The 57,671-nt window shown below is 41.0% G+C and carries 54 protein-coding genes and 1 tRNA gene (2 of these 55 cut by a window edge); 28 read left to right on the top strand and 27 right to left on the bottom strand.

Features of this window, described 5'->3' with window-relative positions; genetic code table 11:
* Window positions 1–334, top strand: partial view of a sensor histidine kinase gene (locus RI561_RS01580; protein ID WP_395078460.1) — the 3' end only. Its footprint begins 752 nt before the window's first position; 334 of the gene's 1,086 nt are visible here — the last part of the coding sequence; its start codon lies beyond the left edge, outside the window; it ends in the stop codon at window positions 332–334.
* Window positions 335–381: 47 nt separating this feature from the next.
* On the top strand, window positions 382–1,467 hold the full coding sequence (locus RI561_RS01575) for a mannose-1-phosphate guanylyltransferase (RefSeq protein ID WP_395078459.1): 1,086 nt from the start codon (window positions 382–384) through the stop codon (window positions 1,465–1,467).
* Here RI561_RS01575 and RI561_RS01570 read toward each other — a convergent pair whose 3' ends face one another.
* From RI561_RS01570 to RI561_RS01560, 3 genes are read right to left on the bottom strand one after another with little or no spacing between them, the layout of a single operon-like run.
* Window positions 1,468–2,226, bottom strand: coding sequence for an MBL fold metallo-hydrolase (locus RI561_RS01570; protein WP_395078458.1), 759 nt, complete (start codon window positions 2,224–2,226; stop codon window positions 1,468–1,470). It abuts the gene before it with no gap.
* Window positions 2,223–2,501 carry a hypothetical protein gene (locus tag RI561_RS01565; RefSeq protein ID WP_395078457.1) on the bottom strand — a complete coding sequence of 93 codons (279 nt, stop codon included), beginning with the start codon at window positions 2,499–2,501 and terminating at the stop codon, window positions 2,223–2,225. Before RI561_RS01565 ends, RI561_RS01570 begins: the two co-directional genes overlap by 4 nt.
* A gap of 17 nt (window positions 2,502–2,518) precedes the next feature.
* Window positions 2,519–3,247, bottom strand: a complete 729-nt coding sequence (locus tag RI561_RS01560) for a hypothetical protein (protein WP_395078456.1) — start codon at window positions 3,245–3,247, stop codon at window positions 2,519–2,521.
* Between the two features lie 61 nt (window positions 3,248–3,308).
* On the opposite strand from RI561_RS01560, the gene RI561_RS01555 reads away from it, so the two are divergent.
* The 5 genes from RI561_RS01555 (at window position 3,309) to RI561_RS01535 (ending at window position 7,718) form a co-directional block, all read left to right on the top strand.
* The gene (locus tag RI561_RS01555) at window positions 3,309–3,857 is read left to right on the top strand and encodes a glutathione peroxidase (RefSeq protein WP_395078455.1); all 549 of its coding nucleotides are present in this window, start codon (window positions 3,309–3,311) and stop codon (window positions 3,855–3,857) included.
* Between the two features lie 132 nt (window positions 3,858–3,989).
* Window positions 3,990–4,063, top strand: a tRNA-Asp gene (locus tag RI561_RS01550).
* A 179-nt stretch (window positions 4,064–4,242) separates the two neighbouring features.
* Window positions 4,243–6,132 (top strand): tRNA uridine-5-carboxymethylaminomethyl(34) synthesis enzyme MnmG, encoded by a 1,890-nt coding sequence (gene mnmG / locus RI561_RS01545; protein WP_395078454.1) that lies wholly within the window; start codon window positions 4,243–4,245, stop codon window positions 6,130–6,132.
* A gap of 86 nt (window positions 6,133–6,218) precedes the next feature.
* On the top strand, window positions 6,219–6,776 hold the full coding sequence (locus RI561_RS01540) for an RsmG family class I SAM-dependent methyltransferase (RefSeq protein WP_395078453.1): 558 nt from the start codon (window positions 6,219–6,221) through the stop codon (window positions 6,774–6,776).
* Window positions 6,777–6,779: 3 nt separating this feature from the next.
* A complete protein-coding gene (locus RI561_RS01535) occupies window positions 6,780–7,718 on the top strand; it encodes a helix-turn-helix transcriptional regulator (RefSeq protein WP_395078452.1) in 939 nt (312 codons plus the stop codon).
* A gap of 83 nt (window positions 7,719–7,801) precedes the next feature.
* Here the strand turns inward: RI561_RS01535 and RI561_RS01530 are convergent, their stop codons facing one another.
* The 3 genes from RI561_RS01530 to gyrB form a co-directional block, all read right to left on the bottom strand.
* A complete protein-coding gene (locus tag RI561_RS01530) occupies window positions 7,802–8,572 on the bottom strand; it encodes a TerC family protein (RefSeq protein WP_395078451.1) in 771 nt (256 codons plus the stop codon).
* 156 nt (window positions 8,573–8,728) lie between these two features.
* A complete protein-coding gene (gyrA, locus tag RI561_RS01525; protein WP_395078450.1) occupies window positions 8,729–11,197 on the bottom strand; it encodes a DNA gyrase subunit A in 2,469 nt (822 codons plus the stop codon).
* 45 nt (window positions 11,198–11,242) lie between these two features.
* Entirely contained in the window at window positions 11,243–13,180 is a 1,938-nt protein-coding gene (gene gyrB / locus RI561_RS01520; RefSeq protein WP_395078449.1) for a DNA topoisomerase (ATP-hydrolyzing) subunit B, read from the bottom strand.
* Window positions 13,181–13,449: 269 nt separating this feature from the next.
* On the opposite strand from gyrB, the gene rpmB reads away from it, so the two are divergent.
* The 10 genes from rpmB to RI561_RS01470 all read left to right on the top strand — a co-directional run bounded on the left by rpmB (window position 13,450) and on the right by RI561_RS01470 (window position 19,163).
* On the top strand, window positions 13,450–13,695 hold the full coding sequence (gene rpmB / locus RI561_RS01515; protein ID WP_395078448.1) for a 50S ribosomal protein L28: 246 nt from the start codon (window positions 13,450–13,452) through the stop codon (window positions 13,693–13,695).
* A 4-nt stretch (window positions 13,696–13,699) separates the two neighbouring features.
* Window positions 13,700–13,864 carry a 50S ribosomal protein L33 gene (gene rpmG / locus RI561_RS01510; protein ID WP_395078447.1) on the top strand — a complete coding sequence of 55 codons (165 nt, stop codon included), beginning with the start codon at window positions 13,700–13,702 and terminating at the stop codon, window positions 13,862–13,864.
* Between the two features lie 8 nt (window positions 13,865–13,872).
* A complete protein-coding gene (locus tag RI561_RS01505) occupies window positions 13,873–14,043 on the top strand; it encodes a DUF4295 family protein (RefSeq protein WP_395078446.1) in 171 nt (56 codons plus the stop codon).
* Between the two features lie 88 nt (window positions 14,044–14,131).
* Window positions 14,132–14,590, top strand: coding sequence for a GatB/YqeY domain-containing protein (locus RI561_RS01500; protein WP_395078445.1), 459 nt, complete (start codon window positions 14,132–14,134; stop codon window positions 14,588–14,590).
* Between the two features lie 3 nt (window positions 14,591–14,593).
* Window positions 14,594–15,181, top strand: a complete 588-nt coding sequence (locus RI561_RS01495; protein WP_395078444.1) for a CvpA family protein — start codon at window positions 14,594–14,596, stop codon at window positions 15,179–15,181.
* Complete coding sequence (gene tyrS, locus RI561_RS01490) at window positions 15,182–16,396, top strand: tyrosine--tRNA ligase (RefSeq protein ID WP_395078443.1); 1,215 nt, start codon at window positions 15,182–15,184, stop codon at window positions 16,394–16,396.
* A gap of 9 nt (window positions 16,397–16,405) precedes the next feature.
* Entirely contained in the window at window positions 16,406–17,170 is a 765-nt protein-coding gene (locus tag RI561_RS01485; protein ID WP_395078442.1) for an exodeoxyribonuclease III, read from the top strand.
* A 51-nt stretch (window positions 17,171–17,221) separates the two neighbouring features.
* Window positions 17,222–17,677 (top strand): MarR family winged helix-turn-helix transcriptional regulator, encoded by a 456-nt coding sequence (locus RI561_RS01480; RefSeq protein ID WP_395078441.1) that lies wholly within the window; start codon window positions 17,222–17,224, stop codon window positions 17,675–17,677.
* Window positions 17,678–17,767: 90 nt separating this feature from the next.
* Window positions 17,768–18,256 (top strand): metallophosphoesterase, encoded by a 489-nt coding sequence (locus RI561_RS01475; protein ID WP_395078440.1) that lies wholly within the window; start codon window positions 17,768–17,770, stop codon window positions 18,254–18,256.
* Window positions 18,257–18,674: 418 nt separating this feature from the next.
* The gene (locus RI561_RS01470) at window positions 18,675–19,163 is read left to right on the top strand and encodes a hypothetical protein (RefSeq protein WP_395078439.1); all 489 of its coding nucleotides are present in this window, start codon (window positions 18,675–18,677) and stop codon (window positions 19,161–19,163) included.
* A 34-nt stretch (window positions 19,164–19,197) separates the two neighbouring features.
* Here the strand turns inward: RI561_RS01470 and RI561_RS01465 are convergent, their stop codons facing one another.
* Together RI561_RS01465 and uvrB are read right to left on the bottom strand one after the other, a co-directional pair.
* Window positions 19,198–19,752, bottom strand: coding sequence for a class I SAM-dependent methyltransferase (locus RI561_RS01465; RefSeq protein ID WP_395078438.1), 555 nt, complete (start codon window positions 19,750–19,752; stop codon window positions 19,198–19,200).
* 68 nt (window positions 19,753–19,820) lie between these two features.
* Entirely contained in the window at window positions 19,821–21,872 is a 2,052-nt protein-coding gene (gene uvrB / locus RI561_RS01460) for an excinuclease ABC subunit UvrB (RefSeq protein WP_395078437.1), read from the bottom strand.
* A gap of 236 nt (window positions 21,873–22,108) precedes the next feature.
* Here uvrB and tyrA point away from each other — a divergent pair, with 236 nt between their 5' ends.
* From tyrA to RI561_RS01425, 7 genes are all read left to right on the top strand, one after another.
* Complete coding sequence (gene tyrA, locus RI561_RS01455; protein WP_395078436.1) at window positions 22,109–23,242, top strand: bifunctional chorismate mutase/prephenate dehydrogenase; 1,134 nt, start codon at window positions 22,109–22,111, stop codon at window positions 23,240–23,242.
* Between the two features lie 51 nt (window positions 23,243–23,293).
* Complete coding sequence (locus RI561_RS01450; RefSeq protein ID WP_395078435.1) at window positions 23,294–26,062, top strand: zinc-dependent metalloprotease; 2,769 nt, start codon at window positions 23,294–23,296, stop codon at window positions 26,060–26,062.
* A gap of 1 nt (window position 26,063) precedes the next feature.
* A complete protein-coding gene (locus RI561_RS01445; protein WP_395078434.1) occupies window positions 26,064–26,555 on the top strand; it encodes a hypothetical protein in 492 nt (163 codons plus the stop codon).
* Window positions 26,556–26,696: 141 nt separating this feature from the next.
* Entirely contained in the window at window positions 26,697–27,701 is a 1,005-nt protein-coding gene (locus RI561_RS01440) for a two-component regulator propeller domain-containing protein (protein ID WP_395078433.1), read from the top strand.
* Entirely contained in the window at window positions 27,671–29,803 is a 2,133-nt protein-coding gene (locus tag RI561_RS01435) for a triple tyrosine motif-containing protein (RefSeq protein ID WP_395078432.1), read from the top strand. The genes RI561_RS01440 and RI561_RS01435 overlap by 31 nt, the downstream gene beginning before the upstream one ends.
* Window positions 29,804–29,870: 67 nt before the next feature.
* A complete protein-coding gene (locus tag RI561_RS01430; RefSeq protein ID WP_395078431.1) occupies window positions 29,871–30,554 on the top strand; it encodes a response regulator in 684 nt (227 codons plus the stop codon).
* An 85-nt stretch (window positions 30,555–30,639) separates the two neighbouring features.
* Window positions 30,640–32,724, top strand: a complete 2,085-nt coding sequence (locus tag RI561_RS01425; protein ID WP_395078430.1) for a T9SS type A sorting domain-containing protein — start codon at window positions 30,640–30,642, stop codon at window positions 32,722–32,724.
* A 71-nt stretch (window positions 32,725–32,795) separates the two neighbouring features.
* Here the strand turns inward: RI561_RS01425 and RI561_RS01420 are convergent, their stop codons facing one another.
* The 8 genes from RI561_RS01420 to RI561_RS01385 form a co-directional block, all read right to left on the bottom strand.
* Window positions 32,796–34,082 carry a VOC family protein gene (locus tag RI561_RS01420; protein ID WP_395078429.1) on the bottom strand — a complete coding sequence of 429 codons (1,287 nt, stop codon included), beginning with the start codon at window positions 34,080–34,082 and terminating at the stop codon, window positions 32,796–32,798.
* A gap of 95 nt (window positions 34,083–34,177) precedes the next feature.
* Window positions 34,178–34,783 (bottom strand): TlpA family protein disulfide reductase, encoded by a 606-nt coding sequence (locus tag RI561_RS01415; protein WP_395078428.1) that lies wholly within the window; start codon window positions 34,781–34,783, stop codon window positions 34,178–34,180.
* 123 nt (window positions 34,784–34,906) lie between these two features.
* Window positions 34,907–36,322, bottom strand: coding sequence for an OmpA family protein (locus tag RI561_RS01410; protein ID WP_395078427.1), 1,416 nt, complete (start codon window positions 36,320–36,322; stop codon window positions 34,907–34,909).
* 145 nt (window positions 36,323–36,467) lie between these two features.
* Entirely contained in the window at window positions 36,468–37,139 is a 672-nt protein-coding gene (locus RI561_RS01405) for a nitroreductase family protein (RefSeq protein WP_395078426.1), read from the bottom strand.
* Between the two features lie 71 nt (window positions 37,140–37,210).
* Window positions 37,211–38,311 (bottom strand): M23 family metallopeptidase, encoded by a 1,101-nt coding sequence (locus tag RI561_RS01400; RefSeq protein ID WP_395078425.1) that lies wholly within the window; start codon window positions 38,309–38,311, stop codon window positions 37,211–37,213.
* 49 nt (window positions 38,312–38,360) lie between these two features.
* Window positions 38,361–40,493: a hypothetical protein gene (locus RI561_RS01395; protein WP_395078424.1), complete on the bottom strand. Its 2,133-nt coding sequence runs from the start codon at window positions 40,491–40,493 to the stop codon at window positions 38,361–38,363.
* A gap of 111 nt (window positions 40,494–40,604) precedes the next feature.
* Window positions 40,605–40,985, bottom strand: coding sequence for a hypothetical protein (locus RI561_RS01390; protein WP_395078423.1), 381 nt, complete (start codon window positions 40,983–40,985; stop codon window positions 40,605–40,607).
* Window positions 40,986–41,227: 242 nt separating this feature from the next.
* Window positions 41,228–42,079 (bottom strand): proline dehydrogenase family protein, encoded by an 852-nt coding sequence (locus RI561_RS01385; protein ID WP_395078422.1) that lies wholly within the window; start codon window positions 42,077–42,079, stop codon window positions 41,228–41,230.
* Between the two features lie 126 nt (window positions 42,080–42,205).
* On the opposite strand from RI561_RS01385, the gene RI561_RS01380 reads away from it, so the two are divergent.
* Entirely contained in the window at window positions 42,206–43,150 is a 945-nt protein-coding gene (locus RI561_RS01380; protein ID WP_395078421.1) for a DUF4097 family beta strand repeat-containing protein, read from the top strand.
* A 276-nt stretch (window positions 43,151–43,426) separates the two neighbouring features.
* Here RI561_RS01380 and RI561_RS01375 read toward each other — a convergent pair whose 3' ends face one another.
* The 5 genes from RI561_RS01375 to RI561_RS01355 form a co-directional block, all read right to left on the bottom strand.
* The gene (locus RI561_RS01375) at window positions 43,427–43,573 is read right to left on the bottom strand and encodes a hypothetical protein (RefSeq protein WP_395078420.1); all 147 of its coding nucleotides are present in this window, start codon (window positions 43,571–43,573) and stop codon (window positions 43,427–43,429) included.
* A gap of 93 nt (window positions 43,574–43,666) precedes the next feature.
* The gene (locus RI561_RS01370) at window positions 43,667–44,923 is read right to left on the bottom strand and encodes an Nramp family divalent metal transporter (RefSeq protein WP_395078419.1); all 1,257 of its coding nucleotides are present in this window, start codon (window positions 44,921–44,923) and stop codon (window positions 43,667–43,669) included.
* A gap of 325 nt (window positions 44,924–45,248) precedes the next feature.
* On the bottom strand, window positions 45,249–45,803 hold the full coding sequence (locus RI561_RS01365; RefSeq protein WP_395078418.1) for a hypothetical protein: 555 nt from the start codon (window positions 45,801–45,803) through the stop codon (window positions 45,249–45,251).
* Between the two features lie 2 nt (window positions 45,804–45,805).
* Window positions 45,806–46,288: a fasciclin domain-containing protein gene (locus tag RI561_RS01360; protein WP_395078417.1), complete on the bottom strand. Its 483-nt coding sequence runs from the start codon at window positions 46,286–46,288 to the stop codon at window positions 45,806–45,808.
* A 55-nt stretch (window positions 46,289–46,343) separates the two neighbouring features.
* Complete coding sequence (locus RI561_RS01355; protein ID WP_395078416.1) at window positions 46,344–47,387, bottom strand: BF3164 family lipoprotein; 1,044 nt, start codon at window positions 47,385–47,387, stop codon at window positions 46,344–46,346.
* Between the two features lie 631 nt (window positions 47,388–48,018).
* Between RI561_RS01355 and RI561_RS01350 the strand changes: the two genes are divergently transcribed.
* Complete coding sequence (locus tag RI561_RS01350) at window positions 48,019–50,610, top strand: M14 family zinc carboxypeptidase (protein ID WP_395078415.1); 2,592 nt, start codon at window positions 48,019–48,021, stop codon at window positions 50,608–50,610.
* 70 nt (window positions 50,611–50,680) lie between these two features.
* Here RI561_RS01350 and RI561_RS01345 read toward each other — a convergent pair whose 3' ends face one another.
* From RI561_RS01345 to RI561_RS01325, 5 genes are all read right to left on the bottom strand, one after another.
* Window positions 50,681–51,190, bottom strand: coding sequence for a YdeI/OmpD-associated family protein (locus RI561_RS01345; RefSeq protein ID WP_395078414.1), 510 nt, complete (start codon window positions 51,188–51,190; stop codon window positions 50,681–50,683).
* Between the two features lie 88 nt (window positions 51,191–51,278).
* Window positions 51,279–51,917, bottom strand: coding sequence for a transposase (locus RI561_RS01340; RefSeq protein WP_395078413.1), 639 nt, complete (start codon window positions 51,915–51,917; stop codon window positions 51,279–51,281).
* 135 nt (window positions 51,918–52,052) lie between these two features.
* Complete coding sequence (locus RI561_RS01335; RefSeq protein WP_395078412.1) at window positions 52,053–52,523, bottom strand: YybH family protein; 471 nt, start codon at window positions 52,521–52,523, stop codon at window positions 52,053–52,055.
* Window positions 52,524–52,538: 15 nt separating this feature from the next.
* Entirely contained in the window at window positions 52,539–53,735 is a 1,197-nt protein-coding gene (locus RI561_RS01330; RefSeq protein ID WP_395078411.1) for an amidohydrolase family protein, read from the bottom strand.
* Window positions 53,732–55,051 carry an amidohydrolase family protein gene (locus RI561_RS01325; protein WP_395078410.1) on the bottom strand — a complete coding sequence of 440 codons (1,320 nt, stop codon included), beginning with the start codon at window positions 55,049–55,051 and terminating at the stop codon, window positions 53,732–53,734. The genes RI561_RS01330 and RI561_RS01325 overlap by 4 nt, the downstream gene beginning before the upstream one ends.
* Window positions 55,052–55,199: 148 nt before the next feature.
* Here RI561_RS01325 and RI561_RS01320 point away from each other — a divergent pair, with 148 nt between their 5' ends.
* Window positions 55,200–55,871 (top strand): hypothetical protein, encoded by a 672-nt coding sequence (locus RI561_RS01320; protein WP_395078409.1) that lies wholly within the window; start codon window positions 55,200–55,202, stop codon window positions 55,869–55,871.
* A gap of 522 nt (window positions 55,872–56,393) precedes the next feature.
* Entirely contained in the window at window positions 56,394–56,552 is a 159-nt protein-coding gene (locus tag RI561_RS01315; RefSeq protein ID WP_395078408.1) for a hypothetical protein, read from the top strand.
* Between the two features lie 106 nt (window positions 56,553–56,658).
* Here the strand turns inward: RI561_RS01315 and RI561_RS01310 are convergent, their stop codons facing one another.
* Window positions 56,659–57,671, bottom strand: the 3' portion of a protein-coding gene (locus RI561_RS01310; RefSeq protein WP_395078407.1) for an amidohydrolase family protein. The gene runs 322 nt beyond the window's last position; 1,013 of the gene's 1,335 nt are visible here — the last part of the coding sequence; its start codon lies off the right edge, out of view; its stop codon occupies window positions 56,659–56,661.

Here is a 57,671-nt window from a genome sequence, read left to right as displayed (position 1 = left end):
TATTAACTTGATTGAAAATGGTATTAAATACAATGTGCCGGGCGGAAAAGTTGAGGTAACTGTATTTACCAAACCAAAACAGCCGGAACGTATTTTCATTTCTGTAAAAGATACCGGCATTGGAATTGACGAAAAAGATATCCCCAGAGTAACGGAACGCTTTTTTAGAGTGGATAAATCACGATCGAGAGAACGAGGCGGTACCGGGTTAGGCTTAGCTATTGTAAAACACATCATGGAAGCACATGGGGAAAAATTCAGTATAGACAGTGAACCGAACAAAGGCTCTACATTTACGATTAGTTTAAGAAGAGCAGAAAGTGTTCAGGTTTAGGAATATTAGTTGTACTTTTCTGAAAAGTTCATAAAACAATTTCTTTTATGGTTTATGCAGTAATTATGGCCGGGGGGGCGGGTACCCGATTTTGGCCACGGAGTACTAGAAAACTTCCCAAACAATTTCTCTCACTATTCGGTGAAGGTACAATGATTCAAAATACGGCCAGCAGGATAGAGGCATTAATTCCTCAGGATAGAATTCTTGTAGTCACAAACGATAGTTACACAAATCTTGTAAAAGAACAACTTCCCGGCGTTCCCGATGAAAATATAGTTGGAGAACCGGTTGCCAAAAATACGGCACCATGTGTGGCTATAGCTGCTGAGATGCTTTATAAAAAAGACCCGAATGCCACTATGGTTGTATTGCCCGCAGATCACCATATTGAAAATCCGGGTGCATTTCTCCAATACCTTAAGGCGGCCATTCAAAAGGCTGAATCCGGTGAATTTCTGGTGACAGTTGGTATTGAACCTGACAGTCCCGAAACCGGCTATGGATATATTCACGGGGATAATTCAACCAAAGAAACGTACAATGATAAATCCGTGTATCCGGTTCAAGCTTTTAAAGAAAAGCCGGATTTGGAAACTGCTCAACAATTTTTGGAAACAGGAGATTATTACTGGAATAGCGGGATGTTTATATGGAGAGCGAAAAGTGTTCTATCCGCTTTTGAAAATTATTTACCGGAAATGTATAAGTTGGTTAAGGAGTGTGGCGAGGGGTTGTACGGAGATAATCATCAGGAATGCATCAATACATTCTACCGAGCTTGTGAATCGGTTTCGATTGACTATGGAATTATGGAAGATGCTAAAAACGTGTTTGTTGTGCCCGGCGAGTTTGGGTGGAATGATGTTGGAAGCTGGACAGCCGCTTATGAATTGGGAAATAAGGATGAGGAAGGAAATGTGATCCGTTCAAATGAAATTTCTATTACTGATTCCAAGTATAATTTTGTGTTTAGTGAAAGTGGAAAAATGATTTCTCTGGTTGGCGTTGACGGTCTTGCAATTGTTGAAACTGAGGATGCAATCTTGATTTGCAAACTGGATAAGGCTCAAAAAGTAAAAAATATCGTTGGACAGCTGCAATCAAAGGAAGAACTGAAGAAATTTCTCTAATTAAATATGGATAACCATCTGATCGTAAGCGAGATTGATATGATTAGGTAGCCTACGATTAGATGGTTCGTGGTCCACATAACCATTCATGTGAATAAGAAAAGCTTTTGGTATACCCAGTTCGTTTATCACATCTACAGCCTCAGGAATTGTTTGATGGGTTGGATGATCCGGTTCCCAGCGTAAAGCCCCTAACGCTATGACTTTGGATCCTTTGATCAGCTCTTTTGTATAATCAGGAATTGATTTTACGTCAGTGAGGTATGAAAAGTCGTTCACCCGAAAGCCCAGAATATCCAAGTCTCCATGCTTTATAGGAAGGGGTACAATCTTATTTTCACCAATGTAGAACTTGTTGGGAGCTTCCATTAAGTCTAAAGAAGTGGAACCGGGATATTTATCTTCCCCAAACATGTAATTAAATCGAGTTTTTATAGCTTTAATACATCTTTTTGAAGCATGAACCGGGATAGGGGCCTCATTGATATATGAATAGACTCTAAGATCATCCAGGCCTGCTACATGATCCATATGTTCGTGGGTAACTAACAGGTTATCAAGATGCTGAATACGGGCTTTGATACTTTGTATTCTGAATTCAGGACCTGCATCAATTAAAATGGACTTTCCTTTAGATTGAATCCAGACGGAACACCTGGTGCGCTCATTACGTGGGTCATGGGCTATTTTTTCTCTTTGAAAGCCACCGGCTACCGGTACACCCATTGAAGTTCCGGTGCCTAAAAAAGTTATTTTCATTCTAACTCAAAATCTTCTGCGGGACCTTCAGGCACCACTTGCAGCTGATCCCATAAGTCTTCTAATTTTCTTCGCACAGCCGGTTTTATGTACACGCCGGCTAAATCAATTTCTCCTAAAACACGCCCCATTGTACCCAATTGAGATTCAATAGGTTTGTTCTTGTTTACAACAACTAACTTTTGTCCTTCTATAATACATTCATCGCCCCTGAAGGAACCTCGTTCTTTACGCAGCGTATAACCTGCTTGTTCTAATATTTGCTCTAATTCCAATAAAAATTTATCAGGCTTCAAAATGATATCCCAAGAGTGAATGTATGTCCGCTAAAATCGTAATCAAATTCCTCTCCGTCAATGTCGTAACTATCAAAGTTATAATCATATCCCAAGCTTAAGTTTTTCCCAAAAATAACATTGTAAATATTTAAGCGAGTTTTGCCGGTCATAGAAATAACATTTCCCCCAAAAAAGCCCCCACTGGAGGTGCTGAATCCTATACCGGGGGTTAACTGTGCAGAAAATCCAAAATTTTCCGGAGCTTGTGCTCTTACTATTACTCCTGCACCTACACCGACATTGGTTTGAGAGAAACCATCCCTTACATTTTGAGAACTGACGTTAGTTAATTTTGTAGCAAGTTTTATTGGGATGCCGGCCGCAAAATTTCTTTTTCTTATGAAGTAAAAAGGGTTTTCAAAATTCAGATATAAACCGGTATAACTTCTGTCATTCAGCCCGGTCAATTTGTTTCCAAAGGATGCTCCTATAGTCAATCCATTTGCTTCGTATGCAAAATGGGCAACTTCTCCGGAAAAGGATAAAGGTACTCTCTGTATTAATGCGTTAGGATTGCCCTGGTATTGAAAATCCACAAAAGTAACACCCAACCTAATGTATGGGGCAATGGGGGAAGAATTTGTAGGACCATTTCCCCCAACAGAAAACATTTGTGAAAACCCTGTTGTAGGAATACTTAAAAGAATCAGTAATAATACTATCTTAGGAAAGCTTTTGCTCATGGGAATTATTTTTGTTTGCAAAACAGTTTAAATACTAACGAATTAATAAAATTTTATTTCAATGAAAACACTAATAACTCTTCTCATAATGATAACCGGTCTAAGTATGTCGAATAACGGTGACAATTCCTTTTATGATTTCAACATGAAAGATATAGATGGCAATGAAATTCCTTTAGCTGAATATAAAGGAAAGGTTGTTATGGTAGTTAATGTGGCCTCCAAATGTGGATATACTCCTCAGTATGAAGGACTTCAAAGTATCTATGAACAATATAATGATGATGACTTTGTAATTTTAGGATTTCCTGCTAATAATTTTAAAGGTCAGGAACCGGGAACAAATGAAGAAATAAAAGAGTTTTGTACACTTGAGTATGGTGTTGAATTTCCGATGTTCTCAAAGGTATCTGTGAAAGGTGAGGATCAATCAGAATTATTTACCTATTTGACAAGTCAGCCTAACCCTGATTTTGAAGGGGAGATTAAATGGAACTTTGAAAAATTTCTTATTGATAAAGAAGGCAACTTGGTAAGACGCTTCAGAAGTAATGTTGAACCAGAGAGTGACGAAATAGTTAAGTCTATTGAAGAACTAATAGCTGATTAAAACACTTTTTGTTTACCATCCCGATAAGAGGGTCGCGATTGATTTCGCGGCCCTTATTTTTTATCAAGTAATTTAAGAATCGGCTTGACTTCGAAGTACGATGCTCCGTATATTTGATGCTCTCATAAAAAAGGTCCGGTAGTTCAGTTGGTTAGAACGCCTGCCTGTCACGCAGGAGGTCGAGGGTTCGAGTCCCTTCCGGATCGCAATACAAAGCTTCCAATTTTTGGAAGCTTTTTTTGTTTGTACCCGACTCTGTTTATGGTAGCTTCCTGATAATTAATTTGTAGAGTGTGAGATGTTAGAGCAAGGGTCCATCTTTTATTATCTTAAATATACCAAAAGAGAAGTTTAATAATTATAAAATATATAAAAACAATAACTAATGTCTTCTTATAATCCGAAATACGATGTTATTGTAGTTGGTGGTGGCCACGCAGGTAGTGAGGCCGCCGGTGCAGCAGCTGAAATGGGCGCCAAAACCTTGCTCATTACTATGAATCTTGAAGCTATTGCGAAGATGTCTTGTAATCCGGCAATGGGTGGAGTGGCAAAGGGACAATTGGTTAGAGAGATTGATGCTCTTGGCGGACTATCCGGTATTGTAAGTGATCAAACAGGTGTTCAATTTAGAATGCTGAATTTGAGTAAGGGACCGGCTATGTGGAGTCCTCGGTGTCAAAGTGATCGCATGTTGTATTCCCAAAAAATGAGAGAACAATTAGAGTCGAAAGAGAACCTCTATTTCAGGCAAGATAATGTTGTAGATTTAATTTCATCAGATGATGGTGAACAAATTGATGGCGTTGTTACCCAAACAGGCCAAAAATTTTATTCTAAAGCGGTAGTACTGACCACCGGTACTTTTGGAAATGGATTAATACATATCGGGGAGACACAATTTGGAGGTGGTCGATCTGGAGAAAGAGCTTCTATAGGAATTTCAGCAGCTTTAGAAAAATTAGGATTTGAGGTAGGTCGTTTAAAAACAGGAACTCCGCCACGTGTTGATGGTAGAACGGTTGATTATTCCAAACTTGAAGAACAATTGGGCGATGAAAACCCTTCCGGTTTTTCATTTACTTCAACTGATCTTCCTTCTATAGAAGAACAGCTGTCATGTTGGATTGGCTATACAAATGAAGAAGTGCATGAGGTGCTTAAGTCTGGTTTTGACAGGAGCCCTATGTTTAATGGCAGGATAAAATCAGTAGGGCCGCGCTACTGCCCAAGTATAGAGGATAAAATTAATCGCTTTGCAGACAAAAATCGTCATCAATTGTTCTTGGAGCCTGAGGGATGGAATACTTACGAAATGTATTTAAATGGTTTTTCTACTTCATTACCGGAAGATGTTCAATATAAAGCCCTCCGTACAATACCTGGATTTGAAGAAGTTATAATGATACGTCCAGGCTATGCTATTGAATACGATTATTTTCCTCCGCACCAAATAAAGCGTTCAATGGAAACAAAGATCGTGGATGGATTATTCTTTGCGGGACAGATAAATGGTACTACGGGTTACGAAGAAGCTGCATGCCAGGGCCTGATGGCCGGTATAAATGCATCAAAATTTGTATCAGGTGATGACCCTTTAATTTTACAAAGGTCAGAGGCTTATATAGGGGTGTTGATTGATGATTTAATCAATAAGGGGACAGAAGAGCCATACCGAATGTTTACCTCCAGGGCTGAGCACAGGATATTACTCCGCCAGGATAACGCAGACTTAAGGCTTACTGAACTTGGACACAAAATAGGTCTGGCATCAGAAGAGCAGTTACAAAAGATGATGAATAAGAAAAAAACCGTTGCCGAATTGGATGATCTTATTAAAGATTATACCGTAAGACCGGAGCAAATGGATCCTATGCTGGAGGCCAAAGATAGTTCTACAATGAGTCAGCCCATGAAGGCAGAGAAGATTTTGCTCCGTCCGGAAGTTTCCCTGCAAGATATGATGGACCATGACGAGGAATTTGCCAATGAAATAAAGAAAATCACTTCAGACCAAAAAGCTCTTGAGCAGGTAGAGATACAAATCAAGTATGCCGGGTATATTCAAAAAGAGTTTGAGATGGTGAAAGAAATGGAGAAAAAAGAGAATATGGCTATCCCGGAAAAAATTGAATACACCAATATCAAGAGCCTGTCAACAGAAGGGACACAAAAACTAAGCAAAATTCGCCCCGAAACAATAGGTCAGGCCAGCAGAATAAGTGGAGTCTCCGCCAGCGACCTTTCTGTTTTGATGGTTTATCTAAAAAATTAGAGGTGTTTCACGTGGAACACCGGATTTTAAACTCAAGCTTTTCCAAAACTGAACACACAAAAGCGCTTTACTCAGAACAAGAGGAGGTGCTTTTAAAATATATTGATCAGCTGCTCTGGTGGAATAAGAGAGTGAATTTAGTGAGCCGGGATGTTTCACGTGAAACGGTGAGGCATCACGTAGAGCATTCTTTGGTAATTTCTCAGTCGAATCTTTTTCAGAATTCAACTAAAATAATAGATGCAGGAGCGGGCGGAGGACTTCCCGGGATACCCTTAGGGATTGTTTACCCTCAAAAAGAAATATTACTAAATGATATAGTAACAAAAAAAATGCTGGCCTGTAAGCAAATGATTCTAAAATTAGGTGTCAGTAATGTATCAACATTATCGGGTTCAGTTGAAGAGGCGGATATTTCTAAAGAGCACCTGATTATAAGTAAGCACGCTTTTAAGGTAAACGATTTGGTAGCGTTATTGGATGGAAAAAATTGGCAACATATAGTGCTGCTAAAAGGAGAAAAAAAGGTATTGCGAGAGCTGCAGGGCATTGATGTACCTTTAAATATTCATGTTTTCTCTCTTGAAGCATTCGGGAATTCATTTTATGATGGCAAGGCATTAGTTGAAATAACGAGGATTTAACCTATGAATAGTTCAGAGCGAAGGCTAAAATTAATGCTGCTCCTTCAGCAGCCGGGAAAGAAGAAAACAGTTAAAGAATTAGCAGATCGATTTGGAGTGAGTAGACGCACTATATTTAGAGATTTCAATGCTTTAGAGGAAATAAATGTACCTGTAACCTGGGATCGATATTCGGGTTATGGGTTAATTGATGGGTTTAAAGTTCCCCCGTTGATGTTTACCTCCAAGGAGCTTGCTACTATAATGGTTGGGTTGAATTTTGTAAAATCTCAGGTTGATGAGGGCTTGGTTGAAGACGCAAAAGGAGTAGAGCTGAAAATAAAAGAGGTACTTCCTGACGAACTAAAGGAATTCATGACATCATTAGAGGGCCGGACGATTGTTGATCCGTATTTGAAATTTGGTGGCAAGAAAAAGAAAGGAGGGAGTTGGTATTTAATTAGTAGTGCAATTGCGCAAGAGAAAAGACTTCAATTTAAGTACACAACAAAATCAGGTGATACCGATATCCGAAAAATAGACCCGTACATCTTGGTTTTTTATGAAGATCATTGGAATGTAATTGGGAAATCTCATCTCCGGGGAGAAATTAGAAATTTTATACTCGAAAGTATTGAAGACGTTAAAATCCTGGAAGAAAATTACACCCTTAAATCCGAATTGGACGTAGAGGGCTTAATATTTAGATCTGAGGGGAGTTCTTATTCAATAATAGTACAGGTCGAAAAATCTGAGATGGAGCGATTAGAGGGAAATTTACCGGCTAAAATTTTTAAGAAAGAGAGTGTTGGCGCTAAATTAATTAAGGTGGAGTTCGAATTCGATAATCTGGACTTTATAAATGAGTGGTTGCTTCAGTTTGGGAATAAAATAAAAATTGAGGCCCCAAAAGAATTAATTGAGAAAAGGAAAGAATTACTTAAGAGCATGTTGGTGAATTAGTATAGCTCATTATTATCACTCAATAAAATTATGTGAAGTTAAGATATAATTCTTGAGGTAACAGATATCAATTTAAAGGCCAATTAATTAACTGTTTCCTCGCTGCTACTATTTTCAAAACGCTTACGCAATTTGACCGGTTTTTTAGCATCCCTTTTCTTGCGGATTCTCATGTTAACAATTTCAACAAATAGTGAGAAGAAAACTGCAAAATAGATATAACCTTTAGGGACGTGAAACTCGAAAGCTTCAATCATTAGCATAAAACCAATTAGTATTAGAAACGAGAGTGCTAATACTTCAAGCGTAGGGTGGTTTTTGATGAATTCACTAATAGTTTCTGCGAAAACTATCATTACTATGATAGATATTATTATTGCAATTACCATCAGAATAAGTTCATCTGTGAGGCCAATTGCAGTAAGAATACTATCGAAGGAAAAAATTAAATCAAGAGCAACTATTTGGAAAATAACCTGGCCAAAAGTTGCAAGCTTCTTGTCGCCTTTTTCATTATGCTGACCTTCCATCTTGTGATGAATTTCAACCGTACTTTTAAAAATCAGAAAGATACCGCCTGCAAATAGGATTAGGTCCCGTATGCTAAATTCAAAATCAAATACGGAGAATAGGGGCTCAGTAAATCCAATTATCCAGCTGATACTAAACAACATGGCTATACGGAATATCAAAGCTAAGACCAATCCGGTTATGCGAGCCTTTTGTTGATTTTCGGCAGGAAGCTTATTAGATACAATGGAGATAAATATGATATTATCTATACCAAGGACAATCTCTAAAAAGGTAAGCGTTAAGAGAGCAATCCAACTTTCTGGAGTGAGCAGAATTTCCATATGGGGTGTAATGAATTAATTAAAAAGGCTTCAGAATACAGTTACTATAAGTCATTATCAAAATCAATTATTACTTGAACACAGAATAAAATAAAAAAGGGCTTCTAAATTGAAGCCCTTTTTCTTAAATAATAAATCTAAAAGAAGTATAAATGATTAATCTTCATCTTCCTCGCTATCACCTTCTTCTTCATTGACTACACGGGTTACCGCGGCAATTTTTCCATCTGAATCGAGGCGCATAATACGAACACCCTGCGTATTTCTGCCCATAGTTCGAATGCCTCCACAATTCATTCTAATAACTTTACCTTGTTCGGTAATAATCATCAGGTCATCTTGGTCGGTTACCTCTTTGAGGCCAATTAGATCACCGGTTTTAGGTGTCACTTTGAGTGTGATGACTCCTTTACCGCCTCGTGATTGCTCCCGATAGTCTTCCACAAGAGAACGTTTACCGTATCCATTTTCAGACATGGCAAGAACCGTCGCTTCATGGGCGTTGCGGATAACTACCATGTCAACGATTTCATCATTTTTGCCAAGGGTCATGCCTTTAACACCGGATGTATTACGGCCCATATCACGAACCTCACTTTCGTGGAACCGAATAGCACGACCTCCTTTATTGGCTAAAATGATTTGGCTATCACCATCGGTAAGCTCGGCGGCAAGTAAACTGTCCCCTTCCTTAATATTAATGGCAATAATTCCATCTCTTCGCGGACGGCTATATGCTTCAAGCGTTGTTTTCTTAACCTGTCCGCCTTTAGTTGTCATAATTATGGAATGATTATTGATATAATCGTCTTCATCAAGGGTTTTGACAGGCACAAATGCTTTGATAGAATCGTCTTTCTCAATATCAATGAGATTAACAATGGCACGGCCACGGGCCAACCTTCCGCCTTCGGGTATTTCATAAACCTTCAGCCAGTAACACATTCCTTTTTCAGTAAAGAACAAAATATAGTTGTGTGTGGTAGCTACGAATAAATGTTCTACATATTCCTCATCTCGAGTGGTAGTACCCTTCATTCCTTTACCGCCTCGCCGCTGTCGCCTGTAGCCGCTAACAGGCATTCTCTTAATGAAGCCTTTGTTAGAAATTGTTACCACGACATCCTCATTGGCAATCATATCTTCTACATTGAAGTCTTCTGCCGAATGAACAATTTGTGTTCTTCTTTCATCACCATAACGTTTGCGTAAGTCAGCTAACTCTTCTTTAATAATAGCAGTTTGCATATCCCGATTGGAAAGGATTTCACGGTAGTCTGCAATTTTATCAATAATTTCACGATACTCGCCGTCAATTTTTTCACGTTCCAGTCCGGTGAGTTTTTGGAGACGCATGTCAAGAATAGCTTTCGCTTGGATATCGGTAAGAGCAAATTTCTTACGTAATGCAACATTAGCTTCTTGGGGACTGTCAGAGGCTCGGATGGTTTTTATGACCTCGTCCAGATTATCAAGGGCAATTTTAAGTCCCTCAAGAATATGAGCTCTTGCCTCAGCTTGATCCAGGTCATACATCGTGCGGCGAATAATAATTTCCACACGATGTTCAACATAGTGATAGATCAGTTCCTTTAGGTCCATTACTTTAGGACGACCTTTAACTAAGGCCAAGCTGATTACTCCGAAAGTTGTCTGCATCTGGGTGTACTTATATAGTTGATTAAGCACAACACCTGCATTAGCAGAACGCTTTAGTATAATAACAATCCGTATTCCTTCCCGGTCAGATTCATCTCTAACTTCCGAGATTTCCGTAATTTTTTCATCATTTACGAGCGTAGCAATTTTCTGGATAAGCGTGCTCTTGTTAACCTGATAAGGTATCTCAGTAATAACAATTTGCTCACGATTTCCACGAATTTCTTCTGTATTTGCCCGAGCACGAAGCGTTATTTTTCCACGGCCGGTTTCATAAGCTTCTTTAACTCCTTCATAGCCGTAAATTATACCGGCAGTTGGGAAATCAGGAGCCTTAATGTGTTCCATTAGCTCCTTGATCTCAATATCGGGATTATCGATATAGGCATTAACCCCATCAATAACCTCCGTTATATTGTGTGGTGCCATATTAGTGGCCATTCCCACAGCAATACCGGAAGCACCATTAATCAAAAGATTTGGTAACATACTTGGAAGAACTGTGGGCTCTTCCAACGTATCATCAAAGTTAAATTGATAATCAACGGTCTCTTTATTTATATCAGACAGCATTTCTTCTGAAAGCCGGTCCATACGAACCTCAGTGTAACGCATGGCTGCAGCACTGTCACCGTCAATTGACCCGAAGTTGCCCTGACCGTCAACAAGTGGATATCTCAGTGAGAAATCCTGAACCATCCGTACGATAGAATCATACACGGCACTATCACCGTGGGGGTGATATTTACCCAAAACCTCACCGACAATACGGGCACTTTTCTTATAATTTCTGTTGTGAAGCATCCCTAAATCATTCATCCCATATAAAATTCGGCGATGAACAGGTTTTAGGCCATCCCGAACATCGGGCAGGGCACGTGAAACAATAACCGACATCGAATAATCGATGTAGGATGATTGCATTTCGTCTTCAATAGTTATCGGTATTATTTTTTCTCTGGCCATAAATCAGCTATAAAAGTCAGTTAAAATCTTAATTAGGTTTAAGAATTAGATATCGATGTTGGCATACTTGGCATTTCGCTCAATGAATTCACGACGAGGTTCCACATCACCCCCCATGAGGGTAGAAAAGAGCTTGTCTGCTCCGGCGGCACTATCAATGGTTACCTGCTGAAGGGTTCTTGTTTCAGGGTCCATGGTGGTTTCCCAAAGTTGTTCGGGGTTCATTTCTCCAAGACCTTTGTAGCGGGACACATCAAATTTTCTTCGACCTTTCTTCAGTTCTTTGAGCATTTTGTCACGGGTATCATCATCCCAGGCATAGTCAATATTTTTGCCAACCGTAATGCGGTAGAGTGGTGGAGTTGCGATATACACATACCCCAATTCAATAAGGGGACGCATGTAACGGTAAAAGAATGTGAGCAGTAGAGTACGAATGTGCGATCCGTCAACATCGGCATCGGTCATGATGATGATTTTGTGATACCGAAGTTTTTCCATATCAAAATCATCTTCGCCGTGACCAACTCCGGTACCTAAAGCGGTAATCATTGCCTGAATCTCTTTATTCTCAAGAATTCGGTTGATCTTCGCTTTTTCAACATTCAGGATTTTACCTCGAAGAGGCAAGATGGCCTGAAAGCTACGGTTACGTCCCATTTTAGCCGAACCACCCGCTGAGTCACCCTCAACGAGGTAAATTTCACTGTGCTCCGGGTCTTTAATAGAACAGTCAGCCAATTTACCGGGAAGTCCGCCCCCGCTCATAACACTTTTTCGTTGTACTAACTGTCGGGCTTTGCGAGCGGCTTCTCTGGCTTCTGCGGCGAGTACAACTTTTTCAATTACTTTTTTAGCCGCTTTAGGATTTTGCTCCAGGTATTCATTCAACTGGTCATAAACAACAATCTCAACGGCACTTTGAACTTCAGAATTACCAAGTTTCGTTTTGGTTTGTCCCTCAAATTGAGGCTCCGCAACCTTTACACTCAATACAGCCGTCATCCCCTCCCGAAAATCTTCCCCGGAAATGGAAATCTTACTTTTGGATTTGATTAGGTTGTTCTTCTCTGCATAAGATTTTAAAGAACGAGTCAATGCACGCCGAAACCCTGAAACGTGAGTTCCGCCTTCTCGCGTGTTTATGTTATTGACGTAAGAGTGTACGTTTTCAGAAAAAGATCGATTGTATTGAATGGCAATTTCTACCGGAACATCATCAATTTCCCCGGTAATATGGATAGGAGTGTTAAGCATTGACTCTCGGTTTTCATCCAGGAAGTCAACAAAATCCTTTACCCCACCCTCATAATGATAGGTCTCTTGTTTTAGATCCTCATCCTCTTCTCGCTCATCAATAAGATCGATGGTAATCTCAGGATTAAGGAATGCCAACTCTCGCATTCGCTCTGCTATAACATCGAACTTAAATTCTGTTGTTTGCGTAAAAATTTCTGGATCTGGAGTAAAAATAATTTTAGTGCCGGTTTCATCCGTTTTTCCTTTTACGGAAAGCGGGACTGTGGTAGCGCCTTTTTCAAATTCCATTACATGAATTTCACCATCACGATGAATTTCTGCTCTGAAATTACTGGAAAGAGCATTCACACAACTGACACCAACCCCGTGTAGTCCACCGGAAACTTTATAAGTGTCTTTATCAAATTTACCACCGGCATGCAGCTTGGTTAATACAACCTCAACAGCAGGAATCCCAAGTTTTTCGTGAGTGTCAACCGGAATACCCCGACCATTATCAAAAATGGTCATAGATCCGTCTTCATTAATAGTTACATTTATATAGTCGCAGTAACCGGCAAGAGCTTCATCAATGGAGTTATCAACCACCTCATTTATTAAGTGGTGAAGTCCGCGCGAACCTGTATCCCCAATATACATAGAAGGCCGCTTTCTAACCGCTTCAAGACCCTCCAAAACCTGTATGTTGGAAGCCTTGTAGTCGGAACTTTGTTTTTTTGCCATAATTATGGAGTGATAGCTTTGTTAGATGAGTTAATTAACGTCGGAAAATAGAGCTTAAACAGGCAAAATCAAAAAAAGGAGAGGCATTAGTTTAAAATATCTGAGATGGGCACTCTTAAGTAAAATTCAGGCTCAGATTCAGGGGGTTAAATGTGGATAATTCGAGAAATTGTGGATAATTGAAATTTTCAGGGTGTTGCCCGTTGAACTTTGATGTTTATAGCTCTATCTTTGGTGTCTATTTTCATTATGAATTAACTATATAAACAATGTCGCGAAAAGACGATATTACAGGAAAAGGAGCTTTGAACGGTTACCGTTCTTCAAAGTCTAACAATAAGACCAAACACCGCTTTCAATTGAACTTGCAAAAGCGTCGTTTTTATGTACCGGAAGAAGACCGTTGGGTAACGCTCAAAGTTTCTGCAAAAACTGTTCGAACAATTAACAAGAAAGGAATTTCTGCGGTATTGAAAGAAGCGCGGAAAAAAGGAACTCTTTTAAAGGACGTATAGAACTATGGCAAAAGGAAACAGAGTTCAGGTGATTTTAGAGTGTACCGAAAAACCCGGTTCATCTCGTTATGTAACAACAAAAAATCGAAGAACGACCACCGATCGACTTGAACTAAAAAAATACAACCCTGTTCTTCGTAAGCATACACTTCATAAAGAAATTAAATAACCAGAGATATGGCTAAGAAGCAAGCATTTGGACAAGAAGCACTACAAGCGAAAGCAGCGCATCGCAAAATGGCAAAGGTTATTATTTCTACCAAGAATGATAAGGGGAAATATGCCTATAAAGAAGTAATGATGGATCAAGACGATGTGAAAGAATATATTCAGCAAAACAAAAGCTGATTCATTTACTTTGAAAAAAAGAATTTAGGTTACGCAATAAACATTGTGTAACCTTTTTTTTTGGTTATTTTTAGCGGAGGAGAAAACTATGACTATAAAAGAACAAATAATTGCAGATATAAAAGAGGCAATGAAAGCCAAAAATCAAGACAAACTGCGAGTCTTGAGGTCACTGAAATCCAAAATGATGGAAAAAGAAATCAGTGAAAGAAAAGGTGGCGAAGCTGAGCTTACGGATGAGCAGGCTACAGAGGTATTAATGAAAGCCGCCAAGCAAAGAAAAGAATCCATTGAGCAGTTTGAAAAAGGCGATCGAAACGATCTGGCTGAAAATGAAAAGTCCGAATTAGAAATCATTGAAGCTTATCTGCCCGAGATGATGGATGAAGAAGATGTCCGTAAAGTTGTTCAGGATAAAATAGAGCAGCTTGGTGCTTCCGGTATGCAGGATATGGGCAAAGTAATGGGCCCGCTAATGGGTCAACTAAAAGGAAAGGCCGACGGCTCATTGGTTAGCAAGATAGTAAAAGAAGAATTAGGCGGATAAGAAATGCTGATCCTGGATCTTATTATCGCAGTGCCAATTTTATACTTTGGGTATAAAGGCGCCGTAAATGGATTCGCGAAGGAAATATTGAATATTATTGGGATCATCTTAGCCATTTTTATCACATTCAATTACCTCGATGCTTTTACAGCAATAATTGCTCCTTTTTTTGAAAAGGGTGCTTCCTATGTTCCGTTTATTTCAGGAGTGATATTATTTGTAGGGACGGTAGGATTAGTAGCCGCCATCGCTTATGCCACTAAAGAGTTTTTAAAAGCGGTTAAGCTCAGCACGGTTAACAGACTGTTAGGCGCCACATTTGGAATGCTCAAAAGCGGATTACTGGTAAGTGGAGCCCTGTTACTTTTAGCCGGATTTAATATCCCATCTGATGAAGCCCGGGATGAGTCTTACCTGTATCCTTCCGTTATATATTTAGCGCCCGTTACTTATAACTTGATAGCTAAAGTTTATCCCGGCGCAGAGAACTATACCGAAACATTAAAGGCTAATATCGGCGAATACAATCCACTTGAAAACATTCCATTTTTAAACGAATTACAAGAATCAAACGAAAATCAAGATAACTAAATGTCATTTTTACCTGTTGAGAAACAATTAGAAATTATCCGTCGCGGCACAACTGAAATTGTCCCGGAAGAAGAACTCATCGAGAAACTCAAAAAATCCAGAAAAGAGAATAAGCCGCTCAAAATTAAGCTGGGAGTTGATCCTACGCGACCTGATTTACATCTGGGTCACTCTGTGATTCTCCGGAAAATGCGTCAGTTTCAAGACCTCGGACATGAAGTGATACTCATAATCGGTGGTTTTACTGCAATGATCGGCGACCCTTCCGGGCAAAATAAAACACGACCACCGCTCACGATGGAAGAAGTTAAAGACAACGCCGGAACATACATCGAACAGGCAAAGAAAATTTTGGATGAAGATAAACTCACCCTTACCAACAATTATGACTGGCTGGGCGAGATGGACTTTATGGATGTGATCCAGTTGTCATCGAAATTAACAGTTGCGAGAATGATTGAGCGGGATGATTTTTCCAAACGGTTCAAAAATAACGAACCGATTTCATTACACGAGTTTTTATATCCATTAGCCCAGGGTCAGGATTCAGTTCATATAAAATCAGATGTAGAGCTGGGCGGAACCGATCAGAAATTTAATCTATTAGTAGGCCGTCAACTTCAAAAAGAAGATGGACAAGATCCACAGGTTTGCCTGATGATGCCGCTGCTGGTGGGCACCGACGGTTCAGCGAAAATGTCCAAATCATATGATAATTACATTGGCATCAACGAGGAGCCGAATGAGATGTACGGTAAATCGCTATCTATTCCGGATGATTTGATCTATACCTATTACGAACTGGTAACGGACATAAAAACGAATGACCTTCCCACAGTAAAAGAAAAAATTGAGACCGATCCGAGAAATGCCAAACATGATTTGGCTTTCACCATAGTAAGAATGTATCACGGGGAAGAAGCCGCCAAAGCAGCCAAAGAGCATTTCGAGAAAACGGTCATTAACAAAGAAGTGCCGGATGACGCACCGGAATTTGAATTTGAAACCGGTAAGGAAATTCGTCTTCTCGACATCATTTCAGAAACCGGGTTCACTTCCAGTAATGGAGAAACCAAGCGGATGATGAAACAAGGTGGCGTAAGTCTTGATGACAAGAAAATAACTGATAAAGGCTATTCAATTACTTTTGAAAAAGGAGATGAATTCTCCCTTAAAGTAGGCAAGCGGAATTTTGGAATCATAAAAGGGAAGTAAGCAGGTTTGGTGAAAATAAGTTCGTATAACGTAAACGGAATCAGGGCCGCCCACCGAAAGGGATTCACTGATTGGGTGGAAGAAAGTGCCCCTGATATTATCTGTCTTCAAGAGTTAAGAGCCCTGGAGCATCAAATTCCTGATGATATTAAGGCTTTGGATTATCATGAATCATATCATATGGCTGAGAAAAAGGGCTATTCGGGAGTTGGTATCTATTCAAAACAAAAACCCCTGAATGTTGAAGAAGGAATCGGCGAAGATTGGATAGACGCAGAGGGAAGAATAATCATGACGGAATTTGAAAAATTTCGTGTATTCAGTGTGTATGCTCCAAGTGGAACAACAGGTGACATCCGCCAAGATATGAAGATGGATTTTTTGGATAAATTCATCCGGTTTGGAGAACAATTTACCAAAGATGAAAAAGCGACCGTTTTTTGCGGAGATTTCAACATTTGTCATACCGAAATTGATATTCATAACCCGAGCAAACAACATAAAACTTCGGGCTTTCTACCTGAAGAAAGACAGTGGGTCACGGACTTTTTGGAAACCGGGTATGAAGATGTATTTCGTAAACTTCACCCCAACAAAAAAGATTTATATAGTTGGTGGAGTTATCGGGCGGCATCTAAGGAGCGAAATAAAGGCTGGAGAATTGATTATCATTTGGCTTCGCCTGAATTGGCAAAGAAGGCCGTAAATGCCGAAATTGAAGCAAAATGGGATCTGTCGGATCATGCGCCGGTGACCATTACGTACGAATTATAACTGAACGAATAGCCATTTGTAAAAGTTGTTCGGGAAGAATAAAGCAATAATATGGGAACACACTTTAAAGGAAGCAAAAACGTACAGCAGACGTTGAATGCATTCATCAAACTCACCCGGGCAAGTGAAAGCGTAAACGGAAGATTGGCCCGACACCTCTCTGATGCAAATCTCACCGTAAGTCAGTTTGGAACATTGGAAGCATTGTTACATGTAGGTCCCTTGAATCAACGAGAACTTGGCCAGAAGTTGCTGAAAAGTGGCGGCAACATAACGTTGGTCATAGACAATCTCCAAAAAAGCGGATTGGTACAAAAGAAAACCGATCCTAATGACCGCCGGGCTGTGATTATATCTCTAACCAAAAAAGGCCGAGAATTTATAGAAGACTTTTTTCCACAGCATCTCGAAAAAATTAAAGAAGAGTTTTCGGTTTTGAGTTCCGAAGAAAAAGAGCAATTAGCTTCTATTTGTAAAAAGCTTGGCAAAAAGCCCGAAGAAGAGTAAATCCAATCTCCGAGGCTGCTTTGTTGCGGTTCAGTATTTTAAATAGTACTCTTTTGGTGAGCAGAATTTCAAACCAAAAGAAATCCCGTCATGCTCATTGGTCTCATTTCTGATACCCACGATCACGTGCCAAATATCAAAAAAGCCGTCTCAGAATTTAAAAGCAGGAAGGCAGACATGGTGCTCCACGCCGGGGATTATTGCAGCCCTTTTACTATCCCACATTTTGAAGGTCTAAATTTGAAAGGCATTTTCGGAAACAACGATGGCGATAAATACCTGTTGATCTCAAAATTCAATGAAATGGGCGCTGAAATAGCAGGAGACTTTTTGAAAGTACAGGCAGGTGGTTTAATTATTGCCGTGTATCACGGAACGCACGCCGAAATTACAGATTCTCTCTGTCACTCTGGTAGATATGACATTGTAGTAAGCGGACATATTCATGAGAAGGTAAACCGTGTAATTGGTAATACCATACATGTCAATCCGGGTACAGCCCATGGTTTTGAGGGTAAAGCAAGTATCGGTTTTTTAGATACGGAAACGAAGGAAATAGAATTTGTAGAACTTAATTAAAGGTAGTTGAGGTTAAAGTCTTAGAAACTATTACTTTGAGTAGTTATTGTCGAGTATACATCAGAATAACCGGCCTTAGAAAAAAGAGCGTTAAGAAGATGACGGAATGAAGCGTTAAGAAACCCCGAATTTATCGGGGCGCATGGTATTTTGTACCTATGGCAAGCCCAGAGAAGGAGCATTGATTTCTTTTAGCGGAGTGTAGACAGCTTTAGCTCTTTTTTTGCCCGCCTTGATCTTTTGTTACTTTTGTATCAAGACAAAAGTAAGGGAAAGTACTTAGTGAATCGTATGCTTATAATGATTTGCAAATTTAGTTTGTTATAACTTCGTTGGATTTACATAAGAAAAGGTAAAATTGACGCTAAGGAAGAAAATCAAGACTGGTTTTTTATCAAACTCAATAACAAAATATAGCATGTTCCAACAAATCGAAGTCAACGTTTTAGGAAAATCAAAAGAGCAGAAAATAATCAATGTCCTGCTGACTTTAGCTACGGGAATATTGACGTTAATTTTCCCAAATTTCTTATACCTGATAGCTGGAGGTTACCTTGTTGCCCTTGGATTAATGTTTGCCGCTTTTAGATTTCCCGGATTTATATCTGCACTTCCCATTGTAGCTGGTGTTTTAATATTTATTTTTCCCGAACTCATCCCCTTTACCTTCGCCGGTTTTTTAGGTCTCTTTGGCTTGCTGATGTTATTCGGTCTTTCTTTTAGCTTTTTGGGAATAATCACCCTCATTATTGCCATCCTAATCGTTATGAACCCCGATTCGGTGGCTTATTTCATTGCTTTCTTTATGTTGACTTACGCCGTTTCCAATCTTATACAGTTCTACAAGCAGTGGAAAAATAAAGGCAAGCCCAAAGAGAAGAGCGACGGGGAGATAGTGATTGAGTGATTTCAATCATCAATCTAAAATAATAAATCAAAAATCACTTATTAACCGCCTCATAAATAAAATACGGGGGGATGTTTTTCCAGCAGAATTCCGTAGTGAAATTTCCGAATGACTCATTTAGCGGGTCTTTCAAATGCCCGGAAGTTTGATAAGCGAGAAATGAGCCCTCACTCTTGAGAGCTTGCTTGGTTTTGGAGAGAATATCTATTTTCATATCCCAGTCAAAGAAGGAAAATGGGATGCCAGATACTATGTGGTTTACATTACCCACCACTTCTTCAGGAAGCAAATCCAAAATATCTTCTACGGATTCATGAAAAACAGTAAGCCGGTTATCATCAATATTGTTTAATAGTTCAGCAAAATTATCATTGGTTTCGAAAACAAATAAGCGAGCATCAGGACGCATTTGCTTGAGAAAGTGCTTGGTAAAAACCCCGGTTCCACCGCCATATTCAACGATGACATCAGTATTGGGGAAATCGATGTATTCACAAAGCTGACGAATACAATATTTAGACGATGGAGTTATAGATGCAACATCTTTATCGGATGCAAATGACTTCAAAAATTCGATGGTACCTTTCATGTGTTGGTAGTTTGTCTAATAATTGAATGGTAAATGGTATTCACAAAGAACGAATAACCATTAACCAACTAAAGTTCGTCTTCTAATTGTGCAATTTGATCTCGGATGCGAGCCGCTTCCTCAAACTCCATATTCTTGGCCGCATGATACATCGTCTCGCGAAGGTGTTCAATCAGCTTATCCTTATTCTCGAAGGTTACTTCCTTCATGGCAGGACTTGCCTTGTACTGAATGCCCTCTTCGGCCACTTTGATTACCTCAAGTGCATCTTCGTCAGGTTCCTCATCTTTCCGTGCAAAGTCAAAGCTTTGGCTTGAAATGAGGCTTGGATCAACCAGTGGCTTCAGCTCCTTTTTAATAGTTGTAGGAGTGATGCCGTGCTTCTCGTTATATTCTTCCTGAATTTTACGACGGCGGTGGGTTTCTTCTACCACTTTCTGGATACTGTTAGTCATTTTATTTGCATACAAAATGGCTTTACCACCCACATTTCGAGCGGCACGACCCACAATCTGAAACAGTGAAGTTTCTGATCGAAGGAAGCCTTCCTTGTCTGCATCCATGATAGCCACTAAGCTAAGTTCAGGAATATCGATTCCCTCACGCAGCAGGTTAATCCCAACCAATACGTCAAAATCGCCGCGCCTGAATTTATACAAAACTTCGATTCTTTCAAGGGCATTTAATTCGCTGTGCATATATGCTGCCTTGATGTTGAGGTTTTTGAGATATTCACTCAACTCCTCACTCAGTCGCTTAGTGAGCGTAATAACGAGAACACGCTCATTCTTTTCAATTTTTTCGCGGATTTCACCCAATAGATCATCCACCTGATTGTCCAGCGGCCTGACTTCAATTTCAGGTTCCATCAATCCGGTTGGACGAATAATTTGTTCCGTATATACTCCGCCAGACTTCTCCAGCTCATAATCGCTGGGTGTGGCACTTACAAATATGACCTGATTTACCAGCTCTTCCCATTCATCAAAAGTCAATGGACGGTTATCCATGGCAGACGGGAGTCGAAATCCGTGTTCCACTAATTCAATTTTGCGTGAACGATCGCCACCGTACATGGCAGAAATTTGTGGGATAGTCTGATGACTTTCATCTACAACCACGAGGTAATCATCCGGAAAATAATCCATGAGGCAGTAAGGGCGTTCTCCCGGTTTTCGTGCACTCAGGTAGCGAGAGTAATTCTCAATTCCGGAGCAATAGCCAATTTCTTGGATCATTTCGATATCAAAAAGCGTGCGCTGTTCAATGCGTTTGGCCTCCAAAAACTTCTCTTCATCAATAAGCACTTTTTTGCGCCACTCCAGCTCTTCCCGGATTTGTTCAATCGAAGTTTCGAGCCGGGACTTAGAAGTCACATAGTGTGATGCAGGGTACACCCTAAATTCATTTACACTTTCGATAATGGAGCCGTCATCTACATCAAAAAGCTGTAGCGATTCGATTTCATCACCCCACTGCGTTATGCGAAGTCCTTCATCGGAATAGGCCGGATAAATATCAATCACATCACCCCGCACACGAAATGTGCCGCGCTTAAATTCCAGGTCATTACGGTTATAGTGAAGATCTACCAAATCGTACAAAATGGTGTTGCGCGGAATTTCCTGACCTACTTCCAGGTTCAGGATTAGCTTTTCATATTCAGAGGGAGAGCCAATACCATAGATACAGCTTACGGATGAGACGATGATTACATCCCGGCGCCCGGAAAGCAATGAGCTGGTAGCCCGCAATCGCAGCCGTTGTATTTCTTCATTGATGGAAAGGTCCTTCTCAATGTATTTGTCCTGTGTAGAGAGGTAGGCTTCCGGTTGGTAGTAATCATAATAGGAAATGAAAAACTCTACGCGATTTTCGGGAAAGAAATCACTGAGCTCACGATATAGTTGAGCCGCCAGTGTTTTGTTATGACTCATCACCAATGTAGGCTTCTCCACATTTTCAATGGTATTGGCGATGGTGCGTGTTTTACCAGAACCGGTTATACCGAGTAAAGTCTGGAACTTATCACCGGCATTCAGACCTTCGGTGAGTTCTTCAATGGCTTTGGGCTGATCGCCCGCAGGTTCGTAAGGAGAGTGAAGTTTAAATTGGCTCATAAATAGCTTTTAAAGGTACAAACTGTGATGTAACTTAGGAAACGATATTATTCAATAATTAAAGATTCACGATTGCCACTAAATCACTAAAACACGAAAAGGGATATAACATTCCATAAGAAAAAGGAACTAGCTATACAGTTTTAATTAAGTAATATCAGTCAGGCGGATTTTAAACCGTCAAACCGAAAACCTTTTGTGTTTTAGAGTTTTAGTGGCAAACAAAAAGCAATGAAATGTCCCATAGACATAAAGATTTAGAATCTCCCCGGAAACGGCTGGATGAAATTGACGAACAAATCCTCGACTTATTATCAGAGCGGGGTGAGATTGTGCGTGATGTCATCAAACGAAAAGTAGAGAATCAGCTTCCTGTTTTTGTACCTAAACGAGAGGAAGAAAAAACCAAGGCGTTTAAAGAATTGGCCAAGTCAAAAAATATTGACCCGGATTGGGCAGAAGATTTTTTGCGGATGATTATGACTTCTTCGAGGGCTACACAGTCTCAGGAGAAATTTCCAATAGCAACTACTGAGCCCAAGCATATTCTGTTTATCGGTGGGGAAGGAGGAATGGGAAGCCTGTACAAACGCATTGCGGATCAAACCGGGCACGTGACCTATTCCATTGACAAAGGGAATTGGTATGAACTTGAAGAGTGGGCACCCAAACTTGATATGGTGATTGTGACCGTTCCTATCAAAGTAACCGAAAGCGTAATTGAACGGCTTAGCGGTAGACTGAAAAAGCAAACTATTTTAGCTGACTTCACCAGTAATAAAAATGCCCCTATTCAGGCTATGCTTAAAGCACATGAGGGTCCCGTGGTAGGATTGCACCCCATGCACGGACCCGATGTCCAGAATCTCTCCAAGCAGCTTATGGTTTTCTGTGATGGCCGGGGCGGAGAACATGCCTTGTGGTTTGTGGAACAATGCAGGCTTTGGGGAATGCGGGTGATAGAAGCCGACCCTGAAAAACATGATCATGTGATGCACCTTGTACAGGGGCTTCGTCACTTTGTAGCTTTACTCCACGGTTCCTTCATGGAAGAATACGACCTGAAACCCACTGATATGCTCGACTATTCTTCTCCCATCTACCGAGCAGAACTGATGATGACCGGCCGAATTTTTGCCCAGGATGCCGAGCTGTATGCCGACATCGTTTTTGCCAACAAGGAACGTCGGGAATTGTTGATGAAGTTTTTGGATCACCATCAGAAACTCGCAAAAATGGTGGAAGAAAACGACCGTGAAGGTTTTATTAAAGAATTTGAAGGAGTTACCGATTTCTTTGGAAAGTTTGCGACCCAGGCGCTTGAAGAAAGTGGATACCTAATAAACCGTCTTGCAGATCGTTTTGCTTAATAAGGTATTATTTAATTAGATTGACAGAAACAATAGAAAAAGAACTTCAGGATGAATAAAATATATTATTTAGTATTAACTGCAGTATTTCTTTTAGGGACAAATGCAGCAGCACAAGATCATCCCAAGATTATTTCAGCCACACCTCAAAAATCTATATCAGATACCGGGGTAGTATTAGATATTGATCAAACGGTTTTTGAGGAAGATCGGCTCCAAAAGGGATCTGTATTTCTAATGGATATTGGCAGTTCCAAAACCAGGGAGATGATTGTGAAAAGAAAAACTTCTTACATCCCCGGCACAATTTCATATCATGCAGTTTCTTCAGAAGATCCGGATGAAATATTCACATTTACCTATTCTAATGGTGGGATAACCGGTGTGTATCACTTAAATCATGAGGAAAGCATTTTCTTTTTAAAAGACACCAAAGCCAAACAAAACTATCTAACCACTGATAGCAGCAACCTCCCTCAAGAACAAGCCTGTGCGGTGCATGGCGATGTGGAGGATTTAGTTGCTTATGCACCTTCTTTTTCTTCCGGAGCAAAAAGTAAAAGCAAAGCTGAAAGCAATAATGAAAATAGTGCCGCCTTACTTTTAGAATCACCCAATGATACCACGGTCATTGATGTTATGTTGGTTTATACTGAAAACGCAGAAGAGTGGGCAACAAACAGTACGAGTTATGAGGACATTAATGAAATAATTGCGAATTCAATTAACAACTCTCAAACGGCATTGGATAACAGCGAACTACCGATTGAACTTCGGGTTGTTTATGTCCATAAAAACACGACCTATTCGGATGATACCGGAGACGAAAATGATGAGATTTCAGCCGGAACGCATTTAAGAAGGTTCACTCAAAATGATAACGATCCAATTTTTGACAGTGAGTATAATGGGTTCATGCAGGAAGTTCATTCACTCAGAGATGATTATGGTGCTGATTTAATGGCGGCTATTATGAATGAGCCGGAAACCGGTGGGATTGCATGGCGATTAGGGAGTACAGGAGGATCATCACAATATGGGTTTTCTGTAAACCGAGTACAACAAATTGGAATTCCAGGTAATACTACGTTAATACATGAAATAGGGCATAATATGGGGAATGCTCACTCGAGAACACAAAGCTCTTATGCAGCTTCTGAATCAGGGGGGTTATTTCATTTTTCAGTAGGTTTTCAAGAAACTAATGAAAGAAATGCTACGGTAATGGCATATCAGCAAGATTCACAGGGAGTGAGTTATAGTAGAATCCCGATATTTTCAAGTCCGGATTTATCATGGCAGGGTTTCCAGGTAGGAACAAATAACAGCAGAACCCCCGAGAATAGTGCATTGAGTATGAATATCATCAAGCGTTCGATAGCTAATTACCGGGATACACGGATAGACCCTCCGGTGTCAGAACTATCTTCCGAGTATTTAGACTCTTCCAGTCCATCTGCTAATAATATTAATGTGGAAATGAACCGGGAAGATGAACGAATAATAACTATTGATATTGGAAATACCGGGAATTCAACGCTAATGTGGGAAGTTGATTTTGAGCCACAATCATCTTCATCTTCTAAACAACAATCAAAGAAAAAGGCGCAGTCTTTAGAAACTATTGAAAAGCCCGAAAAATTGCAGGCGGAGGATCTGAAAAACCTGGTTAACCATTATCCGCTAAAAAGTAATAATGCATTCAAAAGCAGCACAGAGCATGAGGAGGTTCTATACAGTACTTCTTTTGAAAGTGATGAAGGGTTTTCGGTTAACAGCAGTGAAATTAACGGTTATAATGAATGGAGAGCCCAGTCAAGTACCGGGTTTAAGGTTACTTCTGATAACCCCAGCAATGGAACAAACCACATAAGATTAGGGGAAAACAGCTCTGAAAGTGTATCGGTATATAGCCCTTTTCTTGGATATCTTGTATCCGGAGATTATACAGTAGAGTTTGATTTTTATTACACCGGTGACAACACTGTTGAGGAAAACTTCTTTGAAATCATACTATATGATGGGAAAACATATAACTATTCTAACTACTTAATTGTAGCAAATGACGCCTTATATGTGAGAGAGGAAAACGCAGTTGGAGGCGCTTCTTATAATTTTTCTGGGGCAACCCTTGAGTCAAATAAGTACCATACGTATAAAATACACTTTAACGTAATGGAGGGAACCAATGATCATTACATAAATGGAAATTTAGTTTATCAGACTGACCCATTATCAGGAAAAACACCAGGCGTATTACAAATTTACAGAAGAGGAAATGCTTCCAATACTATTGATATAGATAATTTGAAAATCAGTAAAGATACTTCTTCTAAAAAATGGTTTAGAATAGACTCTGAAAACCTTGCTGGTTTTGTGCGTTCCGGTAAAGTGCAACCACTACAATTCCGTTTAAATACCGAAGGAGTTGAGGCTGGCACCTATACTACAAAAATGCTGCTTAGTACCAATGAGCCAGATACTCAACCCTTAGAAATCCCTATTGAGCTAACGGTGAACCAAGCTGTTTCTAATGAAACCGAAGATAAGCCCCACAAAGTAGAACTGGCCCAAAATTACCCAAACCCATTCAACCCTTCTACCACTATAAACTTCACCTTGGCACAGCCTGAAGATGTGCAGTTAGAAGTGTTCAATATACAAGGACAAAAAGTGTCAACATTGATTGAAAACCAAAAAACAAACGCTGGGTCACATCAAATAAATTTTGATGCTTCTCACCTTGCCAGTGGCATATACATCTACCGTTTGAAAACGACTTCCCAAACATTAACCCGACAAATGGTTTTAATTAAATAATATGAAAGTACGAACGTATAGTTTCATCGCTTTAGGGGCCTTGTTGATGTTGTTTTTAATAACATCCTGCGGAAACAAAAAAGAGAATGAAACAGAAAATCAAACTTCAGAGACCACCTCAGAAAATGTTGCTGAATCAAATCTGATTTACACAGATTTGACGCTGGAGCGTGTGCAAGGATTGAATAAAGGCGATACACTAACGGTTTCATTAACGGATGGCGATGAGGTGTATCGACTGGCAGTCAGAGATAATAAAGAAACCCTGCCGGGCATACAGTCAATAAGAGCTGACGTTGAGGATAAAGAAACCGGCGCTGCTTCTATATTTATCCGTGATGGAAAATTATCGGGAAGTATGCAATTATATGGACAGGATCTTTATTATACCATCAAATACGATTCAGTTCAAGCGTCTTACTATCTAATGGAAATACCGGAGGGAGAACGTGAAGAATTACCGGGAAGTGCTCCCTTGGTTCCCAAACACTAAAGAGTGGTTTACATAGCATTTAGACCTACCTTAGATTAAGGTTTTTTAAAAAACTCAATTACACCAAAAAATTTAAGATATTATCGGAAACTAAATTCATTGTTTTCGATGCGGGCTGCTGGGACAATCTTATTTTTATTAATGGCTTTTGTAAAGTTGAACGGGCAACCGGTTTCTTTTAAAGCCTCTTGGTATCATGCTCAAAATGTGGGCTTATCTCATAATACAGTTACGGGTATGTCCATGGACCAAAATGGATTTCTGTGGGTGGGAACTATCGATGGCCTGAATCGATTCGATGGCAAGGGAGTAAAAATATATCGTCATGATGCTACCGACAGTACCTCTATCTCAAACAGTTTTATACATGGTATCTTAGCCGATGATGACGGCAGTTTATGGATAGGAACCCGGGATGGCGGCATCAATAAATTTGATCCCGTCACAGAAAGTTTTCAACACTTTAAATATTCAGAAGAGAATAAGAATAGTATTCCAAATGCTCCCCTGAACTTGTTTTTCAAAGATAATACAGGAACCTATTGGGCATCAGTAGGAGAAGAAAGTTATGGTGTTTTTGACTCACAAACCGGTACTTATCAAAAGGCTGAAATCAGGGAGGTAGATACCGGCAGACAGGTTAGCAGTCCTAATACCGTAGTGATGTTCAATGATGGGAGTATGATTGGGGCCTCATTTACCGGACTATTCTATGTCAGTGCAGAAGAAGTGAAAGCGTTCAGAGAAGATAGCCAAAAAGAGATTATTGAAACCGAGCAAATTGATTTAAGTTCTTTTGGTGCATTGCCGAATCTGAATCGTTTGCTCGTTGACAAAACCGGCAATATTTGGTTTTCCGGTGATAGTGAAGCGTTGCTAAAAGTGGATAAGAGTGCACTATCCGAATCTGTAAACAAGTCCATTGAATCGGGAACCAGCATAGAATTGAGCGACAAGCAATTCATTGAATCGGGCGATTATCTAATTTATGGCGCCGGTGATCTTGGTATTTGTGCAAAGAACATTTTAACCGACAATGATTTCTGCCAGCAAATTTGGGTCAATGGAGAGCTCTTCAGTCCTACAAAACTATATAAAGATCCAAAAGGAGGTATTTGGGCAGCAAGCTGGGGAAAGGTTTTGTGAGGCTTAAAGAACAAACGACCTTCAAGCTGTTTAATACTTCGACTCAGTCCGAAATGAGGACTGACTTTATGCTTGCCTTCGAAGATGAACCGGGCAAAGGTTTATGGTTCGGCGGATCCAACGCCCTTTATTTTTTGAACCGAAAAACAGGGATTGTTTCAACTGAGTCGGTAGTAGAACAGACTTTTGGAGACCGGTCAATTTGGTCACTTGAAAGAGATTTGAGTGGTCTCTGGGTAGTAAGCAACAGAAGAGGATTGTTTTATGTGCCCTTGAGTTCACAAGGTAAAGTAATCGGAGAGATCAAAAACTTCACTCCGGAAAATAGTTTCATTGCATCTTATCTGCTCCATCAAGTGTTTATAGACAGTCGCGGCTGGATGTGGCTGGGATATGAGGGCAATGGATTACAATTAGTAAGAGAGCCCAAATCAATTTTAAATGAAGGTCCGGTAAATGTAGAGCAATTGCTGCCGGCACAAGCACAAGAAAACACCATAGGCGGTAATAAAATCAGAAGGATTTATGAAGACCAAAATGGTGATATCTGGCTGGCCACAATGCAAAATGGTTTTTCTAAAATTGATATCGACGGGGGAGTTTTAGGTGATATTTCAGTTTTGCGACATGACCCTGATAATGAAAATTCACTCTCTTTTAATGACGGAAGAAGTATATATCACCAAAACGACAGCACGTATTGGTTCGCTACGTATGGAGGGGGAATTAATCGCTGGAATGCAAACACCGGTGAGTTCCTAAGGCTTGGAACCGAACAAGGGTTGCCCAACAACAGCACCTATGGAATTTTGCCGGATGCTGATAAGTCATTTATCTGGGTCAGTACCAATAGTGGGTTAGCCCGATTGAATACGGAAACGCTCAATTTCAATACGTTTACACCGGAAGAAGGCATTCAAAACCTTGAATTCAATACCGGCGCGTATCATCAGCTATCCAATGGCCATTTGGCTTTTGGTGGCATTGAAGGATTTAACATCATCGACACGGAAAAGTTAAAAATTAACGAGACCCCTCCTCCTATTTACTTAACGGATATAAAGATTTTCAATGAATCTCATGATAGCGACACGAATACTGTGTTTAAAAAATCACTGATGCTTAACTACAATCAAAACTTCCTTTCATTTGAGTTTGCAGCTCTGGATTTTGAGAATCCTTCCGCTAATCAATATGCATACAAAATGGAGGGTATTGATAGTGAATGGGTGTATCCAGGTACAAGAAATTTTGCGGATTATCCCAATCTGGAGTCGGGCAGCTATACTTTTAGGGTAAAAGCATCGAACAGTGATGGCGTATGGAATGAAGCAGGGATCAGTTTGCCGATTAAAATCACCCCACCCTGGTGGGAATCAGCTTGGTTTCGAATTTCAGCAGGGAGTGTTCTTTTTGCGGGATTTATTCTTGGGATTCGGCATATTTTGCAACGCCGGTTGCGAGAGCAACTCCGGCAAATGGAAATGGAAAATAAACTGCGAAAAGAACGAGAGCGCATATCAAGGGACTTACACGACCATGTTGGGGCACAATTGGCGAATATAAAAACGGGCTTGAGCCTTGCCGATAAATATAGCCAGGCAGATAACAAGGAAAAGTCCTCCAGTTTAATGCATTCAATTCGCAATGATGCCGAAATTACCATAAAACAACTGCGTGAAACCATTTGGGCCCTCAATCAGGATCGCATCACCACTTCGGATTTTATGGAACACCTGAAATTATACTTCAGAGATCAAACTTCATTCAATGAAATGCTGAATATTGAGTATTACCACGATATTGATGATGAAGTTGAACTGTCAGCAATACAGGCCCTTAATATTTTCAGGATTATTCAGGAAGCATCCCAGAATACATTGAAATATGCCGAGGCTTCACATTTGAAAATATCAATGATCAAAAAAAATGGCATGTTGAAAACTATGATTGAAGATGATGGAGTTTTTAAAGATAAGTCAGGCAGTGCAATTGGAGGGTATGGGCTTGGAAATATGAAAAAGCGAGCCAAGGAAATTGATGGAGAGCTCTCGATTAGTACAGAAGATGGAACGAAAATATCTCTGCATGTTGAAACATAAATACCACATTTGGGTGATGGGAACAGAGAGAAATAAATGCCATTTTAGGTGAAAATTAGGTACAAGTATGTCCGAAAAAAATAAAAACACAATTAAAGTAGCGATTGTCGAAGATCACGACATTTTTAGAAAAAGGTTATCGGAGCTCCTTTCTTTTTACAATGAAATTGAACTGGTTTTTGCAGTGGATAGTGGTGAGAAATGCCGTGAGTATTTATCCAAAGCAGAAACCATTCCACAAGTGATTTTGATGGATATTGAATTACCTGGCATATCAGGTATTGAAACTACTTTTCGGGTAAAACAAGAGTATAAAAATATAGATATCATTATGTTCACCGTTTTTGAAGACGATGACCGAATATTTGAGTCTATACAAGTCGGGGCTACGGGGTATATGCTAAAGGATGAACCGATAGAAAAAGTAGTATCAGCTATTAAGGAAGTGATCAAAGGAGGCGCCCCTATTTCTCCATCTATTGCAAGAAAAGTATTTGGCTTGATGACGCAATTAAAAAAAGAAGCCAAAGCGAATCCCAAAAATTCAGATATAACTCCATTCGATCTTACTCCATCCGAAATAAAGATTTTGGAAAAAGTAATAGAAGGACTGACAAATAAAGAAATTGCAGAAGAAGTAATATTAAGTCCGTGGACGGTTAAAACGCACGTCAAAAACATCTACAAAAAAATGCAGGTCAATTCGCGTGCTGCAGCGGTGAGATTGGCCCTGGAGAGAAAGATAATTTAAAGATACCTAATTTGGGTGATTTAAAAGTTCGTGGGAAAAATGGAATTTGAGCACAGTTAAAACATTGGCTTAAAGTTCTATTACCATGAAAAAGATTCTATTACTACTCCCACTATTCTTGTTAGTCTTTAATATTAACACGGAGGCTATCGCACAGCAGCAAATGCAAGAGGAACTGGATAAGGTCTATATGGACAAAATCCATCAGCAGTTTATTTACCAGGTTTCTCCACAAACCAAAGCTTTAGATCAGTTTCATATTGATCAGTACAAAGGTTTTCAGGAAATGATGGAAAATTTCCAGGTTCAAAACTACAGCGATACATCCTGGCGCTATAATGAAAACAAACTGGAAGGTGATTCAATATATACACCGGGCAGCTTCTATTATTCATTTTCTGAAGATATCAGTGAGAACGCATACCATTCTTACTTCCAGGAAATAACCATGGTGGATGAAGAGAATCATTATTTATCCAGAAACCAGATCTCATCATATTCTGATGGCCGACTGGATTCTACAAAGATACTAAATTATCAGGAGGGACAGGAATTGCCATATAGTGGAACGAAAAATATTTATGTAAAAGAGCCAACCGAAAATTCGACTCGGGAAACCATATGGGATAGTTATGTAGCAAATACACAAACGTGGGAAAGACAAACACGAACCCTTTATTACCGTGAAGAAGGCGGATATGATACATTAACCGTCGTATATGGTTGGGATGATGGAGAACAAGCGGAATACTTACGAGAAAGAAGAAGGTACCTGTTAACAGAACAATTCGATCTTAATGAGACAAAAAGGTTCCACAACTACGAAGAAAATGGACAACAGGCCATTCAGTCTTGGTCATATCAAGATACCTCCAAGGGTGAAGATGGCCGGTACAATTATTCTGTTTATAAAAGCTTGAGTGATGATGGTATGACTTTGCAAAGAAGGGACAGCCTCGGATATAATTACAATATGGATGACAGGGTAAGTGCAAGAGATTACGACTGGGAAGATGGTGAATACGTTTTAAACGGAGCTTATGATACCTTTTACTCAGAAATAGCCGGCAGTCAACTTACCGATTCCGTTATTTACTATGATGTTGTGTTTAATGATGAGACTCAATCTTATGAAATAGATTCTCCAATTACCAAAACCGTGTTTGAGTATAATGAGGATGGCCGACAAATATACATAGCAAATTACAATCAATCATCGGAGGGAAATCTTCGTGTGGTTAATGAGGTTTACCATACGTATGATGATCAGGGCCGGCAAACAAAATCCGTTGCATATAGTCTTTCCGATGGTGAACTGAAAAAGACATACGATTTTGAATATCGGTACGATGACCAATGGGGGCGTATTTCTTCAATATATTTCTATTTCAATGCTGATGGAAGTATAAGCAGAGGCAACAGAAGTGAAACGGCCTTTGAGGATAGAGATGGGTTCGAGGGGTACAAAGATTTTGAATGGGATATAGAAAATGAAAAATGGGTAAGTACTCGGGTATACACCAGAGGATTGAATGCCGGAGAATCAATAGCACAGACTTCCGATGTTAGAAATGGATATTATTCAAGAAGCATTAATACGAATATTTCAGGCAAGAAAGTAGCGGTGCTGAACGATGGGCCTATTTTCCTAAGCAGTGCTGATACCACGCTCTTATTTTACATTAGTGCCTGGACTATAGATATAGAAAGGCCAAATGTTGAGATTCTTGATTTACCGGATGGGGCAACATTTAACCCGGAGACCAGACGATTTCATTGGGAAGTTGAGGAACCTGTAAACACCACGATGACCGTCCGGGCTTATAACGAAAGGGATACGGCAGAAACGATAGTTGAATTTGTTGCTGATGAAATCACTGTGGGCAACGAAGATGTGGAAAAGCCGAATCAATTTAAATTAGCACAAAACTATCCCAACCCATTCAATCCAACTACAAAAATAAACTTTGAATTAGCAAATCCGGCGGATGTTCAACTGGAAATATTTGACCTGTTAGGGAGAAAGGTGCAAACCCTGATAAATACCCGCAAAACAGCCGGAGAACACCATGTGGTTTTTGATGCATCCGCACTTTCATCCGGCATATATATCTACCGGCTTCGTGCTGATAATTTCACGGAAACCAGAAAAATGATGCTAATCAAATAATAGGGTATTGATAAATTAAAGATGGGCAGGGTTTCATGAATTCATGAGTTGACCCACTCTGCCAGTCTTTTTTATGCCTTATTTTGAACAAGCCGCTTTATAGATCCCCCGCCTTTCACCAGTAAAAATGGAATGAAAAAAGATGCAAGTGTAAGAAAAGACCATGTGGCCCAGCTGCTAACTTGAACCGAGGAGTTTTCCAATCCGCTATTGAAAAGAACTATTTGGAATACTACCCAGGCAGCCAGAAAGAGCCAGCCCGTTTTGGCAGCTCCCGAAAGTCTCGAGGAGCTTTCCGGATCATTGAGTTTGTTGAATTTGAGCGCCCCGATCATCCAGTCGGGTAAATTCTTTTTAGGATCGCGCTTGGTCATATCAATATACCATCCCAGTTTTTTTAGGATGGGCACTCTATGTGTTTCCACAAATTCAATCAACGTTCCGTCAGGATCTTCTACGTATGTAAACCGCCCGGCCGCTTCTCCCATATCAAAACTGTTAGCAGAGTCGACGGTGAAGGGAAAGCCTTCTTCTTCGAGATCTTCTTGCAGATAATCCATACCCTGAATATCAAAGCAGAGATGAATAAAGCCAAGGTCTCCCCAATAGCGGTCTTCGTAAATTTTTCTTCCCTCGCGAACTTTTACTTCTATCAGTTCAATTTCAGTGGGACCAAACATCTTGCTAAAACCTCCCTTACGAACTTCCGAATGGCGCAGTAAAACCCTGCGATACTGATCATCACCATTGGGTAAACCTCCAAAATCTGAGAAAGAACCAGTTTCATCGAAAACGACTACATCATACCCTAATACATCTCTGTAAAGCTTTAGGGACTTATCAATATCCGAAGAACCAATAACTGCTCCTACCACGCCACCGGTTGATGAAGGTGTTTTCTTCTTATAAAATGAAGTGCTCTCAACAATTTGCCAGATATTCCCATAAAGGTCTTTCACAAAAAAGGTGAATTCATCGGCAGGCGTTTTTTTCAGTGGGGTGATGACATCAAGTCCTGCCGCTGTCATTTCTTCAAAAGTTTGGGGAACATTAATGGATTTTATTTTTCCACAGTTGATACCAAGATCTCCCATTTTGATATCAAACTCTGCCGGTTGGGGTTTTCGGCTGGTGTATTGCCAAATTTCAAATCCCCCTCCACCTTTCATATTCAGCGTGAGTATAGCTGTGCGGTCGTGCGGTTTTCCGCCGGTATATGGGAGCATCAGCTCAGCGGTTGCGGCATCTTCAAAAACTTTGATATCCATACCAAAATATTTTCGGTACCATTCAGTGGCTTTATGAACATCGGGAATACCAATACCAATTTGTTGAATGCCCGCAATTACTTTTTCCATCAGCTGAACTGGGTTTTATTTTTGAATTTGACCGGCGCAAAGGTACGTATTTTTCAATCAATCAAGAAAAACGCCTTCTTTATACAAGTTGAAAACTATTGGGAAGAAATGCGAAGTATAAAATCTTTGAACTCATCGGTGTTGTATTTAGCCATTCCCTGATGCTTCATAACAATATCACCCGCGGGAGATATTACATAGGTAGAGGGAACCACAGAGGTGTCATAAATACGGGGCTTTGAAGCTACCGAATAAACAGGGAAAGAAAATTCCTTCCGTTGGACAAAATCCCAGGCCTTTTGTGATTCTTGGTCTAACGAAGCCATCACAAAGACGATATTTTCGTTATCAATTTCATCATAAAGAGATTGAATATTAGGCATTTCAGCAATACACGGCGGGCACCAGGTAGCCCAAAAGTTGATGAAAATGGTCTTGCCCTGAAATTCGGAAAGAGAGATTCGTTTTCCGGTTGAGTCGATCATAGTCATATTGTAATCTGCCTTTGAACCATGAATGATAGATTCTTCTGTGTCAGGCTGGAAAATTCCTGTGTATAGAATGACACTTTGCAGCTTCCCGATTACTTCAGTGTGATAACCGGTGGCATATAACCCAGCACCAATCACAAAAATGAGGGTCCACTGTATCAGCTCTTTTTTTAAAGCTGACCATTTTGATTTTGGTTTATCCTTTTCCATATGATTGACTAATAAACGAAATTGTTACGACCAATTATAACTTGTAGAGACAAGTTCATGTATCAATAAAAAAAGCCTTCCCAAAAAATGAGAAGGCTTCATAAATATTGAATAATTGTTTTTCTATTCAGTTGATGAAACCGTAATTAAAACGCGTCTGTTTTCTTGACGTTCTTCCTCAGTTTCATTGGTTGCTATTGGGTCTTGCTGCCCAAGACCGGTTGTAGTTATCTGTGAAGCATCTACGCCTCTATTCACTAAATAGGCTTTTACAGCCTCCGCTCTTTCCTTGGATAATTCTTTGTTATAAGCAATAGATCCAAGGTTATCGGTATATCCGGCAATAACGATTTCAAAGGAATGATAATCAGCGAGGAAATCTCCAAGGCTGTTCAAATTAGCCTGATATTGATTATGAATAGTAGATTCATCAAAGTTGAATCGAAGTTCATTGTTGACGGCTTCAGCCAGTTCGTTGGCTCTTGCAAGTCCGGGGCATCCATCGAAATCGCGTTCTCCGGCAACATTTGGACATTGGTCTTCAGAGTTGATGACACCATCGTTATCACTATCCGGGCAACCACCGGTTGAAGCATCACCTGCAATATTCGGACAATTATCTTCCGCATCAGCTATTCCGTCATTATCAGAATCCGGGCAGCCATTCATGCCTTCAGATCCAGCTACATTCGGGCACTGATCATTTGAGTAAACAATACCGTCATTATCGGAATCAGCACATCCATTAAATTCAGCAGAGCCTGCTACATCAGGACATTGGTCTTCGGAATCGATAATACTGTCACCATCTCTGTCGGGGCAGCCTCCGGTAGCTTCTGTTCCGGCCAGATTTGGACAACGATCTTTGTAATCAGGGACCATGTCACCGTCAGAATCGGGACAACCATCATAAGCGGGATCTCCGGCTACATCAGGACAAATATCCATACCATCATTTACACCATCACCATCCTTATCGCGAGGACCTAAGTTGAATTTAAAACCGGCTTTATAAAGAATAATATTATCGGGTGTATCATCGGGAGTTCGGAAACTTTTAACTCGATCACCGTCAATATCATCATTAAAAGTGAGGGTATATAGCATATTAGATGTTAAAGAAACTCTTTTACCCAGCGGAATATCAATTCCTAAACCCAAAGGCACTTCCAGGCCTTGTGTATTGGCAACATTGCCTCCCCGGTATAAACTGAAACCGGTTCCTGCCGTCAGAAAAGGACGAATTACACTTGATTCTGAAAACAAGGTTCCATTTGCAAGTTTGTAGTGGAATAAGAGGCTGGTATTGTAATAATCTTGGGTCCATCGAATTTCATCATCAACACGACTCATGAAGAACCCAAGTTCAGCATCAAAGTTATTATTGAGGTAATATCGTAATCCTACCCCACCACCAAGGTCATTGCCCCAGCGAAAGCCGAAATGTTCATTAAAATTATCGCTGTTTACTTCATTGACTCCAATATAGGTGGTAAGCCATGTTCTGTTTTCGGCGGTTTGCGCATTTGATTGATTCACAAGTGTAAAGCTGAAAAATAAAAGACAGCTCCAAAGTATTCATTTAAGCATCTTCGTTTGTTTTTATTAATGTTTCGAGTGGGTGAGTAAAATAGATTAAACTTTATATAGGCGAGAAAGTTCCAATTGTTAATATACGTAAATATTAATCAGTAAAAGTTGCTATTTCTTTTAAGGATTTTTTACTGATATCAGGCACCTTTACCCCATCTTCCGGATAGCCGACAACTAACAATAGAAAGGGTTTTTCATAGGAAGGTCGACCTAGTATTTCATTTAAAAACCCCATAGGACTTGGCGTATGAGTAAGGGTAGCTAATCCGGCATTATGTAAAGCGGTAATTAGTATTCCGGTTGCGATACCCACCGATTCTTTCACGTAATAATGCTTTTCCTTCTCCCCATTTTCATCCAGCATATAACTTTGAGAAAAGATGGCAATGAGGTAAGGAGCCTTTTCCAGGAAGGGTTTGTTCTCATCCGTTCCAAATGGTTGAAGATCTTCCAGCCAATCTTCAGGTGCGCGGCGGTTATAGAATTCATACTCTTCTTTTTCGGCTTCAATGCGGATGGTTTTCTTTACCTCTGGATCACTAACTACTGCAAAATGCCAGGGTTGTTTGTTCGCACCATTTGGAGCTGTTCCCGCAGCAAGAATACTATTCTCAATTATTTCTCTCGGCACCGGCCGGCTTGAGAAGTCACGAACCGTTCTTCGTTTTTTCATGAGCTTATAAAACTCATTTGCCCTTTTTTTCATTTCATCGACGGGGCGTTCTTCGTAATCTGAATGTGGAACAAATGTCGCTTTTTTCATTGGTTGTGATTTAAACTATTTAGTATTGAATTCAAGATAAAAGAAGTAACATTATTGATAGAGAGATAAAACTACTGAAAACGAAGATAGGATAAAGGATTTACATGTTTACCGTCTTTAATCACTTCAAAGTGAAGGTGAACTCCTGTTGAGGTTCCGGTATTCCCGGCTTTACCTATTACATCTCCTTTGCTGACTCGGTCTCCCTCCTTCACAGAAATTTTGCTCATATGCGCATAAAGCGTCTCAAAGCCATTGCCATGTTTTATCCGAACCATCTTTCCGTATCCGCTGCCCTTGCCTGCTTTTACAACAACTCCTTGCTCAGCGGCTAAAATATTATCCCTGAATCCGGCATGTAAATCAATGCCCTGGTGAACACTGTTCCAGCGCGGTCCATATTGTGAAGTGATAAACGTTTCCTCCAAGGGACTCGAAAAATTAACCGATGCCGTTTCTACTAAAGGTGGCAGGGATATATTTTCATTTTCTCTGGGTGATCTTTTAGGTCGACTCCACGGTAAACCAATAGAAACGCCTATTGAAAAGGAAATGGGATTGAAGTCGAAAGAGCGGAAAGCGGGATTTTCATGAAAACTGCTTTGAGGCATTACACCCTGCGGAAGATTGTAGGTTCGGTTTATTTCAGCGTGAATGCGTACAAAATTGAGCAGATAGTACTTGATGCCGGCCGTAAACCCGGCTGTTAATTCGCCGGCAGGTTCTTCGGGCATAACCCAGGATTCATTGCCATTCTTAAAATCAGTAGCCTGAACTGTGAGATCCCATACGCTGCCCAATTTCACCCCGCCATAAACCCCAATTTTCGGAAATTGTAGTCCTGCCACCGCACCAAGGTTAAACTGATTGAAATTAGCAGGGCCACCAATGAAAAAATCCTCCTGATTATGCACAAGCATTTCAGCTTTTCCGGCAAGGTAAAACCGGTAAAACAAATATCGCTCCAGTTCTACTTCAACCATGCCTTTAGAAACGGCCCCAACATTTTGGTTAAAAGTTCGGTTGGGCACATAATTCAACCCAAAACTTTTGATGCTGTAGCCGGCAGAAAGCCTCCAGTCCTGCGCCAAAGCCTGATTGGAAGACATCGATAAAATGAGCAGAAAACAGAGAAATCCTCCACAAAAATTCTGGAAACAATTTTTACTCATACGGTAGTTCGATGCTTGTATCATTTCAGTAAACATGATTATAAAACCGCTAATCTGCAACTGGGTAGTTTTTTAGAAATTGAAGCCATTCTTGTTGTTCCTTCAATCGTTCCCGGTACCGAAGCCTTAAGTCTGGGATTGAAGTAGTTTTATGGATCCATTCCTCAGCCAGCTCCCACTCTTTTAGCCAAATTAATTGGTGGATGACATCTTCATAAACCTCGTACCAGTAGGGATTTTGTTCCTCTCCCAACAGCAAGGAAGAATATAAAAGGAGTCTATCATCAAGTTTTTGGTCTGTGGCTTTTTGGATGGTTAACATTTGGTTTGGCAGGTTGAGTGAGGCGAAATCAGCGCTGTCAGGGAAAAGGTCCAAATATCGGCGATTGACATGAGAGCTCCACTGTTCTTGGTTTTCCCGAAGGATCAAGGTATAACGGAAATTGCGTTGGTTGGATGATTCAATCTCAGGTGCAATTGACTGAAGGAGTGAATCGGCTGCCTCATATCCCCGCGATAAAAACAATGCATCAGATTTTAAAACCTGAAGCGTGAGCAGCGTATCATTTTTAGAGATGGCTTCTGCTGCTTTTTGAAAATTTTGGTTTCGCAGTTGAACACGGACCCACTCATCCTGAATCCAATCGTTTTGCGGAGTGAGTTGGTAGAGCTCATCTAATACTTTATGAGCTGTGGCAGTGTCTTGGTTGGCTAACTGAAACTGGTATCGGTCCCACAGACGTAGTTCTTCGGAAATGGAATGTGGACAAGTCTTCTCGAAAAGAGAACGCTGTGCAAAAATAAACTCAGAGACTTGCTGGTCAACGGAATCCAATTTGGTTTGCTTCAGCGTTTGATTCCAGCCTGATACAAGAGAATCAATTGATTGATAATAGGTGTACTTAAAATCATTGGTTCTGTAGGCATCTTTGAAAGAATAGATTGGATGGTTGTCTAAGAGGTACTCCACAAAAGATCCAGTCTTGGTATAGCTGATAGCACCTGCGCTGCCATAAAAACCCCGTAATGATAAAGCCGTTTTCATCTCCTTAGCATCAGGCCAGGGTTTTTCGCCGGCAACAATTTGGTGGAGGGTTGATCGCGGCGAGGCGTCTTTGGCAATGCCTTCAGCAAGTCCTTCTACCAACCCAATACTCCAACTTCCATTGAACAGATCATTCCCAAATTGTTTGGAGATCACATGCACCATTTCATGCTTGAGCACCCCATCCAGCTGTTGCTTGGCGATGTGCAGCTGATCTTGTTCCAGCCAAATGGGAACGTAACTGGTAAACTTTGCCCCGGTAATATCTTTCTTTTGCCATGCATGGGCATATAAATATGATTCAATCTTTCTATCTGCGGGCCAGTCGATCTCCAAAAGCTCTGTTATTTGACGGAAATGAAATTCGTGTCGAGCCGACCAGTAATTGATTTCATCGTCTGAATAAAAATCCTCATCGAAAAATAATTCAAAATGCTCGGTTTGATGATATCCGCCCAGCTGTTCCTGTATGGTTTCTGGTGGACTGATTATCCCCGCCTCATCCAAATTCAGATAGCTGAACATCAGGGAAAGGAGAGCAAATCCTGTGATGAGTTTTGTTTGCAGATTTTGACTCCAGTTGGGCAGTACCCACAATAGGATGATCCACAGAAGAGTAAGCCAGCGAAAATAGAAAAAGGAACCGGTGAGGGTGACGGCTTCATCATAAATAGGCCCCGGCCACAATCCCCAAACATGATTATAAAAATAGACTTGAGGAAAACTGAAAAACTCGAACATCAAAATACCGAAGGCACAAAAAAGGAGAATCAGAACAGTTAAAAATTTAGGAAAGGGGAACTTGAATTCTCGAATAAGGCGCCCAACAGCTATTCCAAAAAAGGCGCTTGGAAAAGGAATGAAGATCCAGAAGCCGACCCCATCTATAGTTAAGCATCCTGTGAAAAGGGCATAGAAGAAAAGCGGAATCGCTGCAATATAGATCAAGGCTAAAATGCGAAGGGTAGCAAAGAAATCTTGTCTTGTGTCAGATTTAGCAGCCTGAAGTCCACCCCAAAAACAACCAACAGTTCCCGCCAGCATAGCCGATTCAAAATGCAGGTCTCGAAGGAGTGGAATAAACATCAGGGCTGATCCCACCAAAAGAGGTAAAATGTAGGGTAATGCTTTTCTCAAGATTAGAGTGATGAAGTGATAAGGTGATGAAGTAAGTTATGAAAACTGTGACAATCGAAATAAGAAATATGAGTAAGGCACATAATTAGTATAGGCCTACTTTATCACTCGTCACTTCAAAACTCCCGCCCAATACACCCATCCAATCATCACAAATTGTAGAGGGAGTCGAAACAGTAATGCCCATAAAAAAAGAGTGAATCCCCGTTTCCGATAGTACTTTCTAAACATTTCGACATTGGCAGGAAAAACGGCGAGGAGCAAGAAAATAAGCCCCCAGGTGGCGATGGTTTGGAGGGAAGAAATCATAAGTCCGATACCCCCGGCGATCTCAAAAAAACCGCTGATCAAAACCAAAGGCTTGTGCCACGGCAAATAATCAGGCATGATCTTCATGAAAAACCCCGGTTTCACAAAGTGCAGTATTCCGGCTAGCATGAATAGCGTACCGATGAGATAGCGATGTAGTTGAGGGTCTAAGAGAGTATCCATAAAAAGTGTTGCAGTGTGATGGTGTTACGGTATTAAAGAGGAATGTAACTTTAACTCTGTAACACCACAACACCATCGCACCTTAAAACCAAACTCACTTCTCTACTCCTAACGCAAGCGTCTCGCTTGTGTGATGTTGAATTTCAACTAAGTAGTTAAATACAAGTCGTCCAAGCGAGACGCTTGAACCAGGTACGAGGTGCGAGAAAGCCCCTTTCTTTGTCCAAAAAAACTTTCAGAAATCACTTCTTGAACATCGTGCTTAAAACAAACCAAATATTCTCTTTTCGTTCAGCAAGCCTTCGGGTGAAGTAAGGGAACCAATCGGTGCCAAAAGGAACATAAACACGGGCGTGGTATCCGTCATCGGTGAGTTGCACCATCGTTTCTTCCCGCAGTCCGTAGAGCATCTGAAATTCAAAGCGGTCTTTAGCAATGTCATTTTCTTCGGTGTATGCTTTCAGCCAGTCTAAAAGCTCATCATCGTGGGTGCCAAATCTTGGGAATGGAGTTTTATCCAGCAATACTTTGGCTTGTTCCTTAAAAGCCTCTCGAATGTCCGGCATATTCTGAAGGGCAATTTTTGAAGATTCATTATAGGCGCCTTTAACCAGCCTGATATCTGCCCCCATTTCAGCCAATTCGTTAATATCATCATGACTGCGATGGAGCATAGACTGAATTACCGTTCCCACATGTTTTCCGTACGTCTCAAAAGCTTCTTTAAAAATATCGAGGGTGACTTGGGTATGATCAGAACTTTCCATGTCAATTCGAACAAATTGGTCTTGCGCTTTGGCTACATCCAGCAGCTTAAACAGGTTATCACGACAAAAATCTGCATCAATATCCAGTCCCATCATGGTAAGCTTGATGGAGATGCTGCTTATCAGGCCGTGCTCTTTGATTCCCTCCAGCAGGCGAATATATGAGTCAACGGTGTCGGTAGCTGTCTGTCGATCCTTGACGTTTTCTCCGAGGAGGTCGAGAGTGAGTTTAAGGTCTTTTTTATTTAATTCTTTTGCTTTGGGAATGGATTCATCGAATGACTCTCCGGCAACAAAACGCTTCGCAAATATGAACGGTAATTTCATGGGGCTCCAATTTTTTAAGGCGCGAAAAGTTAAACAATTGTTAACACTCTGTCACTACCTCAAATTGTAACTATCGTAAAAATTGATCGTGTAAGTCACAGTTACATAAACTAATGGAAAAATAAGATGAGTACAGAAAAAAGATATATTTGGAGTATTGCAATTTCGTGGACGGCTTTTTTAGCGTTGATGCTTTTAGCTATTCAAACTGGTTTTGCCCAGTCAAGTGAGGATGCTTACCGCACTGAAACCTTTAATGTGTCCGGGCCGGTGAGCCTGGAAGTTCAAACATCCGGTGGAAGTATCAGCGTTGAAGGCAGCAACAATGATGAAGTGCGCGTTGAGATGTTCGTTCGCCGAAGAGGGAACTTCGTAGATCCCGGCGAAGCAGACCTGGACGAATACGAGATCAGCTTTGGGCAAGATGGAAATACAATAAAAGCTATTGCCGATAGAAAATCGAGGGGTTGGAACTGGAACAGCAATTATTCCATCTCCTTTGTGGTATATGCTCCCACCGATACCCGAACCCGACTTCGCACGAGTGGAGGCAGCCTGACCGCTAAAAACCTAAATGGGTCCCAGGAATTGAGAACGAGCGGCGGCAGTATTACGACCGAGGTGATCCGGGGCGAAATGAACCTGAGAACATCAGGTGGCAGTATCACCATGAACGATATTCAGGGAGATGTGGAAGCTCATACCAGTGGAGGCACCATCCGGGCAGAAACGATTGCGGGCAACCTTGATGCCAGAACCAGCGGCGGCAGTATCCGCCTGAATGGAATCGAAGGAAAGCTTGAGGCACGTACCAGCGGTGGGTCGATACGGGCTGAAGTTTTGGCTCCATCTGAGTCTATTGAACTCAGAACCAGTGGAGGAAGCATCACCATAACCGTTCCACAAGAATATGGATACGATTTAGACCTGGACGGCAACCGTGTATATGCTGATTTAGTGAATTTCAGTGGTGAGTCCGAGCGTGATGAAGTTCAGGGCAGCATGAACGGCGGCGGAATCATAATCAAAGCCAAAACCAGCGGCGGTTCAATTAGGCTTGAGTATTTGTAGATCGTATTTAATCTAATATCAAAACCTGTCAGGTTTTTCTACTTTTTCAAAAATCAGTTTGAAAGGACGAAACCTGACAGGTTTATTTTGGTCGCGAAACAAAAAAGCTTGTGATTTTTGCCAGTCCTCCCTTGCCTGTTCCGTACACGAGTGTCGGGGAGGGAGGTGTCGGACTGAACGAATGTGAAGTCTGGCGGAGGGTGTAAGCCAAGGGCAAAAATGTTGAAATTAGTCAAGAACCACTGACAGATTTATCTCTAAAGATTAGAAATTTTCTTAAATAAATTCTTCCGGGTTGTCACCCTGAGCAGGAAATAAGTTTGGGAGGGCTAGAGGTATTACGCGAAGGGTCTCAATATCTGCACTGGCAAGTAGCTTTACATTTTGAGATCCCTCGTGTTCAGCCGGGGTGCCCTTTGCCACTTAACGGGCACATCGGGATGACAACTTTTTTTGTACTAAAGTACACTCCTATTTATAACAGCACGGCTCAGCGAGCCGTAGTACGTGAACCTCTCACACAAAAAACCGCCAGTAAAAGAATGCCAAAGCAAAAGCAGTTAAAAAGATCATCCCCAGCCAGCTCAGGATCTTCAGCCAGGTTGGTGGTTTGTGTTTATCGGGGAAATAGGAAGACATAATTAGCCGGTAGTTTATAAAGGCTAAGGCCGGGGCCGTCAGAAAAGAAAGGGACGTGGCCAAATCAACGATGAGGGTAAACTGACTCCCCATAAAATAAAGCACGCCCATCGAAATGATGGAGATCACAATGAGTAAGCCTTTGTATGAAAAGATTAGGGCTTCGGATTGGTCAGTGGGTTTCATCACCCGAATTATTTCTTGGGACACCCGGGGGTATGAATCGGTTACGGTAAGCGTGGTGCTAAACATGGTGGTGAAAGCACAAATGAGAATGATCCAGTGGGCCCAGTCGCCAAGGGTGTTGGTGTAAAGTTCGATAAGTTGTTGGGCAAAGGCCGCTCCGGAGGAGGAAAAGCTGACGCCCGACCCAAACATCACCAACGCCCCCAATCCCAAAAAGATCAGCGCCAAAATAGAAGCCCCGATATACCCGATGTTGAAATCCAGCAGGCTTTCTTTGAGGGTGGAACGGTGATTGGTTTGTTTCCCCCGCTCGAGGGTCCATAGCGAATGCCAGGCGGCGGCATCAATGGGAATAGGCATCCAGCCCATAAGGGCGATTAAAAAGGTAATCCCGGCCACATTCCAAATCGAAGGAGCTTCAGGCAAATTCGGTTGCCCTCCTTCCATCAGCGCTACTAAAAAAGCCACCACGGTAGAAATTGTAAGTACCGTCATCACCACTTTGATGAGGGAATCCAGTGCCGAATACTGTCCGCGGAATAAAATCCCGATACAAATAGCCAAGATAATGATACTCCAAACCAACAAGGGGAGTTCGATGCCTGTAAGCTCTACGGCAAGACTAGCAGTAACGATAGTCACCGCAGCCTGAATGGCAAACATTGTCCCCAACGTAAAAATGATATAGATCCAAAGGGCCCAGCTGCCCAGTTTCTTGTAGCCGGAAATCAAGCTTTCCCCGGTAGCAGCGGCATACCTTGGGCCGTACTCCAAAAAGGGATACTTCATCAGGCTGGCGATGATAACCGCCCAAACGAGGGTAAACCCATAATCGGCCCCGGCGCGAGTGGACTGCACTAGGTGCGAAACCCCAATAGCTGCCGCTGCCAGGATCAATCCCGGCCCAAAAGCATATTTGAACGTTGATTTAACTTTTTCCGATTCCATATCCCGCTCGTTTAGCATTCAATTCGGGATGATTATAATGAAAATATCGGAACCGGGTTGAGGCGGGTAAAAGAATTACGGTTTGGCGAACCAATACACGTACCTCGGCTCGCTGAGCCGATATGTCTTAACGGGCTAAAAGCTTCTAAATGATTCTGACAATAAATAGCTTCTGTTTTTGTAAGTACAAAATTGCCGGGTGCCCCAAATCAGGGCTTTTTACTTCGAAGTTTGAGGCGGAGCCTTAGTTAGGCTTTCTGCGGAGCTACGGAACGAAGAAAACTTAACCTCTTTAGAATAGTGACTAACAAATAGAGAGTGAATTTTATATTTCTGTCTCTAATGAGCTAAGCAAGGACTCTATCTTTTTGTAATAAAAATTTCGATCCCCAGGGTTCTCAGGTTGTGCCATATGTATACTCTGAACTAATTTATTAGAGTCTATTATGAGCCCTATCGGGTTTGAAAACTCAAAAGTATTGTCAAGAATGTTTTCTTTATTTGAAATTACTTGTACAGGAAATGTGTTTTTAAATTGTTCTAAATAGGAATTATCATTAGAATGTATATAAACAGCAATTTTGTTGGGAAAATCACTATATAAGTCATTTAATAAGCGTATTTCATTTACCATACATGAGTTGCAGCCAAAATCGGTCATTACCACTGTAAAAACGATACCGGAATCAGGAATTTCAATTTCTGAATGATTTATCTTTGCATGGCTTGTACCGATACTTTCAGGACCCCATTTATCAAAAACTTCTACAGTATTAGAAGTATTGTTATCTGTGTTATTCAAGTGAGATACTTGGTAAAGTAAAGAAATATTTAACAGTATGAGTAAGGATGTAACAATGATAAAAGTTGATTTCTTCATGTTTAAAATGTTAGGTGAACAAGTATTCTATCCATGACGTGGACATTTCCATTCCTAAGACCGACAAATGAATGTACAGGCTTGCCTTGACTGAGTGTTAATGAACCTTCTTTTATTCTAACATGGATATTAGAGACTGGATAAAATGTATTTAATTCCTGCATATTGGTTAACTCATTTAATATGTACTCTCCTTTAACGAAATGGAGTTCTACAACTTGAGTAAGTAATTCCTTGTTTTCTTCTTTTAATAGATACTCAAGCTTCTCATTAGGTATTTTACCCATCGCTGTATTCGAGGGTATTAATAATGTAAATGAACCTTCTTGGTCTAAAGTATCGTCAAGATTTACATGTTTAATGAGGTGTAAGAAATCCGAGAAATTTTCTTTCTCTGAAATAAAATCCAGAATGGTCATTTCTTCAGATATAACTTTATTTGGAACTGCCGGATTTTGTTGTTGGGCAGGCTTCTTGTCCTGCATACAAGAATTAAGAATCAAGGAAAGGAATAATGTTAAAAATAATACACGCATATATTTAAAGATCTAACTTATAGGTAACTATCTTAGAAGGATCAAATATTGAAAACCCATAAAGTGTTTCATATTTATCTGAAACAGCAAAGCGATGGATTTTTTGATCAATCTTGAGTCTTTTAATTGGTTTGCCTTCCCATGACCATATCTCAATAATAGGGGTAAAATTATCAGGATCTTGACTTAACTTTTCTTCGGTATTAAAGACGCCTAAGGTATAAATATGCTCGTTTGTAGAGGTGGCAATAGTCCGGAAAATATAATCTTCACTTGGATCATCGGTTATATAATCATCATTGATTGAAATATATCTTATTAGATTTCCTTCGTAGTTAAATATTTTAAAACGATTTAAATGTCGGTAAAAAGAGACAAAGAGTTCACCCTGCGGCTGAGCAGTAGATACTTTTGAATATTTTTGAGATCGAGCGGGTCCTGTTAAATCTGAACCACCGGGATAGGTGCCAAAAGTAAATAATACTTCATTAAGTTCAGGGCGAAGTGCTATAAATTCCTTATCGGTTGTCTTATCATATCCATATCTGGCATAATATGTACTATCATTTACTCGAATAAGATTATTGAAAGGCTGTTTTTTGGAAGGGTAAGATAGATTGGCTTTCTTTTTAAATACAAATCCAGTATCAGTTACTTCATAATACTTGAGTTGAGCCAGTTCATTTTCTAATAAGAGAAGTCCTGATGAAGTGGTATTAATTTGCGATAAAGAGACAAAGGAAAGTTCATCAGGTCCCCGGCCCATTCGACCCCATGAATATAGATAATCTAATTCTGGAAGATTGTACACTCTAAACACTCCTTGGTCTGCCCTGTTTATAACAATCAAATACTCGTTATTTAAATTAAAGATATTCGAAGGGTTTATAGGATTATTATCTTCTTGTAAAGTATAAGTTTCAGTGGCAGATGCATTGACAGGGTTTGATGCTTTAATGCTCGTGACACCATTATTTGCTGAATTACAGCTTACAAATGCTAAAATTGATATAATTAAAGCGCTGATAAGAAAAATGTATTTATTCATTATATATGATGAATTTAATAATAATGACAAGGGACTTCTGTCCCCTGCCTTTATTAGGATTTTTTTTAATCTTGATTATATATACATTGCCCGGGATCTGCCCAATCACTGCCATTTGTAATCTGTGTGCAGGGCCCACAGTCATAGAAATTTGTGCAACTTTCATACCACCACCCACAGTCACTGTCATAAGTTGAGTAGCAAGTTACTGTACCAAAGTGAGCAGCATCTGCTTTTTCACCTTTGAAGCTTATTTCAAAACTATCAGATGTTATTTGCAGATTAAAAAAGAGGAGAGTTAGCAAGACTAAAGCCCCCGTTATTTTTTTTAAAGTATTCATTGTTTTATAAATTTAATTATAATTTTAAGTTACCCCTATGATGTATAGTCTGTTACTATTATATACATATATATATATATATAATCAAATGATTACCCTCATTTCGTAGCTCCGCTGCGGAATGTCAAAATGAGGACTAGCCTCAAGCCCCGAGGTAAAAAGCCCTAATCTCATCCCGCCCTCAGTTTTTAATTCAATTCCCTCCCCGAATTTTAAAACTTTTTTCATTTTGGAATGGTACCATAAAACCCATTATTATATACGTCAACATTTAACTAACTACGATCACTATGAAAGCATTCTTTACTGCTCTTTTTGCCTTGTTTTTCGGGGTGATGGTTCAGGCCCAGGTACTCAATCCTGAGCCGGTCACACTGGACTATTACCTCCCCGATAATGTAACCTACAACTCACAAATTCCAACCCCGGAAGAAATCCTTGGTGCCCAGGTTGGGGAATGGCACGTTCGCCATGACCAACTGGTAAACTACATGTACGCAGTCGCAGAAGCCTCTGACCGGGTGACCATCGATGAGTACGCACGGACCTATGAAAACCGCCCGCTGTTGATGCTCACCATTACTTCACCCCAAAATCACCGAAACATTGAATCCATCAAAGAAGAACACCTGAAGCTGACCGATGCTTCTGTTTCGGATGAGCTGGATCTATCCCAAATGCCGGTGGTAGTAACGATGAGCTACAGTGTGCACGGAAACGAGCCGAGCGGTACAAATGCTTCTTTGGCTGTGGTATATTATTTGGCTGCTGCACAAGGGGCTGAGATCAATCAGATGCTACAAAATACCATCATCAACGTTGATCCGAACATTAACCCGGATGGGCTGAACCGATTTGCACATTGGGCGAATACCAACAAAAGTAAGAACGTGTTGGTCACCGACCCACAAAGCCGAGAGTTTGATGAAGAATGGCCGGGTGGTCGTACCAATCACTATTGGTTTGACCTGAACCGCGACTGGCTGCTAATGCAGCATCCCGAGAGTAAAGGTCGTGTGGCTAAATTCCATGAGTGGGTGCCACAAATTTTGACCGATCACCACGAAATGGGAACCAACTCCACCTTTTTCTTTCAGCCGGGAATTCCTTCACGAACGCACCCCATCACCCCGGAAAGAAATCAGGCTTTAACTGGTGCCATTGCTGAATATCATGCCGAGGCTCTGGATGAAATTCAGTCTCTGTACTATTCACAAGAGAGCTTTGATGATTTCTATTATGGAAAAGGCTCCACCTATCCTGATGTAAATGGTTCTATCGGAATTCTGTTTGAGCAGGCAAGTTCCAGAGGTCATGCACAGGAAAGTGTTCATGGTATTCTGGAATTTCCATTTACTATTAGAAATCAAGTGGTGACATCCCTATCTACCTTAGCTTCAGCCCAGGGACTCAGAGAAGAATTGCTCGCAAACACCCGTGAGTTTTATAAAGAAGCAGCTGAGGAAGCAGCTGATGCACCAATCAAGGCGTATGTATTTGGGGAAGAAGCCGATCAGGCCCGAACCAAGCACCTGGCTGAAATGCTGCACCGCAACCAAATTAATGTGTATGAACTGGATCGCGATTACGATGATTTCAAAGCCGGAAAGTCATATGTGGTTCCTACCAATCAGAAGCAGTACAAGTTGATCACGGCGATGTTTGAGCGTCGTACCGAGTTCACCGATAGCTTGTTTTATGATGTATCAGCCTGGACTATGCCCTATGCCTTCAACCTGCCATTCGCAGAGTTAGATGGTGATTACAACAACAATATGTTAGGTGATGAATTTACCCTGGCTGACCTTGAATTGGAAGGATCGTTAGTCGGTGATGAAGCTCAATATGCTTACGCTTTTGAGTGGGATGAATATTATGCGCCACGTGCCCTTAATAGGTTATTGGCTCGGGGAGTAAGAGCTAAAGTGGCTTCCAGACCTTTTAAATCGGTAATAGCTAACGGTGCCAAAGATTTTGATTATGGTACCATCATGATTCCAATGGGTGTGCAGGACGACCCGGAAATGGTACATGATCTCATGGAAACCATCACGGAAGAAGATGGAATTACCGTGTACGAGTTACCCACGGGACTTACCCCAACGACCGGAATGGATTTGGGAAGCGGAAACTTTGAAGATCTCAGAGATCCAAAAGTAGCCATCATTGGCGGACCGGGAACCAGTTCCTATGAAATCGGTGAAGCATGGCACCTGTTTGATCAGCGATATCACATGGCCGCATCCATCATCCTTGCCGAGGAAGTGGGTGGAACAGATCTGAGTCGCTATAATACCATTGTAACCAGTGGCTATGGCCTTTCTGATTCAGCTACGGAAAACCTGAAAAGCTGGGTTCGTCAGGGCGGAACACTAATCGCCTATCGATACGGAGCAAACTGGGCGATGTCTCAGGATCTTGCTGATATCGAGTATGTGCAGAGTGATAATGAAGAAGGCGAAGAGGATGAAGCGCCTAAACAAAGACCATACATAAAAGCAGGACCTGATCGTGGAGCTCAGGGTATTGGAGGGAGTATATTCAACGCAAAACTCGACCTGACACACCCAATTGCTTATGGATTTAATCGTGAAGATATCACTGTTTTTCGAAGCAGCACTACCTTCATAAAGAAAGGGGATAACCCATATTCAACTCCACTGTATTACACCGATGACCCGCTGGCAGCCGGTTACAGTAATGATGAAAACCTGGAGCGAGCTAAAAACTCCGGTGCCATCGTGGTTAGTGGTTATGGCGGCGGCCGTGTAATCGCTATGATGGACAATCCAAACTTCCGTGCCTTTTGGTATGGAACCAATAAGTTGTTTGCGAATGCCGTGTTCTTTGGTCACACCATAAGCGGCGGAACGACCAACTAAATAGATCTTGATTGTAGTTAATCAATTATAAAGCGCTCCGGAGGATGACTTCGGAGCGTTTTTTATTGCATCAATTTTCTCTGGGAGGTAGGCCAAGTAATTTCCTGATATCAAACTCATCTTCCGGCATAGATTTCAGGTTGTTGATTAGCATTATGGCACGATCAATTTTCTTTTGGCTGCTTTTCACCTGAAATACATAATGAATGATATACCGCTGTTTGCTGGGAGCGAGCATTTCAAAACGACGCGCCCCTTCTCGATCCTGTTCGAGTAACGCCTCCAGCTCTTCCGGCACCTCCATTCCATATTTGCTGTCATCCAATTCAATAGAAACGGTTACTTCATCGCCTTTTCCGACGCCAAACTTTTTCATCCGCTTTTTATTAACGGTGATGTATGCAGCTCCACCGCCCAAAGCAACCATACCGGAATGGAAGGGCGCATGCTCGTTGATGGAGCACATTAGTCGCGTACCAATTCCCCCGACTTCATCCACAATTTCTGCAGGCACGGTAACATGATGCAACTTGAGCTTTGGGAGGAGTTCGATATGAGATTTAAAAGTGATGGGTTGCATGATGACAAAAGTCTGTAAAAGTTGAAAATACGATTTATAAAACGTCGCACGGCTCGCCTGAGCCGTAATGTCGTATTCACCAATTTAGTTAGGATAAATCCCGGAACTCACTTTTACAATAGCTGTGCTCCCAATCCTGCCAATCATCAACAAAACCACTTTTTACAGGATCATGAAGAGTATAGAAAATTATTCTTCTCAATTCTTCAGTGTCTCTTATTACATGATCATAACTTTCATCCTGCCAAAAAGCATTACCGGTTCTATTTAATGCGATGTTACAGTGTTTTGAAGTATATTTCTTTAGCGACGCTAATATTTTAGTTACGGGATATTCATCCGGCTCCTGTTTTACCTTGTTTGTCAAATGTTTGAAAACCAAGTGAACATGATTAGGCATAATGCAATAAGCGTATAGTTCATATTCTTGGTTATCTCTGAAATGGATAGCGCCTTCTACAATTTTGGCAATAGGAGCATCTTTTAGCCAAGTCGGGCCGCGATTATTTTTAACTAATTGTTCTTCGTACTTTTTGAAAATTCTGCGATTAACTTCTCTATGTGATTTATCATTGTCACCTTGAGAATATTCATTAAATAAAAGCTCCCTTTCCTTTTTCAAACGCTCAATTGCTTTTTTCGGAAGAGAGTTTGCTAACCGAAATGTAATAAAATACTCAGCTCCGGCAGGCTGCAAGTGTGGTAAATTTCTTCTGTAAAAAGTCATGTGTACCCCAAGTATTGGTTCAAAAGAATCTAAATAAGGTGCTTTAATTAAGCAATTTTCGGTTCGGGCGAACCGAACCACAATGTCTTTTATTACATATAATTCTATTTAAGCCATTGAAATCCCAACAGTACTTCATTTCCTGTAATTAACAGATTTAAAATTACCTTCCTGATCAATGATGTTTGTTTCGGCGCCGGAGATGATGTCTGTATTTTGGGAGGCTACGCATTTCCAGGAGTCCCCAATTTTTTGAACTACAAAAGTGAAGATATTCTGCCTCAAAGAAGGAGTTTCCACATCTCCTTTTGGGGTTTGTTTTTTGAGACGCATCCGGGCATTTACTATGGCAATGTCTTCATTCAGATATTTAACTTTGGTTTGTCGAAGTATCAGGTCAGAATTCCCAAAAATGTTTTCGAAACCATAAGCATGCGCTTCTTGGATATCCTCACGGTTATGCCACCAGAGTCCCACAACGTTTATGAATTCGGCATCTTTGGTAAACAAAGAAGCAAGCATAGCTGCATCACGCTTCATCCAGGCCTCAACAAAAAGAGCCGGAATTTCTTCCGGCTCCATCGCTTTTTTAAATGATTTAGTCATAGTATTGGGCTAAGCCTATTTCACTTTTTCACCGTTGATGAATACGCCCGTCACGTTTGTGACATATTCCAGCGGATCACCATCAAACATAACCACATCGGCATCTTTACCTCTTTCGAGAGAGCCTACACGGTCGTCAATACCTAATAGTTTTGCAGCATCAATGGTTAAGACTTTAAGCGCATTTTCTTTACCCAAGCCATTTGCTGCTGCTACTCCGGCTTCAAAAAGAACTACTCTTGTTTTAGGTACATATCCCTCAAAACCACTTTGAAAAGCGATCGGGATTCCGGCCTCGTATAACTTAGCAGCCGTTTCCATGGAGGCATTTTTAGCATCGCCACGGGGACGAATCATAGATGGGTGTATGATCACGGAATATCCGCGCTCTTTGATCTCATCAATAATCAAATACGCTTCAGCTACGCCGTCAAGAACCATGGGGAAGCCAAATTCTTCCTGTAGTCGAATAGCTGACATGATATCATGGGCTTGGTGAACAGTGACCAATGCCGTCATCTTACCTTCAAGCAGATCCGCCAAGGCTTCCATCCCAAGATCTTTGGAATAATCCTCATCGCTATTTCTTTTTTCGAGATAAGATTGTGCTTTGATCAGTTCCTGCCTCATCATGGAAATTGTTTTAGCCCGTGTGCCGGGTTTGCTAAACGCACCGCTTATGTTATTCCCCAAAGTAAAAGCCAGCATTTTGGACGGCTCGATCAGGTTGTCCTCCACATTGTCGCCGGTGGTTTTAGTAATCATGGTTTGGCCACTAATTAAAGCGCCTGGACCATGTCCGGTATGAACTGTAGTGATTCCCAAATCTTTCAGATGCCCAACCAAAGCTTCACGAGCATTGTAAGCATCTATGGCGCGTAACTCAGGCTGAATGGGATTCGAGGTTTCAAGCTGGTCTTGGTCTGCGTCCACGTTTAGGTGTCCGGCTAAGCCAACCACAGAATGTGCGTCGATCAATCCGGGAGTCACTACTTTGGATTCGTGAACTTCGTAGTTTGAAGGAATATTGACACTTGAGGAAGAACCAACCCGTTCAATTTTTCCATCCTTAATCAGTACCACGCCATTAGAAATAGGATTTCCTGCCATGGTGTAAACAGTTTCACCTTTTACGGCAATTTGTGCTTCAGCTGAAAAATGGAAAGCCAGTAAAAGTGCAGGTATCAGTATGAATTGTTTTAAATATCTCATTGAGAGCCTCCGTTACCATGGTGAGTATGAATTTGTCCGGGATAAATTTGGTAACCGCCGGTAGCATATTTCCGGTCTTCTTCGTTAGCACGATCCCAAACTTTCTGACCTTCTATCCAGGTTTGTTCAACATGGGTGTACACGCTAAATGGATCTCCGGTCAAAATAACGAAGTCAGCGTCTTTGCCTTCTTCAAGGCTTCCCACGCGATCATCAATATCCATCATTATAGCGTTGGCTATGGTCACTGCCTCAAGAGCTCCTTCTCTGCTCATTCCCTCTCGGATACCCATTGCCGCAGAACGCAGGAATAAGCGGGAATCAGTGATTCCATCATCGGTATGAAATCCGACCAACTCGCCAGCTTCTTCAAGATAACGGCCATTGGAGTTTTTGATATCCTTGGCTTCCACTTTTCCACCAAATGAATCAAGGGTTATAATAGATGAACCAACTACATTGTCGGAGGCAGCAATTTCATCAGCTACTTTCCAGGCCTCACTTACGTGCTGTAAAACCACACGGTATCCAAATTCTTCAGCCAACCGAATCGCAGTCAAAATATCCTGATGCTTATGGGTGTGATTATGTACAATGCGTTTTCCTTCAAGTACTTCAACCAAGGTTTCCATACCTATATCGCGCTGTGGCATCTTGCTTTCGTCTCCGTCAGCAGCTTCAATTTTGGCTTGGTATTCCTGGGCTTTTATATACAGGTCACGAACCATGGATGCAGCTTTGGCGCGAGTTCCCGGCGAAGGAGGATTTCCCCTGGGATTAGTTCCGTTAGCCATTTTCAATCCGCCATAAATGGTTTTTTCATCATCTAAATAGATGAGCATGTCTTCGATGGTATTAGCATCACGAAGTTTCAGGTACACGGTTTGTCCACTCATCAAATGACCGGATCCGGGCATCACATTTACAGAGGTGATTCCACCGGCAAGAGCTCTTTTAAAGGACTCACTTCGTGGGTTTATGGAATCCATAATACGGACATCGGGGTGAAGAGTAGAAGAGCGGTCGCCTCCGTCGCCACCTCCAATATGAGAGTGAGTGTCAACGAGTCCGGGCATGATCACTTTGCCGGTTGCGTCATGAACTTCAGCGTTATTGGGAATACGGGTATTTTCATCGCCAACAGCGACTATTTTTCCGTCTTCCACCACGAGCACTCCGTTATTTATAGGCTCGCCGGAGATTGGAATGATCTGTGCGCCCGTAAAAGCTTGAGGTGTGGATTGCGAAAACCCATTCACCCCAAACAAAAGCACACCAACCATCGCGAGCGCAAAGCTGCGTATCAGTTTTTGCATAAGAATAGTAGTTACTTAAAATTAGTCGAGCGCAATTTATAAAAAAACGAGCGAGAGTAAAGCAAGGCTTCGTAAAAAAGTAGAAAATGGAACATATCTTCGTTATATCTATTTAGATAATAGAATCTAAATCAACCTTAAATAAAAAATGAAAAAGAACGGATTAAAAATTTTTGGCGGACTTTTAGCCTTGCTGATTTTAGCATTTATAGCACTGACATTAACTATAGATGGCATTGTTAAATCTGGGATAGAAAAGCATGGATCACAACTTATGGGTAGAGGGGTGCAGGTTGAGAGTGTCTCAATTTCGCTGTTTAGCGGGTCAGGAAGTGTCTCCGGATTTTCCGTTCAAAATCCGGAAGGTTTTAGTGATGAAGCGGCGATGGAAATTGGGGAAATGTCAATGCAAATAGATGTTTGGTCACTTTTTTCGGACGAAATTCTTGTTGAGGAAATAACGATAAAAAGCCCGGATTTGTTCTTTGAGCAAAAAGGTGTCAGCGCAAACCTTAAAGTACTGAATGATAATATGATGAATTATTCAGAATCATCATCCGAAAAAACAATGATCATTGAGTACCTGCTTATTGAAGATGGAAATATAAAGGTGAGTACTTCTATAGATCGGGAGCATAACGCGGAGGTAAGCTTTAGCAGTATTGAACTGGAAGGTATCGGTCGCGATGGCAATAACACTATTTCAGATGTCATCCGTCAGGTTTTAGCACCTATTTTGCAGCGGGCAATGGAGGAAGCCATTAAAGATGGAGTAATCGATCAAATTGAAAATAGCGTACGGGATTTGTTTGATCAATAAAAATTAACAAAAGCCCAGTTATTGCGAAGGCTCCGGCGAACGGAGTGAGCAAAGCCTGTGGCAATCTGTCTTTTGTGGAAGCGTTCTTGCTAAAGCTTCATTGTTGAAGCTCCCAAGTTGTATTAGGGAGATTGCCGCGTCGTTAAACACATTAACCCTGCATTATACATTGTAGCCTCCTCGCAATTGTAGATGTTAGATAATTCAAGAACAAAATTTTGATTCTCTTTTCCTTCTTGACCCTGTAGGGGTCACATATGAATAGCCCGGGGTAAAACCGCGTAAGCGGGAGCAACCCTGGGATAATTCGTCAGAAAAATTAAAAACCCAAGGTGAAATGGTTACCAATGTCTCCATTGGTTTTCGCAGGGTTGTGGGAAGGTGGTCATTAAAGAGATGGATGCCCAAGCTTCGATAACCACCAGAGGCTAAATCACCTATTGGGCGAAGCTTTATCCTTTTTCTACTTTCGTTACCCCCGACTAAGCCCGCATTCGCTTGGCTTCGTCGAGGGCTATTCATATGCGGCCCCTACAGGGCCTTTTCAATTACGAAACTGTCAACGAATTATCTAACATCTACAGCAATGACGGGTTTTATGGGTTGGGAGAAGATGGACTCCATAATACTAAGCTACGGCTTAGCAATGCTTACCAGGATGCTCAGCTTCCAGTTCTTTGAATTGCGATGAATCGAACGATCGATTTACGATGGACGATTTTATTTTAAGCTGTTGGTCAAACGATTCTGATATTTGGAATTCTTGGCATCAACACCAGAAATCACCCTAATTATAATACTCCTCAATCTCAGCCAGTTTTTCATCAATCATTTCCCGTGAATACCACTTGCCCTGAACCATCACTCCGGCATGATTTTGGATTGCAGAAAGGTCTTCCAGGGGATTTTCATTTACCAGAATTAGGTCTGCCCGTTGACCGACGGCTATGGTTCCAAAGTCATCCCAATCGGCAAAATACTCACCAAAATTTTTAGTTCCGCTTTGCAGGATTTCAAAGTTACTCATGCCAGCCTCTTTCATATGGGGCAATTCTCTGTGAATCGAAATGCCGGGTACGCTGAACAGTTGAGGAGCATCTGTACCCATTAGAATTTTGACACCGGCTTCATTCATTTCAGCAAGAATCCGGGTTCTGAAATCAGCCTGCTCTTGAGGATCTCCAATGGTATACCCGGTTTGGGGATTATCCGCAAAATTAAAGTAATTTTGCCGTACAGCTTCGGGGATATATTTTAGCTCATCATATTCTTTCATCGCTTCATAATCGGCTGCCCCGATGATGGTTTCCCAAAGAGCCATAGTAGGCACGATCCAGACATTATTTTCTTTGGTGAGCTGTATCACTTCGCTAAGCTTTTCTTCCATCTCATCACCCTCAAACTGACTCAGATATCGTACATATCCATCCACATGATCGATAGTGATTTGCCCGGATTCTATGGCATGAATCACGCCGACGTCTTCCGGCACATGTCCGCCAAAAGTGATGCCCACTTCATTCGCAGCTTCCACCATGGCATCGTATTCTTCAAGGGTTAACCCGGGATGAATTTTGAGCAGGTCCCAGCCTTCTTCATGCTGTTGGATAGCTCGGTTTCGGGCCTCTTCAGGGGAGGTAATTGAGTTGCCGTTAAAACTGGGTCCTGCGAGGTAGAGATTGGGTCCGATGTAAGCTCCTGAGCTTACACTGTCCTTGAGAGAAAGCTGATCTTCATATCCCAACATCCCTCGCACCGTGGTGATACCGGCGGATACATACAGGAACAACGTGCTTTCCA

The organism is Gracilimonas sp., from assembly GCF_031581265.1.
In the GTDB taxonomy this organism is placed as follows: Bacteria; Bacteroidota; Rhodothermia; order Balneolales; family Balneolaceae; genus Gracilimonas.
The sequence above is the reverse complement of the archived record's forward strand: the minus strand, read 5'-3'. Positions and strand labels throughout refer to the sequence as shown.

Excerpts from the sequence above, each read along its gene's own strand:
- RI561_RS01575 (WP_395078459.1), top strand. The coding sequence starts at position 382 with ATGGTTTATGCAGTAATTATGGCCGGGGGGGCGGGTACCCGATTTTGG.
- RI561_RS01570 (WP_395078458.1), bottom strand. The coding sequence starts at position 2,226 with ATGAAAATAACTTTTTTAGGCACCGGAACTTCAATGGGTGTACCGGTA.
- RI561_RS01560 (WP_395078456.1), bottom strand. The coding sequence starts at position 3,247 with ATGAGCAAAAGCTTTCCTAAGATAGTATTATTACTGATTCTTTTAAGT.
- RI561_RS01555 (WP_395078455.1), top strand. The coding sequence starts at position 3,309 with ATGAAAACACTAATAACTCTTCTCATAATGATAACCGGTCTAAGTATG.
- mnmG (WP_395078454.1), top strand. The coding sequence starts at position 4,243 with ATGTCTTCTTATAATCCGAAATACGATGTTATTGTAGTTGGTGGTGGC.
- RI561_RS01535 (WP_395078452.1), top strand. The coding sequence starts at position 6,780 with ATGAATAGTTCAGAGCGAAGGCTAAAATTAATGCTGCTCCTTCAGCAG.
- RI561_RS01530 (WP_395078451.1), bottom strand. The coding sequence starts at position 8,572 with ATGGAAATTCTGCTCACTCCAGAAAGTTGGATTGCTCTCTTAACGCTT.
- gyrA (WP_395078450.1), bottom strand. The coding sequence starts at position 11,197 with ATGGCCAGAGAAAAAATAATACCGATAACTATTGAAGACGAAATGCAA.
- gyrB (WP_395078449.1), bottom strand. The coding sequence starts at position 13,180 with ATGGCAAAAAAACAAAGTTCCGACTACAAGGCTTCCAACATACAGGTT.
- rpmB (WP_395078448.1), top strand. The coding sequence starts at position 13,450 with ATGTCGCGAAAAGACGATATTACAGGAAAAGGAGCTTTGAACGGTTAC.
- rpmG (WP_395078447.1), top strand. The coding sequence starts at position 13,700 with ATGGCAAAAGGAAACAGAGTTCAGGTGATTTTAGAGTGTACCGAAAAA.
- RI561_RS01505 (WP_395078446.1), top strand. The coding sequence starts at position 13,873 with ATGGCTAAGAAGCAAGCATTTGGACAAGAAGCACTACAAGCGAAAGCA.
- RI561_RS01500 (WP_395078445.1), top strand. The coding sequence starts at position 14,132 with ATGACTATAAAAGAACAAATAATTGCAGATATAAAAGAGGCAATGAAA.
- RI561_RS01495 (WP_395078444.1), top strand. The coding sequence starts at position 14,594 with ATGCTGATCCTGGATCTTATTATCGCAGTGCCAATTTTATACTTTGGG.
- tyrS (WP_395078443.1), top strand. The coding sequence starts at position 15,182 with ATGTCATTTTTACCTGTTGAGAAACAATTAGAAATTATCCGTCGCGGC.
- RI561_RS01480 (WP_395078441.1), top strand. The coding sequence starts at position 17,222 with ATGGGAACACACTTTAAAGGAAGCAAAAACGTACAGCAGACGTTGAAT.
- RI561_RS01475 (WP_395078440.1), top strand. The coding sequence starts at position 17,768 with ATGCTCATTGGTCTCATTTCTGATACCCACGATCACGTGCCAAATATC.
- RI561_RS01470 (WP_395078439.1), top strand. The coding sequence starts at position 18,675 with ATGTTCCAACAAATCGAAGTCAACGTTTTAGGAAAATCAAAAGAGCAG.
- RI561_RS01465 (WP_395078438.1), bottom strand. The coding sequence starts at position 19,752 with ATGAAAGGTACCATCGAATTTTTGAAGTCATTTGCATCCGATAAAGAT.
- uvrB (WP_395078437.1), bottom strand. The coding sequence starts at position 21,872 with ATGAGCCAATTTAAACTTCACTCTCCTTACGAACCTGCGGGCGATCAG.
- tyrA (WP_395078436.1), top strand. The coding sequence starts at position 22,109 with ATGTCCCATAGACATAAAGATTTAGAATCTCCCCGGAAACGGCTGGAT.
- RI561_RS01450 (WP_395078435.1), top strand. The coding sequence starts at position 23,294 with ATGAATAAAATATATTATTTAGTATTAACTGCAGTATTTCTTTTAGGG.
- RI561_RS01445 (WP_395078434.1), top strand. The coding sequence starts at position 26,064 with ATGAAAGTACGAACGTATAGTTTCATCGCTTTAGGGGCCTTGTTGATG.
- RI561_RS01440 (WP_395078433.1), top strand. The coding sequence starts at position 26,697 with ATGGCTTTTGTAAAGTTGAACGGGCAACCGGTTTCTTTTAAAGCCTCT.
- RI561_RS01430 (WP_395078431.1), top strand. The coding sequence starts at position 29,871 with ATGTCCGAAAAAAATAAAAACACAATTAAAGTAGCGATTGTCGAAGAT.
- RI561_RS01425 (WP_395078430.1), top strand. The coding sequence starts at position 30,640 with ATGAAAAAGATTCTATTACTACTCCCACTATTCTTGTTAGTCTTTAAT.
- RI561_RS01420 (WP_395078429.1), bottom strand. The coding sequence starts at position 34,082 with ATGGAAAAAGTAATTGCGGGCATTCAACAAATTGGTATTGGTATTCCC.
- RI561_RS01415 (WP_395078428.1), bottom strand. The coding sequence starts at position 34,783 with ATGGAAAAGGATAAACCAAAATCAAAATGGTCAGCTTTAAAAAAAGAG.
- RI561_RS01405 (WP_395078426.1), bottom strand. The coding sequence starts at position 37,139 with ATGAAAAAAGCGACATTTGTTCCACATTCAGATTACGAAGAACGCCCC.
- RI561_RS01400 (WP_395078425.1), bottom strand. The coding sequence starts at position 38,311 with ATGAGTAAAAATTGTTTCCAGAATTTTTGTGGAGGATTTCTCTGTTTT.
- RI561_RS01390 (WP_395078423.1), bottom strand. The coding sequence starts at position 40,985 with ATGGATACTCTCTTAGACCCTCAACTACATCGCTATCTCATCGGTACG.
- RI561_RS01385 (WP_395078422.1), bottom strand. The coding sequence starts at position 42,079 with ATGAAATTACCGTTCATATTTGCGAAGCGTTTTGTTGCCGGAGAGTCA.
- RI561_RS01380 (WP_395078421.1), top strand. The coding sequence starts at position 42,206 with ATGAGTACAGAAAAAAGATATATTTGGAGTATTGCAATTTCGTGGACG.
- RI561_RS01370 (WP_395078419.1), bottom strand. The coding sequence starts at position 44,923 with ATGGAATCGGAAAAAGTTAAATCAACGTTCAAATATGCTTTTGGGCCG.
- RI561_RS01365 (WP_395078418.1), bottom strand. The coding sequence starts at position 45,803 with ATGAAGAAATCAACTTTTATCATTGTTACATCCTTACTCATACTGTTA.
- RI561_RS01360 (WP_395078417.1), bottom strand. The coding sequence starts at position 46,288 with ATGCAGGACAAGAAGCCTGCCCAACAACAAAATCCGGCAGTTCCAAAT.
- RI561_RS01355 (WP_395078416.1), bottom strand. The coding sequence starts at position 47,387 with ATGAATAAATACATTTTTCTTATCAGCGCTTTAATTATATCAATTTTA.
- RI561_RS01350 (WP_395078415.1), top strand. The coding sequence starts at position 48,019 with ATGAAAGCATTCTTTACTGCTCTTTTTGCCTTGTTTTTCGGGGTGATG.
- RI561_RS01345 (WP_395078414.1), bottom strand. The coding sequence starts at position 51,190 with ATGCAACCCATCACTTTTAAATCTCATATCGAACTCCTCCCAAAGCTC.
- RI561_RS01340 (WP_395078413.1), bottom strand. The coding sequence starts at position 51,917 with ATGACTTTTTACAGAAGAAATTTACCACACTTGCAGCCTGCCGGAGCT.
- RI561_RS01335 (WP_395078412.1), bottom strand. The coding sequence starts at position 52,523 with ATGACTAAATCATTTAAAAAAGCGATGGAGCCGGAAGAAATTCCGGCT.
- RI561_RS01330 (WP_395078411.1), bottom strand. The coding sequence starts at position 53,735 with ATGAGATATTTAAAACAATTCATACTGATACCTGCACTTTTACTGGCT.
- RI561_RS01325 (WP_395078410.1), bottom strand. The coding sequence starts at position 55,051 with ATGCAAAAACTGATACGCAGCTTTGCGCTCGCGATGGTTGGTGTGCTT.
- RI561_RS01320 (WP_395078409.1), top strand. The coding sequence starts at position 55,200 with ATGAAAAAGAACGGATTAAAAATTTTTGGCGGACTTTTAGCCTTGCTG.
- RI561_RS01315 (WP_395078408.1), top strand. The coding sequence starts at position 56,394 with ATGCGGCCCCTACAGGGCCTTTTCAATTACGAAACTGTCAACGAATTA.